This window comes from Streptomyces sp. NPDC008238 (assembly GCF_042956445.1).
Lineage (GTDB): Bacteria > Actinomycetota > Actinomycetes > Streptomycetales > Streptomycetaceae > Actinacidiphila.
The window spans coordinates 1-57,671 of record NZ_JBIBGK010000029.1 but is presented as its reverse complement, the minus strand read 5'-3'; the positions used below and the strand labels follow the sequence as shown (position 1 = coordinate 57,671).

General features: G+C 73.9%; 45 protein-coding genes and 2 pseudogenes (1 of these 47 running past the window's edge). 16 read left to right on the top strand and 31 right to left on the bottom strand.

What is annotated here, in order from left to right; all coding sequences use genetic code 11:
• Together dapB and ACFZAU_RS35515 are read left to right on the top strand one after the other, a co-directional pair.
• Nucleotides 1-115, top strand: the end of a protein-coding gene (gene dapB / locus ACFZAU_RS35520; protein WP_499603237.1) for a 4-hydroxy-tetrahydrodipicolinate reductase. Its footprint begins 692 nt before the window's first position; the window shows 115 of its 807 coding nt (coding positions 693-807); its start codon lies beyond the left edge, outside the window; its stop codon occupies nt 113-115.
• Nucleotides 116-267: 152 nt separating this feature from the next.
• Complete coding sequence (locus tag ACFZAU_RS35515) at nt 268-1,401, top strand: hypothetical protein (protein WP_500555591.1); 1,134 nt, start codon at nt 268-270, stop codon at nt 1,399-1,401.
• Nucleotides 1,402-1,482: 81 nt separating this feature from the next.
• Here the strand turns inward: ACFZAU_RS35515 and chvE are convergent, their stop codons facing one another.
• Together chvE and panD are read right to left on the bottom strand one after the other, a co-directional pair.
• Nucleotides 1,483-2,589: a multiple monosaccharide ABC transporter substrate-binding protein gene (gene chvE, locus ACFZAU_RS35510; RefSeq protein ID WP_500555590.1), complete on the bottom strand. Its 1,107-nt coding sequence runs from the start codon at nt 2,587-2,589 to the stop codon at nt 1,483-1,485.
• 272 nt (nt 2,590-2,861) lie between these two features.
• The gene (panD, locus tag ACFZAU_RS35505; protein WP_499603240.1) at nt 2,862-3,284 is read right to left on the bottom strand and encodes an aspartate 1-decarboxylase; all 423 of its coding nucleotides are present in this window, start codon (nt 3,282-3,284) and stop codon (nt 2,862-2,864) included.
• Between the two features lie 213 nt (nt 3,285-3,497).
• Here panD and ACFZAU_RS35500 point away from each other — a divergent pair, with 213 nt between their 5' ends.
• The gene (locus tag ACFZAU_RS35500) at nt 3,498-5,303 is read left to right on the top strand and encodes an AMP-dependent synthetase/ligase (protein ID WP_500555589.1); all 1,806 of its coding nucleotides are present in this window, start codon (nt 3,498-3,500) and stop codon (nt 5,301-5,303) included.
• On the opposite strand, the gene ACFZAU_RS35495 is transcribed toward ACFZAU_RS35500, so the two are convergent.
• From ACFZAU_RS35495 to betA, 13 genes are all read right to left on the bottom strand, one after another.
• Entirely contained in the window at nt 5,282-5,839 is a 558-nt protein-coding gene (locus ACFZAU_RS35495; RefSeq protein WP_500555588.1) for an NUDIX hydrolase, read from the bottom strand. The genes ACFZAU_RS35500 and ACFZAU_RS35495 overlap by 22 nt on opposite strands.
• 17 nt (nt 5,840-5,856) lie before the next feature.
• Nucleotides 5,857-7,059 carry a globin domain-containing protein gene (locus ACFZAU_RS35490; protein WP_499603243.1) on the bottom strand — a complete coding sequence of 401 codons (1,203 nt, stop codon included), beginning with the start codon at nt 7,057-7,059 and terminating at the stop codon, nt 5,857-5,859.
• 86 nt (nt 7,060-7,145) lie between these two features.
• Nucleotides 7,146-7,595 (bottom strand): RrF2 family transcriptional regulator, encoded by a 450-nt coding sequence (locus ACFZAU_RS35485; protein ID WP_500463328.1) that lies wholly within the window; start codon nt 7,593-7,595, stop codon nt 7,146-7,148.
• Between the two features lie 87 nt (nt 7,596-7,682).
• Complete coding sequence (locus ACFZAU_RS35480) at nt 7,683-8,276, bottom strand: sarcosine oxidase subunit gamma (RefSeq protein ID WP_500555587.1); 594 nt, start codon at nt 8,274-8,276, stop codon at nt 7,683-7,685.
• Nucleotides 8,269-11,313 (bottom strand): sarcosine oxidase subunit delta, encoded by a 3,045-nt coding sequence (locus ACFZAU_RS35475; RefSeq protein WP_500555586.1) that lies wholly within the window; start codon nt 11,311-11,313, stop codon nt 8,269-8,271. The genes ACFZAU_RS35480 and ACFZAU_RS35475 overlap by 8 nt, the downstream gene beginning before the upstream one ends.
• Before the next feature lie 12 nt (nt 11,314-11,325).
• Nucleotides 11,326-12,558, bottom strand: a complete 1,233-nt coding sequence (locus ACFZAU_RS35470; protein ID WP_500555585.1) for a sarcosine oxidase subunit beta family protein — start codon at nt 12,556-12,558, stop codon at nt 11,326-11,328.
• Nucleotides 12,555-13,841, bottom strand: a complete 1,287-nt coding sequence (glyA, locus tag ACFZAU_RS35465; protein ID WP_500555584.1) for a serine hydroxymethyltransferase — start codon at nt 13,839-13,841, stop codon at nt 12,555-12,557. Before glyA ends, ACFZAU_RS35470 begins: the two co-directional genes overlap by 4 nt.
• A 60-nt stretch (nt 13,842-13,901) precedes the next feature.
• Nucleotides 13,902-16,343, bottom strand: coding sequence for a GcvT family protein (locus ACFZAU_RS35460; RefSeq protein ID WP_500555583.1), 2,442 nt, complete (start codon nt 16,341-16,343; stop codon nt 13,902-13,904).
• A gap of 234 nt (nt 16,344-16,577) precedes the next feature.
• The gene (locus tag ACFZAU_RS35455; RefSeq protein ID WP_500555582.1) at nt 16,578-17,573 is read right to left on the bottom strand and encodes an ABC transporter substrate-binding protein; all 996 of its coding nucleotides are present in this window, start codon (nt 17,571-17,573) and stop codon (nt 16,578-16,580) included.
• An 18-nt stretch (nt 17,574-17,591) separates the two neighbouring features.
• Nucleotides 17,592-19,580, bottom strand: a complete 1,989-nt coding sequence (locus ACFZAU_RS35450) for an ABC transporter permease (RefSeq protein WP_500555581.1) — start codon at nt 19,578-19,580, stop codon at nt 17,592-17,594.
• Complete coding sequence (locus tag ACFZAU_RS35445) at nt 19,580-20,680, bottom strand: quaternary amine ABC transporter ATP-binding protein (protein ID WP_500555580.1); 1,101 nt, start codon at nt 20,678-20,680, stop codon at nt 19,580-19,582. The genes ACFZAU_RS35450 and ACFZAU_RS35445 overlap by 1 nt, the downstream gene beginning before the upstream one ends.
• A gap of 20 nt (nt 20,681-20,700) precedes the next feature.
• A complete protein-coding gene (locus ACFZAU_RS35440) occupies nt 20,701-22,170 on the bottom strand; it encodes an aldehyde dehydrogenase family protein (protein WP_500555579.1) in 1,470 nt (489 codons plus the stop codon).
• A gap of 140 nt (nt 22,171-22,310) precedes the next feature.
• On the bottom strand, nt 22,311-23,975 hold the full coding sequence (gene betA / locus ACFZAU_RS35435) for a choline dehydrogenase (protein WP_500555578.1): 1,665 nt from the start codon (nt 23,973-23,975) through the stop codon (nt 22,311-22,313).
• A gap of 235 nt (nt 23,976-24,210) precedes the next feature.
• Here betA and ACFZAU_RS35430 point away from each other — a divergent pair, with 235 nt between their 5' ends.
• Entirely contained in the window at nt 24,211-25,008 is a 798-nt protein-coding gene (locus ACFZAU_RS35430) for an IclR family transcriptional regulator (protein WP_500555577.1), read from the top strand.
• On the opposite strand, the gene ACFZAU_RS35425 is transcribed toward ACFZAU_RS35430, so the two are convergent.
• From ACFZAU_RS35425 to ACFZAU_RS35415, 3 genes are all read right to left on the bottom strand, one after another.
• Nucleotides 24,996-26,129 carry an aromatic ring-hydroxylating oxygenase subunit alpha gene (locus tag ACFZAU_RS35425; protein ID WP_500555576.1) on the bottom strand — a complete coding sequence of 378 codons (1,134 nt, stop codon included), beginning with the start codon at nt 26,127-26,129 and terminating at the stop codon, nt 24,996-24,998. The genes ACFZAU_RS35430 and ACFZAU_RS35425 overlap by 13 nt on opposite strands.
• An 82-nt stretch (nt 26,130-26,211) precedes the next feature.
• A complete protein-coding gene (locus tag ACFZAU_RS35420) occupies nt 26,212-27,426 on the bottom strand; it encodes an NAD(P)/FAD-dependent oxidoreductase (RefSeq protein WP_500555575.1) in 1,215 nt (404 codons plus the stop codon).
• Nucleotides 27,423-27,785, bottom strand: coding sequence for a bifunctional 3-phenylpropionate/cinnamic acid dioxygenase ferredoxin subunit (locus tag ACFZAU_RS35415; protein WP_499603258.1), 363 nt, complete (start codon nt 27,783-27,785; stop codon nt 27,423-27,425). The genes ACFZAU_RS35420 and ACFZAU_RS35415 overlap by 4 nt, the downstream gene beginning before the upstream one ends.
• A gap of 258 nt (nt 27,786-28,043) precedes the next feature.
• Here ACFZAU_RS35415 and ACFZAU_RS35410 point away from each other — a divergent pair, with 258 nt between their 5' ends.
• The 3 genes from ACFZAU_RS35410 to ACFZAU_RS35400 all read left to right on the top strand — a co-directional run bounded on the left by ACFZAU_RS35410 (nt 28,044) and on the right by ACFZAU_RS35400 (nt 32,868).
• A complete protein-coding gene (locus ACFZAU_RS35410) occupies nt 28,044-28,772 on the top strand; it encodes a response regulator transcription factor (protein ID WP_500555574.1) in 729 nt (242 codons plus the stop codon).
• Nucleotides 28,773-28,830: 58 nt separating this feature from the next.
• Entirely contained in the window at nt 28,831-31,755 is a 2,925-nt protein-coding gene (locus tag ACFZAU_RS35405; protein ID WP_500555573.1) for a SpoIIE family protein phosphatase, read from the top strand.
• A gap of 75 nt (nt 31,756-31,830) precedes the next feature.
• The gene (locus tag ACFZAU_RS35400) at nt 31,831-32,868 is read left to right on the top strand and encodes a helix-turn-helix domain-containing protein (RefSeq protein ID WP_500463344.1); all 1,038 of its coding nucleotides are present in this window, start codon (nt 31,831-31,833) and stop codon (nt 32,866-32,868) included.
• A gap of 795 nt (nt 32,869-33,663) precedes the next feature.
• Here the strand turns inward: ACFZAU_RS35400 and ACFZAU_RS35395 are convergent.
• Nucleotides 33,664-35,088 carry a sensor histidine kinase gene (locus ACFZAU_RS35395; RefSeq protein ID WP_500555572.1) on the bottom strand — a complete coding sequence of 475 codons (1,425 nt, stop codon included), beginning with the start codon at nt 35,086-35,088 and terminating at the stop codon, nt 33,664-33,666.
• Between the two features lie 99 nt (nt 35,089-35,187).
• Here ACFZAU_RS35395 and ACFZAU_RS35390 point away from each other — a divergent pair, with 99 nt between their 5' ends.
• A complete protein-coding gene (locus tag ACFZAU_RS35390; RefSeq protein ID WP_500555571.1) occupies nt 35,188-36,132 on the top strand; it encodes a D-2-hydroxyacid dehydrogenase family protein in 945 nt (314 codons plus the stop codon).
• A gap of 94 nt (nt 36,133-36,226) precedes the next feature.
• On the opposite strand, the gene ACFZAU_RS35385 is transcribed toward ACFZAU_RS35390, so the two are convergent.
• From ACFZAU_RS35385 to ACFZAU_RS35365, 5 genes are all read right to left on the bottom strand, one after another.
• A complete protein-coding gene (locus ACFZAU_RS35385; protein ID WP_499603264.1) occupies nt 36,227-36,856 on the bottom strand; it encodes an MBL fold metallo-hydrolase in 630 nt (209 codons plus the stop codon).
• Nucleotides 36,856-37,941: an S-(hydroxymethyl)mycothiol dehydrogenase gene (locus tag ACFZAU_RS35380; protein WP_500555570.1), complete on the bottom strand. Its 1,086-nt coding sequence runs from the start codon at nt 37,939-37,941 to the stop codon at nt 36,856-36,858. The genes ACFZAU_RS35385 and ACFZAU_RS35380 overlap by 1 nt, the downstream gene beginning before the upstream one ends.
• Before the next feature lie 625 nt (nt 37,942-38,566).
• Nucleotides 38,567-40,873: an ABC transporter permease gene (locus ACFZAU_RS35375; RefSeq protein ID WP_500555569.1), complete on the bottom strand. Its 2,307-nt coding sequence runs from the start codon at nt 40,871-40,873 to the stop codon at nt 38,567-38,569.
• A gap of 5 nt (nt 40,874-40,878) precedes the next feature.
• Nucleotides 40,879-41,652: an ABC transporter ATP-binding protein gene (locus ACFZAU_RS35370; protein ID WP_500555568.1), complete on the bottom strand. Its 774-nt coding sequence runs from the start codon at nt 41,650-41,652 to the stop codon at nt 40,879-40,881.
• Nucleotides 41,649-42,155 carry a PadR family transcriptional regulator gene (locus tag ACFZAU_RS35365; protein ID WP_500555567.1) on the bottom strand — a complete coding sequence of 169 codons (507 nt, stop codon included), beginning with the start codon at nt 42,153-42,155 and terminating at the stop codon, nt 41,649-41,651. The genes ACFZAU_RS35370 and ACFZAU_RS35365 overlap by 4 nt, the downstream gene beginning before the upstream one ends.
• 170 nt (nt 42,156-42,325) lie before the next feature.
• Between ACFZAU_RS35365 and ACFZAU_RS35360 the strand changes: the two genes are divergently transcribed.
• From ACFZAU_RS35360 to ACFZAU_RS35330, 7 genes are all read left to right on the top strand, one after another.
• Nucleotides 42,326-43,603 (top strand): ABC transporter substrate-binding protein, encoded by a 1,278-nt coding sequence (locus ACFZAU_RS35360; protein WP_500555566.1) that lies wholly within the window; start codon nt 42,326-42,328, stop codon nt 43,601-43,603.
• A 248-nt stretch (nt 43,604-43,851) separates the two neighbouring features.
• The gene (locus ACFZAU_RS35355) at nt 43,852-45,537 is read left to right on the top strand and encodes a glycoside hydrolase family 13 protein (protein ID WP_500555565.1); all 1,686 of its coding nucleotides are present in this window, start codon (nt 43,852-43,854) and stop codon (nt 45,535-45,537) included.
• A 69-nt stretch (nt 45,538-45,606) separates the two neighbouring features.
• Nucleotides 45,607-46,938, top strand: coding sequence for an ABC transporter substrate-binding protein (locus ACFZAU_RS35350; RefSeq protein WP_499603271.1), 1,332 nt, complete (start codon nt 45,607-45,609; stop codon nt 46,936-46,938).
• Nucleotides 46,939-46,947: 9 nt separating this feature from the next.
• Complete coding sequence (locus tag ACFZAU_RS35345; RefSeq protein WP_499603272.1) at nt 46,948-48,300, top strand: carbohydrate ABC transporter permease; 1,353 nt, start codon at nt 46,948-46,950, stop codon at nt 48,298-48,300.
• Complete coding sequence (locus tag ACFZAU_RS35340) at nt 48,297-49,223, top strand: carbohydrate ABC transporter permease (RefSeq protein ID WP_500555564.1); 927 nt, start codon at nt 48,297-48,299, stop codon at nt 49,221-49,223. Before ACFZAU_RS35345 ends, ACFZAU_RS35340 begins: the two co-directional genes overlap by 4 nt.
• Nucleotides 49,224-49,411: 188 nt before the next feature.
• Complete coding sequence (locus tag ACFZAU_RS35335) at nt 49,412-50,683, top strand: alpha-L-fucosidase (protein WP_500555563.1); 1,272 nt, start codon at nt 49,412-49,414, stop codon at nt 50,681-50,683.
• Between the two features lie 82 nt (nt 50,684-50,765).
• A complete protein-coding gene (locus ACFZAU_RS35330) occupies nt 50,766-51,098 on the top strand; it encodes a hypothetical protein (RefSeq protein WP_500555562.1) in 333 nt (110 codons plus the stop codon).
• A 125-nt stretch (nt 51,099-51,223) separates the two neighbouring features.
• Here the strand turns inward: ACFZAU_RS35330 and ACFZAU_RS35325 are convergent.
• The 6 genes and pseudogenes from ACFZAU_RS35325 to ACFZAU_RS35300 form a co-directional block, all read right to left on the bottom strand.
• Nucleotides 51,224-52,205 (bottom strand): annotated as a pseudogene (locus tag ACFZAU_RS35325) (hydroxyacid dehydrogenase).
• Nucleotides 52,206-52,758: 553 nt separating this feature from the next.
• Nucleotides 52,759-53,835: an adenosine deaminase gene (locus ACFZAU_RS35320; protein ID WP_500555561.1), complete on the bottom strand. Its 1,077-nt coding sequence runs from the start codon at nt 53,833-53,835 to the stop codon at nt 52,759-52,761.
• A complete protein-coding gene (locus ACFZAU_RS35315; protein ID WP_500555560.1) occupies nt 53,832-54,254 on the bottom strand; it encodes a VOC family protein in 423 nt (140 codons plus the stop codon). The genes ACFZAU_RS35320 and ACFZAU_RS35315 overlap by 4 nt, the downstream gene beginning before the upstream one ends.
• A 124-nt stretch (nt 54,255-54,378) precedes the next feature.
• Complete coding sequence (locus ACFZAU_RS35310; RefSeq protein ID WP_500555559.1) at nt 54,379-54,543, bottom strand: hypothetical protein; 165 nt, start codon at nt 54,541-54,543, stop codon at nt 54,379-54,381.
• Nucleotides 54,544-54,595: 52 nt separating this feature from the next.
• Nucleotides 54,596-56,083, bottom strand: coding sequence for a PepSY-associated TM helix domain-containing protein (locus ACFZAU_RS35305; protein WP_500555558.1), 1,488 nt, complete (start codon nt 56,081-56,083; stop codon nt 54,596-54,598).
• Nucleotides 56,084-56,244: 161 nt separating this feature from the next.
• The gene (locus ACFZAU_RS35300; protein ID WP_500555557.1) at nt 56,245-56,865 is read right to left on the bottom strand and encodes a hypothetical protein; all 621 of its coding nucleotides are present in this window, start codon (nt 56,863-56,865) and stop codon (nt 56,245-56,247) included.
• A gap of 92 nt (nt 56,866-56,957) precedes the next feature.
• On the opposite strand from ACFZAU_RS35300, the gene ACFZAU_RS35295 reads away from it, so the two are divergent.
• Nucleotides 56,958-57,557, top strand: a complete 600-nt coding sequence (locus ACFZAU_RS35295; RefSeq protein ID WP_500555556.1) for a hypothetical protein — start codon at nt 56,958-56,960, stop codon at nt 57,555-57,557.
• 19 nt (nt 57,558-57,576) lie between these two features.
• On the opposite strand, the pseudogene ACFZAU_RS35290 reads toward ACFZAU_RS35295, so the two are convergent.
• A pseudogene (locus tag ACFZAU_RS35290) lies at nt 57,577-57,671 on the bottom strand (ABC transporter ATP-binding protein); the annotation flags it as partial.

Below are 57,671 nucleotides of genomic sequence, written 5' to 3'. Positions count from 1 at the left end.
GGCCGGCAACTCCCCCGCCCCGTACGTCGCGGGGACCCTGCTCGCGGCTCGCGCGGCCGCGGCACGCCCCGGTCTGGTGCGCGGTCTCGACACCTTGTTGCTGGGCGGGGACTGACGTTCCGTACCTCGTGGCACTGCGTCACTTCCTTGGCCACGCTGTCGCCCGGACGCTCCGCTCGACGGGCGGCCGTTTACCGCGCGACGTACGACTGGATCGCAGGGGCGGCGGCGATCGCCGCCCGCCACGCGTCCGAAGGAAGGACACTCATGCGAACCAGTCTGATGCGCCGCACCGCTCTCGGCGTCGCGACCGGACTCCTTGCGACCGGCCTCCTGGCCGCCTCGACCGGCAGCGCCGTCGCCACGGCGGGCAGCGACGACGGCAGGAACGGCTCCCAGAGCAAGGGCAGCGACGACTACGGCGACGACGACAACGGATACGGCGACGACGGCGGGGACGACAACGGCTACGACGGGGGCAACGGGGACAACGGCTACGACGACAACGGCCGCGGTGGCGGCGGGGGCGGCGGCGGAGGCGGCGGGGGCAATGGTGGCGGGGGCAACGGCGGCGGCGGCGGGGGCGGGGGCGGCGGCCGCAGCGACTGGAACGACGACGGCAGCGGCAACGGCGGCGGCGACAACGGCCGCGGCGGCGGGGGCGGGGGCAACGGCGGCGGCGGCGACAACGGCCGCGGCGGCGGGGGCAACGGCGGCGGCGGCGGAGGCGGGGGCAACGGCGGCGGCGGCGACAACGGCCGCGGCGGTGGCGGAGGCGGTGGCGGTGGCGGCCGCAGTGACTGGAACGACAACGGCAGCTCCCGCGACAACGGCCGCGGCGGCGGCAACGACAACGGCGATGACGACGACGACAACGGCCGGGGCGGCGGCCGCGACAACGGCAACGACAACGGCGGCAAGGGCGGCAAGGGCGGCGGCGGCAACGGCGGCGGCAACAACGGCAACGGCGGCAAGGGGAACAACAACAACGACGACAACGGCGACAACGCGACCTACAAGGACAAGGACGACAACAACGGGAAGGGCAGCAGCAACGGGAAGGGCAACAACAAGGGCAACAACAAGGGGGGCAAGGGCAGCAAGGGCAAGAGCAACAAGGGCGGCAAGGGCCACGACAAGGGACACGGCAAGAAGCACGGCAAGCACCACAAGAAGCAGTGCAACAAGCACGGCTACCGGTTCAACTTCAGCTACAAGTACAGCGTGAGCTATGGCTATGGCATGGGGTACGGCAGCGGTGTCCACGCCCTCGGTCTCGGCAAGGGCGACGGGAAGGGCGCGGGCTTCGTCCACGCCGACTTCGGCTACGGGTTCGGCGACAAGGCCGGCCGCGGATACGGAGGTCTGTACGACAACGGTCTGATGAACGTGCTCATCTGACGCGGGGCTGCCGCCGGGTACGACGAGGGCCGGGAGGAACGGTGTGTTCCTCCCGGCCCCGCGTACGTGCGGACCCCGGCCTCAGTCGAGGTCGGAGGCCTTGATGTAACCGCTGTCGACCAGCAGCTTCTTGTAGTTGGACTTGTCGACACCCACCGGGGGCAGCAGGTACGCCGGCACGACCTTGTTGCCGTTGTCGTTGTCCTTGTTGTTGTTCACCTCGGGCTTCTTGCCGCTGAGGATGTCCTGCGCCATCTTGACCGCGACGGCGGCGAGCTTGCGGGTGTCCTTGTAGACCGTCATCGACTGCTCGCCGGCGATGATCTCCTTGACCGAGTCGACCTCGGCGTCCTGCCCCGTGATCACCGGCATCGGCTTGGCGCTGCTGCCGTAGCCGTCCGCCTTCAGGGACTTGATGACACCGCGCGCGATGCCGTCGTTGGGGGCCAGCACGGCGTCGACGGTGGAACCGCCCTTGTAGTGGTCCCGGAGGCGGGTCGTCATCGTCTCGGTGGCGATGTCCGCCTCCCACTTGAAGATGGTGACCTGGCTCAGGCGGGTCTGGTCGCTCTTGACGACCAGCTGACCGTCCTTGATGAACTCGTCCAGCGTGTCCATCGCGCCGTTGAAGAAGCCCTGGACGTTGTTGTCGTTGGCGTCGCCGGCGAAGACCTCGAGGTTGTACGGGCCGGCGTTGCCGCCCTTCTTCAGCCCGAGCTTCTGGACGATGTAGTCGGCCTGGAGCTTCCCGACCTTGTAGTTGTCGAAGCTCGCGTAGTAGTCCACGTTGCTGGAGCCCAGCAGCAGGCGGTCGTAGGCGATGACCTTGACACCGGCACGGGCCGCCTTCTGGAGCGCGTCACCCAGCTCGAAACCGTCGACGGCGCCGATGATCAGGAGCTTGTCACCCCGGTCGATCATGTCCTCGACCTGCTCGACCTGCTTGTCGACGCTGTCCTCGGCGTACTGCTTGTCTGTCTTGTACCCCTGCTCCTTGAACAGCTTTTCCATGTTGTCGCCGTCGTTGATCCACCGCGTCTGCTTCGTGGTGGGGAGGGCGATGCCCACGGTGACCTCGCCGCCCTGGCCGCCCGAATCGTTGCCGCAGCCGGTGACCGCGGCAGTCAGGGAGAGCGTGAGGACCGCCAGGGTCACGGTGCGCAGTCTGGCAGCGCCGCCAGCGTGCATGGGACTCAGTTCCTTTCGGGCCGAACAAAGGTGTGCTCTCATCGCCCACCCCCGAGAGCGACAGTGTCCGGGCCCGTCACGGAAGTCCGTGGCAGCCCAGCGATCCGCCGGAGCCCGGTGAACTGCTGATGCGTCAGGCCCGAGGAGTGCTGTGGGAGGCCGACGGCAGCACGCCGCGCTCCCGGTCCCGACGGGGTCCGTGATCACCGAACCCCACCTGGACGGATACCTCGAATGGATCCGGACAATAGCACAGCCGATCGTACGGACGTTCAGCCGACCGGCACCGCGTTGGGGCTCGCCTGGGTGCCGCTTCCGGGGACCGGCTCGGAGGCGTCGTCGCCCAGCGCGACGATCCGGTTGTCCGCGTCCACGTGCACCACCCGCGGCCGCAGCTCACGGGCCTGCGCGTCCTCGAACTGCGCATAGCTGATCAGGATCACGAGGTCGCCGGGGTGCACCAGGTGGGCGGCGGCGCCGTTGATGCCGATCACCCCGGAGCCGCGGCGGCCCTCGATGACGTAGGTCTCCAGCCGGGCGCCGTTGGTGATGTCGACGATGTGGACCAGTTCGCCGGGCAGCAGGTCGGCGGCGTCCATCAGGTCGGCGTCCACGGTGACGGACCCGACGTAGTGGAGGTCGGCCTCGGTCACGGTGGCACGGTGGATCTTGGACTTGAACATGGTGCGCAGCACGGCTCACACTCCCGATGCGAAGGGTCGCGTCCCGGTCGGGGTACGCGCCTGTTACGGCCATCGTAGTCGTCGCCAGGCGACGGCCCGGAGGCACCCGTTCGCGTCAGCCTCTGCCGTTTCCGCACCACCTCTAGGCAAGTGGCTCAATAGCCGGATATCTTCCCTGCCTGCCGTCTCGGTGCGGCGGGGCACCGGCTCGGGGAAGGGGGCGCCGTGCGCGAGTTCAGCCTTCCGCCCCGGGCGGAGCAGTTGCGGTCGGGCGGACTCGCCGACTCGGTGTACGAGACGGCCGACAAACGCCCGGACACGGCCGTACTGGCCCGGCGGGACGGGCGCGGGGGCGACCGCTGGCAGGAGGTCGGCGCCGCGGCCTTCCGGGACGAGGTGGCCGAACTGGCCCGCGGTCTGGTGGCGGAGGGGATCCGCTTCGGCGAGCCGGTGGCCGTAATGGCCCGCACCCGGTACGAGTGGACGCTGTTCTCCTACGCGCTGTGGTCGGTGGGCGCCCGGATCGTCCCGGTGTACCCGACCTCCTCGGCCGAGCAGGTGCGGTGGATCCTCGCCGACTCGGGGGCGGTGGCGATCGTCGTCGAGCACGAGGACCACGCCATGACGGTGGGCGCCGTGTGCGACACCCTGCCCGCGCTGCGCCGGATCTGGCAGCTCGACGCGGGGTGCGTCCCGTGGCTGGCGGCGCTCGGCCGGCAGGTGCACCCGGTGGTGGTGGAGCAGTTGCGCTGGGCGGTCGAGCCGCAGTCGGTGGCGGTGATCGCCTACACCTCGGGCACCACGGGACCGCCCAGGGGCTGCCTGATCACCCACGCCAACCTCGCCGCCGAGTGCGACACGCTGCTGGCCGGGTACGGCTCGATCTTCGCCCCGCCGGGGGTGCGGCCGTCGGTGCTGGCGTTCCTTCCCATGTCGCACATCTACGGACTGATGGTGACCACCTGCGCGGTGCGCGGGGGCGTGCTGCTCGGCCACCAGCCCGACCTCGCGCCGGGCGAACTCCTCCCGGCCTTCCGTTCCTTCCGGCCGACCGTCCTGCTCGCCGTCCCGTACGTGTACGAGAAGATCATCCAGGGCGCGCGGAACGCCGCCGCCCGGGGCGGCAGGGGCCATGTCTTCGACCGGGCCGCCGGCGTGGCGGTGCGCTGGGCGGAGGCCGTGGAGCGGCAAGCCCTGGGCTCGGGGCCGGGACCGGGGCCGTTGTTGCGGGCGGCGCACTCGGCGTTCGACCGGCTGGTCTACGCGCGGATCCGGGAGGTGCTGGGCGGGCGGGTGAACTACACGGTCTCGGGCGGGTCGCCGCTCAGCAGGGAGCTGGCGCTGCTGTTCGCGGGTGCCGGACTCACCATCTACGACGGGTACGGGCTCACCGAGACGACGGCCGCGGTGACCGCGCAGCCGCTGGGGAAGGTGCGCTTCGGCACGGTGGGCCGGCCGCTGCCGGGCAGCGCGGTGCGGATCGCGCCGGACGGCGAGGTGCTGGTCCGGGGGACGACGGTGTTCGCCGGCTACCACGCCGATCCGGTCGCGAACCGCGAGGTGTGGCGCCGCGGCGGCTGGATGGCGACCGGCGACACGGGCTCGCTCGACCCTGACGGGTACCTGACGATCACCGGCCGGAAGAAGGACATCATCATCACCAGCGGCGGCAAGAGCGTGGCGCCCCTGGTGCTGGAGGAGCGGCTGCGGTGGCATCCGCTGGTCTCGCAGTGCATCGTGATCGGCGACAACAGGCCCTTCGTCGCGGCGCTGATCACCCTGGACCGGGAGACGGTCCAGCTGCGGACCGCCATGACCGGGCGGGACGTGGACGCCGAGGTCCGGCGCGCGGTGTCGATGGCCAACTCGGCGGTCTCCCGCGCCGAGTCGATCCGGGCCTTCCGCATCCTGCCGCACGAGTTCTCGGTGGAGAACGGGATGCTGACGCCCTCCCTGAAGCTCCGCAGGAACGCGATCGTCAGCGCGTACGCGGAGCAGATCGAGTCGATCTACGCCTCCCCGGCCTCCTGACCCGCTCCGCCCCGCCCGTCGCCGCCGCCGTCGCCATTGCCAACGCTGTCGCTGTCGCCGTCGAGCAGCCGGCGCAGGCGGTCCAGGAAGGTCCGCTGGGCGGAGAGGATCTTCTCGTGGGCGGCCGGGCCGAGCGGGAACCACGCGGCCCGGTCCACCTCGGGGAACTCCCTGACCCGGCCGGATCCCCGGGGCCACTCCATGGAGAAGGTCCCGGGCACCACGAGGCCGGTGTCGAGGTCGCCCTCCAGCGCCCAGACGGTCACGACCTTCCCGTTGGGCTGCCGGTTCTCGCCGAGCGGCAGCAGCTCGCCCGCGGGCACCGGCAGGCCCAGTTCCTCCAGGAACTCGCGCCGGGCGGCCGCCTCTGCGGTCTCGCCGGGCTCGTACTCGCCCTTGGGGATCGTCCACGCCCCGTCGCCCTTGGACGACCAGAACGGGCCGCCCATGTGGGCCAGCAGCACCTCGGGCGCACCGCCCGGGGTGCCGCGGAAGAGCAGGATCCCCGCGCTGCGCTTGACCGCCTTGTCCGCCATCCGACCAGTGTGGCCGGTCAGTCGCGGGCCAGCCACAGGTCGGGGCCGAAGACCTCGTAGTGCACGGCCGAGGCGGGCACACCGCGCTCGATGAGCTGGGCGCGCACGGCGCGCATGAAGGGCAGCGGGCCGCACAGGTAGGCCCGCAGGCCCTCGGGCAGTTCGACGCCGGACAGGTCGACCCGGCCGGCACGGTCGCCGGGGCCGGCGCCGGTGCCCGGGTCCTCGTACCAGAAGTGGGCGCTGCCCGCGGGGAGCTTCTCGGCCAGGGCGCGGTGGTCGGCGGAGTGGGCGTGGTGCCCCGGCGAGCGGTCGCCGTGGACGACGGTCACGGGCGCCGCGTAGCCGTCGCCGGCGAGCCGGTGCAGCATCGCGAGCATCGGGGTGCAGCCGATGCCGGCCGAGGCGAGCAGCAGGGGTCCGCCGTCGTCGGCGAGGACGATGTCGCCGTAGGGGGCGGAGAGTTCGACGCGGGCGCCCTCGCCCACGTGGTCGTGGAGGTGGGCCGAGACCTCGCCGTCCGGGCTCCCGGCGAGACCGCGCTCGCGCTTGACGCTGATCTGGCGGGTGGTGTCGCCGGGTGCGCCGGAGAGGCTGTACTGCCGGATCTGCCGGGCGCCGTCGGGGAGTTCGACGCGCACCGAGACGTACTGGCCGGGGCCGAAGTCGGGCAGCGGCAGGCCGTCCGCGGGGCGGAGCCGGAAGGAGGCGACGTCCTCGGTCTCCCGCACCTTCTCGGCGACCTCCCAGGGGCGCCAGATGTCGCCGGTCAGGACGTCGCGCTCGGCGTACAGCCGCTGCTCGATGGCGATGAGGGCGTTGGCCATCAGCCAGTAGACCTCGTCCCAGGCGGCCGCGACCTCCTCGGTGACGGCGTCGCCCAGCACTTCGGCGATGGCGGCGAAGAGGTGCTTCTGGACGACGTGGTACTGACCGGGGCTGATGCCGAGCGAGGCGTGCTTGTTGGCGATCCGGGCGAGCATCGCGTCGGGGCGCTGCCCGGGCTGCTCGACCAGGACGGTGGCGAAGTGGGCGATGGCTCCGGCGAGGGCCTCGCGCTGGGTGCCGGCCGCCTGGTTGCCGCGGTTGAACAGGTCCCTCAGCAGCTCGGGGTGGGCGGCGAAGAGCCGGTCGTAGAAGAGCCCGCTGATCTCGGAGATCGCGCCGCCGACGGCGGGCAGGGTGGCGCGGACGGTCGCTGCGGACTTCTCGCTGAGCATGGACGGCTCCCTAATTGGTATCTGGAATTCGCATTAAAGGGCGTGCGGAGGCCCGCCCCGGCGGGGGGTGGTTCCCGACGGCCGGATCAGCCCCGCGGACCGGGCGGGCCGGAGCCGACCAGCCCCACCAGGACGGGTCCGGTGGGCGCGGCGGTCAGGTCGGCGACGGTCAGCGGGTCAAGGGAGGCGTAGAAGGCCTCCTGCGCCCGGCGCAGCGCGCCGCGGAGGCGGCAGGCTCCGGCGAGCGGACAGGGCGTCTCGCCCTCGCAGTCCACGACGTCGCCGACCCCTTCCAGCTCCCGCACCAGCCGGCCGACCGAGGCCGTCCGCCCCGCGGCGGTGAGCTCCAGGCCACCGCCGCGCCCGCGTCGGGTCTCGACGACCCCCAGGTGCTGCAGCCGGGCGACGACCTTGGCGAGGTGCGAGTACGGGACCCGCATCGCCTCGGCCACGTCCCGGGCGGTGGACGGCTCGTCCTTGACTGCGAGGGCCATCACCGCGCGGAGCGCGAGGTCGGTGGACTTCGTCAGGCGCATGCTTCGAGGCTAGATAATACGAATCACGGATTCAAGTTAAGACGGGGTCCTGCGGTCCACGTCACACGTACACGTCACACGTACACGTCACACGTACTCCGTGGCGGCGTCCAGCAGCCAGTCGGCGAGGTAGCCGGCGAAGGAGGAGCGGACCAGCACCCAGAAGCCCGCCCGCACCTCCGCCCTGGCCACCAGCACCACCTGGGTGCGGGCCAGCGTGGTCTGCGCGCAACCGCCGGGGGTGAACACCCCTGGGTGCAGGTCGAGCGAGCAGCCGTGCGCCAGCAGGTCGCGGGCGCGGGGGCCGGAGACCAGCAGGGTCGTGCGCTGGGCGGAGACGTCGGTGACGCAGACGTGCGCCTCGCCCGCGGCCTTGCGCAGCCGGGCCTCCAGCTCCTCCTGGGCGCCGGGCGGCCCCACCACCAGCCACTGACCGGGACCGAGCCACAGCACCGCCAGGTCCCCGGCGCGGACGGACGTGCAGGGCTCCAGGGGCAACGGCGCGCCGAGGGCAGTCCCGGCGGCCTCGGCGGCCGGCCCCCGGGGGTCCAGGCGCAGGTCGACCTGGGCGAGGAAGGGCAGTTCGGCCAGGCGCAGTGCCCCGCCGGAGCCGCGGGTCGCGGCGGCGAGGCGGCCGGCCGCGGCCGACAGCGGACTGAGGCGGGTGACGGTGTCAGCCATCGCGGCGGGCCCCCTCGGGGTCGTAGAGGACGGGGGAGGCGACGGTCACGGGCACCAGACGGCCGCCGACGGGCGCGTACAGCCGCTGCCCCACCCGTTCCCGGCCGCCCTTGACCAGGGCGAGCGCGAAGGTGCGGCCGAGGGCGGCACTGCGGTAACTGGAGCTGACGTGGCCCAGCGCCCTGACGGGAGGCGCGGCCGGCGTGGGTCCGGTGACCAGGTGGGTGCCCTCGGGGAGCAGCAGACCCGGGTCCTCGGGCAGCAGGCCGACGAGGTGCTTGCGGTCGGGGCGGGCGGTGTCGGCGCGGGTGTGCGACCGCTTGCCGATGAAGTCGCGCTTCTTCTTCGACACGACCCAGCCCATGCCGAGGTCCTGCGGGGTGACCGTGCCGTCGGTGTCCTGGCCGACGATCGGGTAGCCCTTCTCGGCGCGCAGCACGTGCATGGTCTCGGTGCCGTACGGGGTGGCGCCGGCGGCCCGCACCGCCTCCCAGAGGGCCGCCGCCCGCCAGGGCAGGACGTTGACCTCGTACGCGAGCTCCCCGGAGAAGCTGATCCGGCACACCCGGGCCGGCAGCCCCGCCACCGTGGCGTCCCGCCAGGCCATGAAGGGGAACTCGGCCCGGCCCACCGCCAGTCCGGGGGCGAGCGCCCCCAGCACCTCGCGGGAGCGCGGGCCCACGAGGGCGACTGTGGCCCACTGCTCGGTCACCGAGGTGCAGTGGACGCGCAGTTCCGGCCACTCGGTCTGCAGCCACTCCTCCATCCAGTCCAGGACCGCCGCGGCGTTGCCCGTGGTCGTCGTGACGAGGAAGCGGTCCTCGGCGAGCCGGATGACGGTGCCGTCGTCGAAGACCATGCCGTCCTGTCGGCACATGACGCCGTAGCGGATCATGCCCGGGCGCAGGGTCGACATCAGGTTGGTGTAGAGCCGGTCCAGGAACTCCGCGGCGTCCGGGCCCTGCAGGTCGATCTTGCCGAGGGTCGAGGCGTCCATGACGGCCACGTCCTCGCGGGCGGCCCGGCACTCGCGCAGCACGGCGGCCGTCATGTCCTCGCCGGGGTGCGGGTAGTAGCGCGGGCGCTTCCACTGGCCGACGTCCTCGAAGACGGCGCCGGCGGCGACGTGGAGGCCGTGCAGCGCCGTCACCCGGACCGGGTCGTGGAGCGCGCCGCGGTCGCGGCCCGCGAGCGCGGCGAAGGACACCGGCGCGTACGGGGGGCGGTACGTCGTCGTGCCGAGCGCGGACACCTCCACGCCGAGCAGTCCCGCGACGACGCCCGAGGCCAGGACGCCGGAGGTCTTCCCCTGGTCGTTCGCGGTGCCCGCGGTGCTGTACCGCTTGGTGTGCTCCACCGAGCGCATCCCGGCCTCGGTGGCCCGCCGCAGGTCGGCCACGGTGACGTCGCGCTGCAGGTCGACGAAGCGCGGGCCGGGGGCCGTCACGGGGACGTCGAAGAGCGTGAGCGGCGCGCGCCCGGGGGCCCGGTCCGGCGGCGGGAGGACGACCCGACCCGGTGCGAAGCCCTCGGCCGCGAGCGCCCGGCCGGCGGCCGCGACCCCCTCGGCGGGTGTGGTGGCGAACTCCACGGCCTGGTGGGTCGATCCGGGCACCGGGACGAAGGTGCCGCGGGCCTCGTCGTAGCGCACGGCGCCGCCCGCCTGGCCGAAGAGGTGGCCGACGGGGTTCCAGCCACCGGAGACCAGCAGCAGGTCGGCCTCGATCCGGCGGTCGCCGAGCAGCACGGCCGACAGCCGGTCCGTGCCCTCGGTGCCCGTGACGTACGCGCCGTCGCGCGCGTCGGCGACCGCCGCGATCTCCACGCCTGCGGCGGCCAGGTCGCGGACGACGGCCCCGGTGCCGTCGTTGGTCGTGAACACCACGGCCCTGCGGCCGGGGACGACGCCGTACCGGCGGACGTAGGCGCGGGCGGCGCCGGCCAGCATGACGCCCGGGCGGTCGTTGTCGGGGAAGGCCAGGGAACGCTCGTGCGCGCCGGTGGCGAGGACGACCCGTCGGGCGCGGACGCGGTGCACGCGTTCGCGGGCGACGTGCGCGGGGGCGGCGGCGCCGAGGTGGTGGGTGCGGCGCTCCAGGGCGAGCACCTGGTTGTCGTCGTAGTGGCCGAAAACCGTCGTACGGCGCAGGACGCGGACCCCGGGTTCCGCGGCGAGGAGCGCCTCGGCCCCGGCGACCCAGTCCAGGTGGCGTCCGCTGCCGAGGAGGCTGCCGCCCGCTTCGGGCTGGTCGTCCACGACGATCACCCGGGCCCCGCTGCCGGCCGCCGTCGCGGCGGCGGCGAGCCCGGTGGGGCCGGCGCCGACGACGAGCAGGTCGCAGTGGTGGTGGACGGCGTCGTAGCGGGCCGGGTCGGGACCGGGGGCGAGCCTGCCCTGACCGGGCAGGTTTCTTGCGACGAGCCCGTCGTGGAGCTCGACGGTCGTCGCGGGCAGCATCGGTTCGGGGAAGGGCTCCTCGATCTGCACCACGGCGTTGGGCTCCTCCACCCCGGCGGAGAAGATGCCGCGCGGACGCCCCAGCCTGATGCCCGTGCCGGTGGCGATGACCCCGTTGGCGAGCAGCGCGGAGGCGAGGGTGTCCCCGCGGTAGCCGGTGTACGTAACGCCGTCGAAGGTGAACGTCAGGGGCGCGGCGCGGTCGACGCGCCCGCCCTCGGCGAGCCGGAAGGGCTGCCAGGGGTCGCGCGCGGGCCGCAGGGCGGGGGCCGGGGCGGTCCGCGCGTGGGACACGGCCGGCGACGGCCGGGACCGGGAGGGGGAAGGGGCGGGCGCGCCGGTGACGAAGCGGTTGGTCGCCGTGTCGCGCACCGCGTCGAACCAGCGGCGGCAGCCCGCGGCGTGCATCCAGCGCTCGGCGAAGGGGCCCTTGGGGTTGTCGCGGAAGAAGAGGTGGCGGGCCCACTCCTCGTCCGTCAGGGCCGCCGGGTCCGGCGGGTAGGCCAGGTGCGCCTGACCGCCGTAGTGGAACTCGGCCTCGTCGCGGGGACCGCACCAGGGGCAGGGGATGAGCAGCATCGATCGGGCTCCTCAGTGGGCGACCGCGGCCGCGCCGTGCTCGTCGACGAGCGCGCCGGTGGTGAATCGTTCGAGCGAGAAGGGCTCGGCCAGGGCGTGCGGGGCGTCGTGGGCGATGGTGTGCGCGTAGACCTGTCCCACGCCCGGTGTGGCCTTGAACCCCCCGGTCCCCCAGCCGCAGTTGAGGTAGAGGCCGCGCACCGGGGTGAGTCCGACGATCGGCGACGCGTCCGGGCTGACGTCGACGATGCCGCCCCAGGTGCGCAGCAGGTGGGCGCGGGCGAAGACCGGGAAGAGTTCCAGCGCGGCGGCCATCTGCCGCTCGACGACGTGGAACGCGCCCCGCTGGGTGTAGGAGTTGTAGGCGTCGATGCCCGCGCCCATGACGAGTTCGCCCTTGTGGGCCTGGCTCACGTACACGTGCACCGCGTTGGACATGACGACCGTGGGGTGCACGGGTTCCAGCAGTTCGCTCACCAGCGCCTGCAGCGGGTGGCTCTGCAGGGGGAGGTCGAATCCGGCCATCCGCGCGAGCACCGAGGAGTGTCCTGCCGCGCAGAGCGCCACCTTGCCCGCGGCGATGGGCCCGAGGTTCGTCCGTACGCCGGTGACCCGGCCGTCATGGACGTCGATGCCGGTCACCTCGCAGTTCTGGACGAGGTCGATACCGGCCGCGTCGGCCGAGCGGGCCAGGCCCCAGGCGACGTGGTCGTGCTTGGCGATGCCCGCCCGCGGCTGGTAGGTCGCGCCCAGCACCGGGTAGCGGACGTCCGGGGAGGTGTTGACGATCGGGCAGACCTCGGCCACCTGACCGGGGTCCAGCCACTGCGCGTCGACGCCGCACAGCAGGTTGGCCTCGACCCGGCGGACGCCCTCGCGCACGTCCTGGAGGCTGTGGGCGAGGTTCAGGACCCCGCGCTGGGAGAAGAGGATCGGGTAGTCCAGCTCCTCCTCCAGGCCCTCCCACAGCTTCAGGGCGTGCTCGTAGATGCCGGCGCTCTCGTCCCAGAGGTAGTTGGAGCGGATGATCGTGGTGTTGCGGGCCATGTTGCCGCCCGCGAGCCAGCCCTTCTCCAGCACGGCGACGTCGGTGATGCCGTGCTCGCGCGCCAGGTAGTGCGCGGTGGCCAGACCGTGGCCGCCCGCCCCGACGACGACCACCTCGTAGCCGCGTCTGGGTTCGGGCGTGCGCCAGAGGAAGTCCGGGTGCTCGGGAAGCGCGGCACCCGGGGTGCAGGGGGTCATCGGGCGTCGTCTCCGTCCTGCGGCAGGTGCGGGTAGAGCGGGTGCGCGGCGGCCAGGGCCTCGGTACGGGCACGCAGCGCGGACAGGTCGGGCCCCGGGCGCAGGGCGAGCGCCACGACGTCGGCGACCTGGGCGAAGTCGTCCTCGGTGAAGCCGCGGGTGGCCAGCGCGGGCGTGCCGATCCGCAGCCCCGAGGTGACCATGGGCGGGCGCGGGTCGAAGGGCACCGCGTTGCGGTTGACGGTGATGCCCACGGAGTGCAGCAGGTCCTCGGCCTGCCGGCCGTCGAGCGCGGAGGCCCGCAGGTCGACGAGGACGAGGTGCACGTCGGTGCCCCCGGTGAGCACGGACACGCCCGCCCGGGCGGTGTCCTCCCGCGTCAGGCGCTCGGCGAGGAGGCGGGCACCGGCCAGGGTGCGGACCTGGCGTTCCCTGAACTCCTCCCCCGCGGCGACCTTGAAGGACACCGCCTTGGCGGCGATCACGTGCTCCAGCGGACCACCCTGCATGCCGGGGAAGACCGCCGAGTTCAGCTTCCTGGCGAGGTCCGCGTCATCGGTGAGGATCACTCCCCCGCGCGGGCCGCCGAGCGTCTTGTGGGTGGTCGTGGTGGTGACGTGGGCGTACGGGACGGGGTTCGGGTGCAGCCCGGCGGCGACCAGGCCCGCGAAGTGCGCCATGTCGACCAGGAGCAGCGCCCCCACCTCGTCGGCGATGCGGCGGAACGCCGCGAAGTCCAGCTGCCGGGGGTACGCCGACCAGCCCGCGATGATCATCTTCGGCCGGTGCTCCTTGGCGAGCCGCTCGACCTCGTCCATGTCGACCCGGTGGTCCGTCGCCGAGACGTGGTACGGGACGACGTCGAGCATCTTGCCGGAGTAGTTGAGCCGCATCCCGTGGGTGAGGTGGCCGCCGTGCGCGAGGTCGAGCCCGAGCACGGTGTCGCCGGGCCGCAGCAGGGCGAAGAGCACCGCGGTGTTGGCCTGCGCGCCGGAGTGCGGCTGGACGTTGGCGTATGCGGCGCCGAAGAGGGCCTTGACGCGGTCGACGGCGAGCCGCTCGGTGACGTCGACGTGCTCGCAGCCGCCGTAGTAGCGGCGGCCGGGGTAGCCCTCGGCGTACTTGTTGGTGAGGACGGAGCCCTGGGCCTCCATGACGGCGGCGGGCGCGAAGTTCTCCGAGGCGATCATCTCCAGGGTGGAGCGCTGGCGGTCCAGCTCGGCGCGGAGCGCCGCGTGCACCTCGGGGTCGAGCTCGGACAGGCGGGCGGTGAGCGGGTTCATGCGCGGGGCTTCCTCTCAGCGGCGGCGTCGGAGGTCTCGCGTGGTGCCGTCCGCGGGGCGTCAGCCGCGGAGGCGGGTCATGGCGGGGTCGAACAGCGGCTCCGCGGCGACCCGCGCCGCCACGCGCCGGTCGAAGTACGCGATGTCGAGGGCGCGCCCGGGCACGGAGAGCTCCGCCGGCAGCCACGCGTAGGCGATGCCCTTGCCGATGGTGTAGCCGTAGGCGGCGCTGGTGACGTAGCCGACGGGCCGGTCGCCGTCGTACACGGGCTCCTTGCCCATCACCGTCGCGTGCGGGTCGTCGACGGTCAGGCAGGTGAGCTTGCGCCGCACCTGCTCCCGGCGCCGGGCGAGCGCGGCCTTGCCGGTGAAGTCGTCCTTGTCCTCCTTGACGGCGAAGGCGAGGCCGGCCTCGTACGGGTCGTGCTCGAAGGTCATGTCGGTGCCGAAGGAACGGTAGCCCTTCTCCAGGCGCAGGCTGTTAAAGGCCCCGCGCCCGGCGGGGACGCCGCCCAGCGGCCGGGCCGCGGACAGCAGGGTGTCCCAGAGCTTCAGGCCCAGGTCCGCCGTGGTGTACAGCTCCCAGCCGAGTTCGCCGACGTAGGACAGCCGCATCGCCGTGACGGGCACGGACCCGACGTGCGCCCGCTTGGCGCGGAAGTACTTCAGGCCCTCGTTGGAGAAGTCGGCGTCGGCGAGCGGCTGCAGGACCTCGCGGGCGAGCGGTCCCCACAGGCCGATGCAGCAGGTGCCCGCGGTGACGTCGCGGACCGCGGCGGTGCCGTCGCCGGGCAGCCGCCGGGTGAACCAGTCGAGGTCGAGGCCGCCGTTGACGCCGACCTGGAAGAGGTCGGGGCCGAGGCGGGCCACCGTGATGTCGCTGCGGATGCCGCCGTCGTGGTCCAGCAGCAGGGTGTACGTCACCGACCCCACCGACTTGTCGACATTGCCGGTGGTGAGACGCTGCAGGAAGGCGGCGGCGCCGCGCCCGGTGACCTCCAGGCGCTTGAGCGCCGTCATGTCGTACAGGGCGACGGACTCCCGGGTGGCCTGGGCCTCCGCGCCCACGACCGGCGACCAGTGGCGGGCCGCCCACGCGTCCGGGGTGGGGAGGGAACGGCCCTCCACGAGCGCGGCGTTGGCCTCGTACCACTGCGGACGCTCCCAGCCGTTCGCCTCCAGGAAGAACGCCCCCAGTTCCCGCTGGCGGGGGTGGAAGGGACTGGTGCGGATCGGGCGGGGGGCGCCGGTGGGCTGCAGCGGGTGGACGATGTCGTAGACCTCGGCGAAGTTGCGGCAGCCGCGGGCGAGCACGTAGTCCGGGGCGAGCTGGTGCGGCTCGAAGCGGTTGACGTCGCATTCGTGGAGGTCGAAGGACGAGCAGTGGCCGTCCACCAGCCATTCGGCCATCGCCCGGCCGACGCCGGCCGAGTGGGTGACCCAGACGGCCTCGGCGACCCAGAACCCCTTCACCCCCGGTGACTCGCCGAGCAGCGGCATGCCGTCGGTGGTGAAGGAGAACAGGCCGTTGATGCCCTCCTCGACCTTGGCCTCGCGGGTGGCGGGGAGCAGGGACCGGGTCTCGGTCCAGGCGTCGGCGAAGTCGTCCTCGGTGAAGGCCATGACGGACGGCATCCCATCCGTCTCGCCGTACGCGGCGATCTCGTCGGCGGCGACCGGCATGGGGCGGTGGCCGTAGGAGCCGATGCCGATCCGGTCGTGGCGGTCGCGGTAGTAGAGGTCGGCGTCCTGGTGGCGCAGGATCGGGCGGACGGCCTCGGCGCCCTGGCCGGCCAGCGCGGGCACCGGACCGGTCCAGGCGAACTGGTGGGCGAGCGGGGTGAGCGGCAGCTCCATGCCCGCCATCCGCGCGATCCGGGGACCCCAGATGCCGGCGCAGCAGACGACGACGTCGGCCGCGAGTTCGCCGCCGCGGTCCGTGACGACCCCGGTGACGCGGCCCTGGTCCTGCGTGACGGCGAGGACTTCGTGGCGTTCCAGGAAGCGGACGCCGCGCGCGGCGGCGCGCCGGGTCTGCGCCTCGACGGCGAGGACGGCCTTGGCCAGGCCGTCGGTGGGGACGAACAGCCCGCCGAGGACGCGCCGGCGGTCCAGCAGGGGGTGGAGCGCGACGCACTCCTCGGGTCCGACGACCCGGCCCTCGACGCCCCACGACGTCAGCCAGCCGTGCCTGCGGTGCAGTTCGGCGAGGCGCTCGGGGGTGGTGGCCACCTCCAGGCCGCCGACCTGGAGGAAGCAGGGCCGTCCGTCGACGTCGAGGGAACAAAGCTTCTCGACGGTGTAGCGGGCGAGTTCGGTCATCGTCTTGGAGGGGTTGGCCTGGAAGACCAGACCCGGCGCGTGGGACGAGGAGCCGCCGGTGGCGGGGAGCGGTCCCTGGTCGACGACCGTGACGTCGGTCCAGCCGGCCGAGGACAGTTCGTCGGCCAGCGCCGCCCCCACGACACCCGCTCCGATGATGACCACGCGGGGTCCCGTCATCGCCACACCTCCCAGTTGCTGTCAGCGCAACATGATTCAGGTCGCGCAACTCAATGTGCCGGGCGCCGGAGAGGGTGTCAAGAGGCCCGCCAGGGGCGGGAGAAGGCCGCGCGCAGGCCCTCGCGCAGGCCCCCGGAGGGGAGGGCGGGGGCCGGGGAACGACGGTGCCCGGCGGGCTGTCGGAGCAGCCCGCCGGGCACGGGTCGGTGCACGACGAGGGGGTGGGGCGCGGCGCTACTTGATCCAGGCGTCGACCTTGCCGGGGTTCGCCTTCACCCACTTCTCGGCGGCGGCCTCGGGCGTCATCTTGTCCACGGCGATGTACTTGGCGACGAGGTTCTGGTCCTCGTTGGTCCAGTTGAAGTTCTTCACCAGGTCGTAGGCCGGGCTGCCGGAAGCCGCGAACTTCTTGCTGACGATCTTGTCCAGGTCGTAGACCGGGTAGTCGCAGGCCACCTTCTCCGCGTCGGCGTCGCAGCCGGCCTCGTACGGCGGCAGCTCGACCTTGGCGAGCGGGACCTCCGACAGGAACCACTGCGGCTCGTAGAAGTAGCCGAGCAGCCACTGCTTCTTGGCCTCGGCCTGCCGGAAGGCCTGGATCAGCGCGGTCTCGCTGCCCGCGTAGACGACCTTGAAGTCCAGCTTGAGGTTCTTCACCAGGGCCGCGTCATTGGTGACGTACGACGGGTCACCGTCCAGGAGCTGGCCCTTGCCGCCGGACTCCGAGGTGCGGAACCTGTCGGCGTACTTGTCGAGGTTCTCCCAGTTCGTGATGTCCGGGTGCTCCTTCGCCAGCCACGGCGGCACGTACCAGCCGATCACGCCCTTGTTGCCGGTCGGGCCGGCCTCGACGGCGGTCTTCTGCTGCTCGACGTACTTCTTCTTCAGGTCGTCGTGGCCCCAGTTCTCCAGGATCGCGTCGACCTCGCCGGTGCCGAAGCCCTGCCAGGCGATCTCCTCCTTGAGGTCCTTCTTCTTGACCGTGCAGCCCAGTTCCTCCTCGGCGACGTACGCCACGACGGCCGCGTCCGCCTCGTAGCCGACCCACGGGTTGACCGCCAGGTTGAAGGTGCCGCACGCGCCGGAGGAGCCGCCGGAACCGGCCTCCGACCCGCCGACCTTGGCTCCGCCGCAGCCGGCCAGGACGAGGCCGAGCGCCAGGGCCGCGGCCGTGGCCGCCCCGGCACGCCCGCGCGTGGACCGGCCGGCCGCCGTCAGGTGTGTTGTCATGTGTCTTCCGCCTCCTGCCTAGCGCCCGCCGGGCACCCTGCTGGTGCGCCCGGCCGCGGCCTGGGTGATCCGGTCGAACATCACGCCGAGCAAGACGATGGCGAGACCCGCCGCCAGCCCCTTGCCGTAGAGCTCGCCCTGCGAGAAGCCGGCCACCACGTCGTAGCCGAGGGCGCCCGCGCCGACCAGGCCGCCCACCACGACCATCGACAGGACGTAGATCAGGCCCTGGTTGGTCGCGAGCACCAGGGCGGCGCGCGACATCGGCAGCTGGACCTTGGTGACGAGCTGCCAGGTGCCGGACCCGGCGGCCGTCGCCGCCTCCACGGTCGTCTCCGGCACGCCGCGCACGCCGTCCGCGACGATCTTCATCGTCACGGGCGCGGCGTAGACGACGGCCGCGACGATCGCGGTGAAGCGGCTCGCGCCGAACAGCGCGAGGAAGGGCACGAGGTAGACGAAGGGCGGCATGACCTGTGCCGCGTCCAGGCCGGGCCGGACGATCCGGTCGGCGAGCGCGCTGCGGCCCATCCACACGCCCACCGTGACGCCGAGCAGCATCACCAGCAGCGTTGCCACGACGGTCGAGGCCAGCGTGGTCATCGCGTCCTGCCACAGTCCGGTGCCCACCAGCAGCCCCACGCACACCGCGGCGGTGGCGCCGGCGCCGTAGCCGCCGAGTACGGTGCCCAGCGCCACCAGCACCAGGCCGGTGAGCCACCAGGGGGAGTCGGTGAGCAGGGTCTGGAAGGGGTTGAGCAGGGCCGTGGTGAGCACGTCGCGGATGCCGCCCGTGATCCCGGACAGATGGTCCTGCGCCCAGGTGGTCACGGTGTCGGCGGCGCTCGCCAGGGCGCGGCCCGTCCCGCCCTCGCCGGGGAACTCCGCGGCCCAGACGTAGGTGTGGGACAGCCAGGCCGCGACGGCCGCGGCGACCGCGCCCGCGCCGAGCAGCGGCCCCCGCCACCGGCGCGGCGTCCCGCCGGAGCGCTGGGCCCGTTCCGTCCCGGCGGCGGCCGCGGTGGTCACCCGGTCCAGGACGATGGCCATGACGACGATGGCGAGCCCGGCGTTGAAGGCGGTGCCGACGTCGAGCGACTGCAGGGCCTGGACGACGGTCTTGCCGAGCCCGGGCGCGTCGATGAGGGCCGCGATGGTCACCATGGACAGGGCGGCCATGATGGTCTGGTTGACGCCCATCACCACCGTGCGCCGGGACATCGGCAGCAGCACCTTGGTGAGCGTCTGCGCCCTGGTGGACCCCAGCGACTGGGCCGCCTCCACGGTGGTCGCCGGGACCGAGCGGATCGCGTGCGCGGTGATGCGGACGGCGGGCGGCGCCGCGTAGACGAGCGTGGCGATGGTGGCGGAGGCGGGCCCGATGAGGAAGAAGAGGGTGAGCGGGGCCAGGTAGACGAAGGTCGGCATGGTCTGCATGAAGTCGAGCACCGGTGTCACGACCCGGGCGGCCCGCGACGACAGCCCGGCCCACACCCCCAGCGGGATGCCGAACAGCAGCGCCACCAGCACCGCCGCCAGCGTGAGCGCCAGGGTGTCCATGCTCTCCTGCCACAGGCCCTGCAGCCCGAGGAAGGTGAAGCCCGCCACGGCCAGCAGCGCCACCCGCCAGTTGCCCAGCGCCCAGGAGACGTAGCCGGCGATCGCGACGACGCCGAGCCAGCCGATCTGCGGCACCGGGCGGCCGTCGGGCGGCTGTGAGACCAGGGTCTGCACGAAGGTCACCAAGGTGTCGATGACCAGCCGGATCTCGTTGAAGAAGTAGAGGAACAGCGGGTTGCTGTTGCGGTCCGCGCCGATGGTGTCGTTGACGTCGTTGAACCAGCGGTGCAACGAGGTCAGATCGGCGGCCGCGAGGGCCAGCGTGTGCCGGCCGCGCAGCAGCGCGAAGAGCACCAGCCACAGCACGACGATGCCCGCCACCACGGCCGGCCGGCGCAACCGGACGGGCGCGGGCCGCTCCCGCGTCCCGGAGGCGACGACGGCCATCACGCGCCGCCTTCCGCGCCCGCGACGACGGCGAGGATCTCCTCGTCGCCGACGACGCCCAGCAGCCGTCCGTCCTCGACCACCCTGACCGGTTTCTCGGCGGCGAGCACGGCCCGCGTCGCCTCGCGCACGACGACGCCGGGGCCGAGCTCGGGGCCGTCGAGGGCGTCGTCGGGCCGGGGGTCGCGCATGATCCAGCGGAGCGTCAGGACGTCGGCCCGCGGCACGTCCTTGACGAACTCGCGCACGTAGTCGTCGGCGGGGGCGCCGACCAGTTCGTCGCCCGTGCCGCACTGCACCGTCCGGCCGTCGCGCATGATGAGGATGCGGTCGCCGAGCTTGAGGGCCTCGGACAGGTCGTGGGTGATGAAGACCATCGTCTTGCCGACCTCGCGGTGGAGGCGGATGACCTCGTTCTGCATGTCGCGGCGGATCAGCGGGTCGAGCGCGGAGAACGGCTCGTCGAAGAAGAGGATGCCGGGGTCCTGGGCCAATGCCCGGGCCAGGCCGACGCGCTGCTGCATGCCGCCGGAGAGCTGGTCGGGGTAGGAGTTCTCGTAGCCCGCCAGGCCCACCAGTTCGACGACCTCCAGGGCCCGCTTCGTGCGCTCGGCCCTGCCCATGCCGCGGATCTCCAGGCCGTAGGCGACGTTGTCGACGACCCGGCGGTGCGGCAGCAGGCCGAAGTGCTGGAAGACCATGGAGAACCGGTTGCGCCGCAGTTCGCGCAGCCGTCTGGCGTCGGCGGCGCGGATGTCCTCGCCCTCCAGCACGATGCCGCCCACGGTGGGTTCGACGAGCCGGGTCAGGCAGCGCACCAGCGTCGACTTGCCGGAGCCGGACAGGCCCATCACGACGAAGACCTCGCCGGGCGCGACGTCGAAGCCGACCTCGCGCACGGCCGCGGTGCAGCCGGTGCGTTCCATCAGTTCGCGGCGGCCGAGCCCGCACAGCTCCGGCGACCCCGGGACCCTGTCGGCCTTCGGCCCGAACACCTTCCACAGCCCGCGCACGGAGATGACCGCGTCCCGGTCCCGGCCCTGGTCCTCGTCGTGGGACGGGCCGCGCCGCTGCGGCACGTCGGTCGGTGCTGGGGTCACGGTGGGCCTCTCTTCGGCGGTCAGCCGCGGAACCAGTGCTGCGGCCTGGGTCGGATGTTCTGCCAGATGTGCTTGGGCTCGCGGTACTCGTCCAGGCCGGTCGGTCCCAGTTCCCTGCCCACGCCCGAGTGCCCGAAGCCACCCCATTCCGCCTGGGGCACGTAGGGGTGGTAGTCGTTGATCCACACGGTGCCGTGGCGCAGCCGGCGGGCGACCCGCTGCGCGCGGCCGGCGTCCCGCGTCCAGACGGCGCCGGCGAGGCCGTACTCGGTGTCGTTGGCGATGCGTACGGCGTCGTCCTCGTCCGTGAAGCGCTCGACGGTCAGTACGGGCCCGAAGGACTCCTCGTGGACGACGCGCATGCCCTGGTCGCAGTCGTCGAGCACGGTCGGCGGGTAGTAGAAGCCGTCCTGGAGCGCCGGGTCCGCCGGTCGGGTGCCGCCGCAGCGCAGCACGGCGCCCTCGGCGATCCCGGCGGCGACGTACGCCTCCACCTTGTCGCGGTGCGCGGCGGAGATCAGCGGGCCGGTCTCGGCCGCGGGGTCGAAGGGGCCGCCCAGGCGGATGGCCGAGGCGCGCCGTACGAGCTCGTCGACGAAGGCGTCGTGCACGGTGTCCTGCACGATCAGCCGGGCCCCGGCGGAGCAGACCTGGCCGGAGTGCAGGAAGACGGCCGTGAGCGCGAAGTCCACGGCCGTCTCGAAGTCGGCGTCGGCGAAGACCACGTTGGGGTTCTTGCCGCCGAGTTCCAGGGCGACCCTCTTGACCGTGGCGGCCGCCGCGGCCATCACGCGTCTGCCGGTCCCCAGGCCGCCGGTGAAGGAGACCATGTCGACGCCGGGGTGTTCGGCGAGCGGGGCGCCGGCCCCGGGCCCCGCACCGAGGACGAGGTTGCCGGCGCCCGCCGGGAGTCCGGCCTCCTCCAGGGCCCGCATCAGCAGCACGGAGGTGGAGGGGGTCAGCTCGCTGGGCTTGAGGACGAAGGTGTTGCCGGCGACGAGGGCGGGCGCGACCTTCCAGGAGGCCTGCAGCAGCGGGTAGTTCCAGGGGGTGATCAGGGCGCAGACGCCGACCGGCTCGTACTCCACGCGGCTGACGGCGTCGTCGCGGCCGGTGTCCACCACCCGTCCGGCGGAGGTCCCCGCGACGCCGCCGTAGTGGCGCAGGCAGGCGACGACGTCGGCGACGTCGTACTCGCTCTCCACGAGCCGCTTGCCGGTGTCCCGGGATTCGGCGCGGGCGACGTCCTTGGCGTCCCGTTCCAGGATGTCCGCGGTGCGCAGCAGGAGGGCGCCGCGCTCGCGTTCCGGGGTGCGCGGCCAGGGGCCGTGGTCGAAGGCGGCGCGGGCGGCGGCGACCGCGGCGTCCGCGTCGGCGCGGGTCGCCTCGGAGACCGTGGCGACCAGGGCTCCGTCGGCGGGGCAGCGGATCTCCCGGCGGCCTCCGGCCGCCGCTTCGCGCCACTCTCCGTCCAGGTACAGGTCTGCCACGCGCGGAGTCCTCGCTTCGTTGCACATAGCGCATCGAATTGCTTGTGGTGGAACACCCTGTCCGACCGGCCACCGGCCGTCAAGGGGTCTCACGGCGTGTACGGCACAACGTGACCACGTGAACGGGGCGGCCTGTCGGGTCAGTTGGCGGGCACGTCGCGGTGCCGGTAGTACCGCGTCCTCGAGGGCGGCAGCGGTTCACGGCCGAGGATCAGATCGGCCGCCTTCTCGGCGATCATCATCACGGGCGCGTAGATGTTGCCGTTGGTCACGTAGGGCATCACGGACGCGTCGACCACCCGGAGCCCTTCCGTGCCGTGCACGCGCATGCTCGCCGGGTCGACCACGGCCATCTCGTCGGTGCCCATCCGGCAGGTGCAGGACGGGTGGAGGGCGGTCTCGCCCTCCTTGGCGACCCACGCCAGGATCTCCTCGTCGGTCTCGACGCCGGGACCGGGCGAGACCTCGCCGCCGTTGAAGGGGGCGAGCGCGGGCTGGCCGAGGATGTCCCGGGCGACGCGCACCGCCTCCACCCACTCGCGGCGGTCCTGCTCGGTGGAGAGGTAGTTGAAGCGCAGCGCGGGCTTCTCGCGCGGGTCCGTGCTCCTGATCCGCACCGAGCCGCGGGCGTCGGAGTACATCGGCCCCACGTGCACCTGGTAGCCGTGGCCGCCGGCCGGGGCGGAGCCGTCGTAGCGCACGGCGATGGGCAGGAAGTGGAACATCAGGTTGGGGTAGTCCACGTCCTCGTTGCTGCGCGCGAAGCCCCCGGCCTCGAAGTGGTTGGTGGCGGCGGGGCCCCTGCGGAAGAGCCACTGCAGCCCGATGAAGGGGTACCGCCACTTGGCCAGGTACGGCTGCATGGAGACCGGCCGGGTACAGGCGTACTGGACGTAGACCTCCAGGTGGTCCTGGAGGTTCTCGCCGACGCCGGGCAGGTCGTGGACGACGTCGATGCCGAGCGCCGACAGCCGCGTGGCGTCGCCGACCCCGGAAAGCTGCAGCAGCTGGGGCGAGTTGACCGCGCCGCCGCACAGCACGACCTCGCGGGCGCGCACCTGCTCGCGGACGCCCCTGCGCCGCTCGTACTCCACGCCGACGGCGCGCTTGCCCTCGAACAGGACCCGGGTGACCAGGGTCCGGGTCCGTACCGTCAGGTTGGGGCGGCGGCGCACCGGGTCCAGGTAGGCCCGGGCGGCCGAGAGCCGGCGCCCGCGGTGGACGTTGCGGTCGAAGGGCGCGAAGCCCTCCTGGCGGTAGCCGTTGACGTCGTCGGTGAGCCGGTGGCCCGCCTGCTGGACGGCCTCGAGGAAGGCGGGGAAGAGCGGGCTGGAGGCGGGCCCGCGCTCCAGGACGAGCGGGCCGTCGTGGCCGCGGAACGCGTCGTCGGCTTCGGCGGCGAGGCAGTTCTCCATGCGCCGGAAGTACGGCAGGCAGTGGGCGTGGTCCCAGTGCTCCATGCCGGGGTCCTTCGCCCAGCGCTCGTAGTCCATGGGGTTGCCGCGCTGGAAGATCATGCCGTTGATGCTGCTGGAGCCGCCGAGGACCTTGCCGCGGGCGTGGTAGATCCGCCGCCCGCCCATGTGGGGTTCGGGCTCCGACTCGTAGCCCCAGTCGTAGAAGCGGCTGCCGATGGGGAAGGTGAGCGCGGCCGGCATGTGGATGAAGACGTCCCAGGGGTAGTCCGGACGGCCGGCTTCCAGGACCAGCACGCGGTTGGCGGGGTCGGCGGAGAGCCGGTTCGCGAGGGCGCAGCCGGCGGAGCCCCCGCCGACGATGACGAAGTCGTACTGATCGGGAGCCATGTCAGCCTCGCCTCATTCGTCTCATTCGTCTCACTCGTCTCACTCGTCCCGACTGCCCGGCGTGCCTCGGTCGCGCGGTCGACAGGTCGACTGGCGCAGCATGCTAGTACGGTGCCGCTATGCGCACCAGGTTGCGAACGGCGCAACTTGCCCCGCCCGATGGCGGATTGGGGTCGCCCCCGGCCCCTGTCCGGGGGATCGGCGCGTCGTTGTTTACCGCGCGTATAGTTTCGCTGTGAGCAACTTCAGTGCAGATACCGAAACAAGCGGTGCACAGCCGGGCGGCGTCCAGTCCGTCGACCGGGCGATCAGCGTGCTGGAGATCCTGGCGCGGCGCGGCGAGGCCGGCGTGAGCGAGGTCGCCGCCGAGATCGAGGTCCACAAGTCGACGGCGTTCCGGCTGCTCGGCGCGCTGGAGGCACGCGGCCTGGTGGAGCAGGCGGGCGAACGCGGCAAGTACCGGCTCGGCTTCGGCATCGTACGGCTGGCCGGCGCGGTGACCGGCCGCATCGACATCACGCAGCAGGGCCGGCCGGTGTGCGAGCGGCTCGCTGAGGAGATCGGCGAGACCGTCAACATCGCCGTGATGGAGAAGCACTTCGCGATCAACCTGTACCAGGTGCGGGGACCGGCGGCGGTCACCGCGCACAACTGGGTCGGCCAGCTGACCCCGTTGCACGCGACCTCCAGCGGCAAGGTCCTGCTCGCCCACCTCCCGGCGGGGCGGCGCGCGGAACTCCTCACGGACGCGGGCCTGGAGAAGCTGACCCCGCACACCCTCACCTCGCGGACGAAGCTGGAGAAGGACCTCGCCGGGGCCCGGGAGCGCGGGTACGCCGTCACGCTGGAGGAACTGGAGATCGGCCTGCACGCGATGGCCGCCCCCGTCCGCTCGCGCGACGGCGAGGTCATCGCCGCCGTCAGCGCCTCCGGCCCCTCGTACCGCTTCACCCAGGAGCGCATGCGCGAACTCGCGCCGCTGCTGGTCGCCGGGGCGGCCGAGATCAGCCACCGCATGGGCTACCTGGGCTGAGCCGTGCCGAGGCGTCCGTGCACCCAGTCGTGGAAGCCGGCGATGTGGTGCTCGCTCGGGACCAGGACCCCGCCCTTGGCGTAGAGCCGGGAGGACATCGCGGGCTGGCAGCGCTCGCAGGCCTCGAAGTCCTGGCGGTTGACCCGGTCGAAGAGCTCGACCGAGCGGCTGAGGTCCCTGCCCTCGGCGACGACCTCCTCCAGGTAGAGCCAGTCGCACTCGACGACCGTGCGGTCCACCGCGAGCGGGTACATGCGGTGCAGGATCACGTGGTCCGGCACCAGGTTGACAAAGACCTGGGGTTTGACGGTGATCGCGTAGTAGCGGCGGTCCTGGTCCGCGGAGACCCCGGGTATACGCGCCAGGCCGGGCGAGCCGTCCACCGTGAAGCCCTCGACGTCCGCACCGAACTCGGCGCCGTGGCCGACGTAGTACTGCGCGGCGTAGCCGTCGGCGAACTCCGGCAGCACCTCGGTCAGTTCGGGGTGGATCGTGGCGCAGTGGTAGCACTCCATGAAGTTCTCGACGATGAGCTTCCAGTTGGCCCGGACGTCGTAGACGATCCGCCGGCCGACCCTCAGGTCCTCGATGCCGTAGCGCTCCAGGGACGCCACGTCCCCGAGCCTGGTCACGACCTCGGCGACCACCTGCTCCTCGAAGGAGGGCGGGTCCTCGGCCAGGCAGACCCACACGTAGCCCAGCCATTCGCGGACGTGCACGGGGACGAGCCCGAACTCGGTGCGACCCACGTCCGGCATCTTGGTGAGGTTGGGGGCCGCCACGAGCCGGCCGTCCAGGTCGTACGTCCAGGCGTGGTACGGGCATTGGAACGCCCGTCTGACCTCGCCGCCCTCCTCGGTGAGCAGCCGGGCGCCGCGGTGCCGGCACACGTTGTGGAAGGCCCGCACCGCGTGGTCGCGGGAGCGGGTGACCAGGATGCTCTCGCGGCCGACGTCCACCGTCCTGAAGGCGCCCGGCCTGCCGAGTTCGGAGGAGCGCGCCACGCAGAACCACATCGCCTCGAAGATGCGCTCCTGCTCCTGGGCGAAGATCCCCGGGTCCGTGTAGTAGGAGCCGGGGAGGGTGGCGATCAGGCTGTCCGGCAGGCCGGTCGGGGTCACGGGCACTCCTTGCAGGACGTTGTGTAATGAGCAACGGAGTGTGCACTGCGCAACTGCAGCATGTGGCGCCGGTACGGTGCTGTCAAGACGTGAGGGCGGCCAGCCGCTTGCGCCAACGGGTGAACGACCGGGGCCGGTTCATCCCCAGCACGGCCACCGGCACACCACCCCTGCGGTAGACGGCGAGCACGTCGCGCCCTTCGGGCGCGCCCTCCTCGACCGTCACCGAGTCGGCCCCCGCGGCGCGGCCCGTGAACTGGATGCGCACGCCGTACTGGTCGGACCAGAAGTACGGCGGCCGGGGCGCCCGTTGACCGCCCGAGCCGCCCGGGCCACCCGGGCCACCCACGCCACCCGCGCCGCCCGGGCCACCCTGGAGCAGCGCGGCGACGGCGGTGGCCGGGCGCTCCAGCGCCGCCGTCCAGTGCTCCACGCGGTGGTGCGCCCCGGCGGCCGGGTCGTACCAGGCGGCGCAGTCGCCGACGGCGACGACGCCCGGCAGGCTCGTCCGGCCGTCCGCGCCGCAGAGGACTCCGTCGCCGAGCCGGATCCCGGACCCGGCGAGCCAGTCCACGCACGGGCGGGCCCCGATCCCGGCGACCACGGTGTCCGCGGGGAGCCTGCGGCCGTCGGCCAGGACGACGGCCGCCACCCGCCCTCCGCCGTCCGTCTCGGTCCCGCGCACCCCCGTGCCGCACAACAGCCGTACGCCGTGGTCCGCGTGGAGGCCGGACACGACGCCGCCCATCGTCTCGCCGAGCGGCCCCGACAGCGGGGTGGGCGCGGCCTCGACGACAGTGACGTCGAGGCCGAGGGCGTAAGCGGTCGAGGCGACCTCGGCCCCGATGAAGCCCCCGCCGATGACGACGAGCCGCCCGCCGCGTGCCAGGTCGGCCCGCAGCGCCCGGGCGTCGTCGAGGGTGCGCAGCGTGTGCACCCCGGATCCGGCCGCCGCGCCGGGCAGCGTACGGGCCGCCGCCCCGGTGGCGATGACGACGCCGTCCGCGGTGACGGAGCGGCCGTCCGCGAGCCGGACGCCGCGGGCGCCCGGGGCGAGCGCCACGGCCCGTGCGCCGAGCAGCCATTCGGCCCCCAGGTCCTCCCCGTCCGCCTCCAGCACCAGCGCCGGCTCCTCGGCCCGTCCCGCGAGGAACTCCTTCGACAGCGGCGGCCGGTCGTACGGCCGGTGCGGCTCCTCGCCCACGACCACCAGCCGCCCGTCGAACCCCCGGGCACGCAGCGCCCGCGCGGCCGACAGCCCCGCCAGCGAGGCGCCGACCACGAGGACCGTCCTCACCCGGCTCCCCCGGCGGGCCGGCCGGCCGCGCACGACGGCGGCCCCGGGACGGCCGGCGACAGCCGTACGTGGATCGTGCCGTCCTCGACCACGACCTCGTGGGTCCGCACGGGCCGCCGGGCCGGGGGCGCGTCCACCGCACCGGTCCGCAGGTCGAACTTCGAGGCGTGCAGCGGGCATTCGACCTCGCAGCCCTCCAGCCAGCCGTCGGCGAGCGACGCGTCCTGGTGGGTGCAGGTGTCGTCGACGGCGTAGAGCTCGCCCTCCTCGGTGTGGAACACCGCGACGGGCGGGTCGGTTTCGAGCCGGAAGGCCTCGCCACGCGGGAGGTCCGCGAGCCGGCACACGGGAATCATCATGACACCTCGGTGCGTATGGCGGAACGGATTGCGATTGACGCAACATCAGTGTGGAGCTGCCCCCCACCCCTGTCAAGGCATCGCCCGGAGACCCGGACGCCGCACCTGACGGGGGATCATCCGCCGCTCGCGGGGTGCCGGCGGCGGGACCGTCGCGATTCGGTCACAGGGGGTGTCCGGGTTCCACCGAATGACATAATCCGTTCCTCTTCTGCATGACAACGGCCGGAATCCGGCCCGGAGGAAGTGACCCACGGCATGAACGTGACCGTTTCGGCCCAGCAGCCGCCCCGTGTGCTGGTCGTGGAGGACGAGGCGAGCATCGCCTCGATGCTCGCGATGGCGCTGCAGTTCCTGGGCTTCGACGTCGTCACGGCCGGCACCGGCGAGGAGGCGGTGAGCGCGGCCGCCGAGCGCGCGGCCGACGTGATCCTGCTCGACGTGGGGCTTCCCGACCTCGACGGCTTCGAGGTGTGCCGCAGGCTCCGCGCCGCCCGGGTCGACGCGCCCGTCCTCTTCCTCACGGCCCGGGACGCGGTCGAGGACAAGATCAGGGGCCTGGCGCTGGGCGGCGACGACTACGTCACCAAGCCCTTCGACATCAACGAGGTCGCGGCCCGGGTGAACGCCCTGCTGCGCCGGGGCCGGGCCCCCGAGCCCGCCGGGCGCCGGCTGCGCGCGGGCTGGGTCGAGCTCGACGCGGACACCCACGAGGTGTGGCGGCACGGCCGGCCGGTCCAGGTCTCGGCCACCGAGTTCGCGCTGCTCCGCTTCCTGCTGGAGAACCCCGACCGGGTGGTCTCCAAGGGACAGATCCTCGACGCCGTGTGGAGCTGCGGCTTCCAGGGCGAGTCCGGGATCGTGGAGACCTACATCTACTACCTCCGCCGCAAGCTCGGCGACACCGATCAGTCGCTGATCCGCACCGTACGCGGGGCGGGCTACCTGGTGAGGGCCGCCCAGGCGGGCGATACGGCTCCGCGCTGACGGTGCCCGCGCGCGGCGCTATGTTGGCTTTCGGAGGAAGAGCCGACGAGAAGAGGGCATGATCCCCAACGAAGCCGCCGCCCAGGAGCCTGAAGCGCCGCTCGAGCAGCCGGGAGCGGAGCGGCTCGGGCTGCTGCGGTCCTCGGGCGACGACCAGGGCGAGCGCGAGGCGCTGCGGCTGGGGCTGCAGCAGGCCGTGGCGGCGCTGAACGGCCTGGGCGGACTGGTCCACCTGCGCGGGCAGGAGGCCCGGGGCGGAGTGCCGCTCCGGCTGGCCGCCAGCAGTGGTCTGCCCCGGAACCTCACCCGGGGCTGGCTCTTCCTCCCCCCGCAGGACGGCACCGCGCCCAGCCGTGCGACCAACGACGGCGAACCGGTGTGGCTGCCCACCACGGGGACGACCCCCGGCCCGCTGCCCGGCGGATCCGGGCTCGCCGCCGTCCCCCTCCCCGGCCCGGAGGGCCCGCTCGGCGCGCTCTCCGTGGTGACCGCGGACGCCGCGCCCCCGACCCCCGGCGAGTGGGGGCTGCTGCGGGCGATCGCGGCGTGGGTGTCGGAGCGGCTGGGCCGGACGGCGGCCGTCGAGTCGCGCGAACGCTGGCGCCTGGCGGAGGGCGGCCCGGGGCCCGGGCCCGGGCCCCGGGAGACCCCTTCCGACGTGGGCATCGGCACCTGGGAGTGGAACGTCCGCACCGGAGAGGCCTACCTCGACGAGACCGCCCGCTCCGTGTTCGGGATGTCCCCGCAGATGTACGACGGGCGCCTGGAGACCTGGGTGGAGCTGGTCCACCCCGAGGACCTGCCCTGGGTGATCGCCGACGCCGAGGAGGCGGCCCGGGCCGCCGGAGGGTTCGCCTGGGAGTACCGGGTCCGCCGGCCGGACGGGAGCTTCCGCTGGGTGCAGGCCCGCGGCCGCAGCGTGCTCGGTGAGGACGGCAAGGCCGTACGGCTGGCCGGTGTGCTCTGGGACAGCACCGAGACCCGGGTCGCGACGGACGCCGTCGGCCGGGCCCTGCGCCACATGAGCGACGGCTTCCTCGCGGTCGACGACGACGGCCGCATAGCCTTCGCCAACCCGCAGGCCGAACGCCTGCTCGGGGCCCGGCGGCCCCTGGTCGGGGAGGTGCTGTGGGACCTGCCCGGGGTGCGCGACTCCGAGCTCGAGGCCCAGTGCCACCGGGCCGCGGAGGGCGACACCGTCAGCGCGGACATCGCGTGGGACGGCGGCAGGCGCCGCTACCACCTGCGGGTCCTGCCCGTGCCCGACGGCCTGACCCTCTACCTCACCGACGTCACCGAGCGGCGGCTCGCGGAGGAGGCCCGCGCCGACGCCGCCCGCACCGCCGCCGACCGCGCCGCGCACATCGGCCGGCTCACCACCGCGCTCGCCGAGGCCGTCACCGTCAGGGAGGTCGTCGCCGCCGTCGCCGACCGCGTGCTGCCGCTGTTCGACGGCACCGGGCTGATCATCAAGACGTTGGAGGGCGACCTGCTGCGGGTGGTGGGCTTCGTCGGCTACCCCCCGGGCCTGATGGAACGCCTCAGCCGGACCCGGCTCATCGAGGGCAGCCCCAGCACCGACGCCATCCGTGACCGCGTGCCCCGCTACATCACCTCCGCGAAGGAGTTCCGGGAGGCGTACCCGCACCGGATCGCCTTCCAGGAGTGGTCCCAGAAGCACGCCTGGGCCTTCCTCCCGCTGATCGTCTCGGGGAAGGCGGTCGGCTCCTGCGTCGTCTCCTTCTCCGAGCCGCGCCCGTTCAGCGAGGAGGAGCGCACCCTGCTGACCGCGCTCAGCGGACTGGTCGCCCAGGCCCTGGAGCGGGCCCGGCTCTACGACGCCGAGCACGGGCGGGCGCAGGAACTGCAGCGCGGGCTGCTGCCGCGCCTCCTGCCCGAACTGCCGGCGGTCAGCGCCGCGGCGCGCTACCTGCCCGCCGTCGAGGGGACGACGGTCGGCGGGGACTGGTACGACGTCATCCCGCTCTCCGCGGACCGGGTCGCGCTGGTCATCGGCGACGTGATGGGGCACGGGATCTCCGAGGCCGTGACGATGGGGCGGCTGCGCACCGCGGTGCACACGCTCGCCGGCCTCGAACTGCCCCCCGACGAACTGCTCGCCCACCTCAACGACCTGGTCAGCGACCTCGGGGACGACTTCTACGCGACCTGCCTGTACGCCGTGTACGACCCCGCCAACCACACCTGCACCTTCTCCCGGGCCGGGCACCCGCCGCCCGCTCTGGTGCTGCCCGACGGCACCGTCCACTTCGCCGGGCACTCGCCGGACGCCCCGCTGGGCGCGGCAACGCCGCCGTTCGCGACGGTGGAGCTGGAGATCCCCGAGGGCAGTCTGCTGGTGCTCTACACCGACGGCCTGGTCGAGTCCTCCCGCCGGGACATCGACACCGGCATGGCCGGGCTGGCGAAGGCCCTCACCGGCGCGCAGGCCGCCGCGCACACGCGGCCGGCGGAGGGCCGCAGGGGCGAGGCGGAGCGGCTCGGGAGGCTCTGCGACGAGGTGGCCACGGCCCTGGACCCCCACCAGCAGCACGCGGGGGACGACGCGGCCCTGCTCATCGCCCGCACGCACGCCCTGGCGCCGGGCGACGTCGCCACCTGGTCCCTGCCCGAGGACCCGCTCTCCGCGGGCGAGGCACGCGAGCACGTCCGCCGCCGGCTGGACGCCTGGGGCCTGGACGAACTGGTCACGACGACCGAGCTGATCGCCAGCGAGCTGGTCGGCAACGTGGTGCGGCACGCCAAGGGCCCCATCGGCCTGCGGCTGATCCGCAGCCGCACCCTGGTCTGCGAGGTGTCGGACGGCAGTCTGAGCACCCCCCGGATCCGGCACGCCGGCGACACCGACGAGGGCGGCCGCGGACTGCAGCTGGTGGCCGCGCTGTGCCAGCGCTGGGGCACCCGCTACGTCCCCGGCGGCAAGTGCATCTGGACCGAGCAGGCGATCCCGGACCAGCCGTGACGTCCGTCGATACCCTGCGCCAACTCTGATCGGGCTTTGATGTGACTCTGATACTCCGGTGCTTGGCTTGCGCGCATGACCACCCACGCACCGGTGTCCACGGGCCTGGATTCCTGTCTTGACCTGGGATTCACCGACTCCGGCGGAGGCGAGCCCTCGCTGCGGCGGGAGCTGTTCGCCGCCCTGATAGAAGTCGTCTCCGGCTCGGGGCAGTGGAGCGAGCAGACCGCCGCGCGGATCCGCGGCGAGGGGGTCGCCTGGGCCGCGCGCGGCCGGCCGGTCAGCGCGCTGCGGGTCGCCGTCCGGGAGACGACGGAGTACATCCTGGTCTCCAGCGGGCAGGGGGCGGCCGGCGCCGCCGACCGCTCCCGCGACGAGTTCGCGCGGCGCCTCTCGGACGCCGGGCGCCGCGTGAGCCGGGAGCTGGACCGGGGCTTCTTCGCCCGGCCCGGGCGGGAGGCCCCCGCCTCGGCCCCGGAACCACCGCGCCCCGGCCCCTCCCACGCCCCGCCCGCCTACGCCGTGATGGCGCTGCGCGCGCCCGGCCGCGCCCTCGCCGACGTCGAGACGGTGGCCCGCGGCCACGGCGGCCCCGAGACCGCCGTGCTCCCCTCGGGGCGCGGGCCGTACGTGCTCACCCCCTCGCCGCGCCCCGAGGAGTCCCTCGACCTTGCGGCCCGCATCCACCGGGACCTCGGCGGGACGGCCCTGCTCGCCGTGGACTGGAAGCCGTACAACGAGGTGACGGCCGGTCAGCTGCTGGTGGACGACATCTGCGCGGTGGTGGACGCGCTGGGCTTCGGGCCCGGCGTCTACCGGCTGGACGACGTCCTGGTCGAGTACGCGGCCGCGCAGACGCCCGACATCGCGCAACGGCTGGTCGGCATGGTGCAGCCGGTGCTGGACGACCGTGTGCTGCGGGAGACGCTGCGCGCGGTGATCTCCGCCGACGGCGACCCCGACCTGGCGTGCGAGCTGCTCACGCTGCGCCGCAAGTTCTTCGACCGCCGCCTGCGCCGGGTCGAGGAGCTGACCGGCCGCCGCGTCGACGGCCCACGCGACCTGCAGGTCCTCCGCACGGCCGTCGCCGTCGCCGCGATCATGCGCCAATGAGCTCCGCGACGCGGCCGGCCCCGCCGGCCACCCTGTAGGGGGGCGGGGGGATGCCCTCGGACGCTCGCCTCGCTCGTCAACCGCGCTGACCGACGACCCCGCGACCGCGGCGCCGACCCGTCCTGCGTCACCGCTTCCGCGATCACGCGCCGGCGAGCCACCGGGCCCGCCGACCACCCCGCAGGAGGCCGGGGGGGTGCCCTCGCGACGCTCGCCCGACACGTCAACCGCGCTGACCGACGACCCCGCGACCGCGGCGCCGACCCGTCCTGCGTCACCGCCTCCCCCGCGTCACCGACTCCGCGATCACGCGCCGGCGAGCCACCGGGCCCGCCGACCACCCCGCAGGAGGCCGGGGGGTGCCCTCGCTACGCTCGCCCGACACGTCAACCGCGCTGACCGACGACCCCGCGACCGCGGCGCCGACCCGCCCCGCGTCACCGCCTCCGCGATCACGCGCCGGCGAGCCACCGGGCCCGCCGACCACCCCGTAGGAGGCCGGGGGGGGTGCCCTCGCGACGCTCGCCCGACACGTCAACCGCGCTGACCGACGACCCCGTGACCGGGGCGCCGACCCGCGCCATGCGTCACCGCCTCCGCGATCACGCGCCGGCGAGCGGCCGGCCAGGAGTGACCGCCCTCGCCCGGGCCGCCGATCACCGCCGCTGGTTCACCGCACTTCCGCCACCCGGCGCGGCCCGGGCGCCGTGAGCGCCGGGGATCCGCACGCGTACCCGTGGCACGCCGCGCCGCGTCGGCGATCCGCCCGACGGACCGACCCCGGCAACGCCGCCCTCATGCCCCCGTGAGCGCCGGCAGGCGTACGCGGAACCACGCGCCGGACTCCGAGGGCTCCACGCGTACCGACCCGGCGTGCGCCGCGGCGATCGCGGCGACGATGCTCAGGCCCAGGCCGCTGCCGGGGGCGGGGCGGTCGTCCGCGGGGGCAGGGCGGGCGGGGCCGCCCCCGACGCGGAAGAAGCGCTCGAAGACCCGCTCGCGCAGGTCCGCGGGTATCCCGGGACCGCCGTCGACGACGTCGACGATCTGCTCGTCGCCCTCGCGGCCGACCCGCACCTCTGCGGGGACGTCGTGCGCGGTGTGCGCGGCGACGTTGGCCAGCAGGTTGGTGACGACCTGGCGGAGCCGGTCGGGGTCGCCGGTCACCATGTGGGACCCGGGTTCCACAAGGAGGGTCACCGGGCGGGCGGGGTCGACGACGCGGGCGTCGGCCACCGCGTCGGCGCACAGTTCGGCCAGGTCGACGGGGCGGCATTCGAGCGGACGGCCCTGGTCGAGGCGGGCGAGCAGCAGCAACTCGTCCACGAGGGCGGACATCCTGCGGGTCTCGTTCTGCACCCGGCGCATGGCGTCGTCGAGGCGGGCCGGGTCGTCGAGGGCGCCGAAGCGCACCAGCTGCGCGTAGCCGCCGATCGCGGTGAGCGGGGTGCGCAGTTCGTGGCTGGCGGCGCCGACGAAGTCGCGCAACTGCTCCTCGGCCTTGCGGCGGCGGTTGAACTCCTCGTCGACGCGGCCGAGCATCGCGTTGACGGCGTCGGCCAGCGCCTCCACCTCCGCGGTCGACACCGGGGCGGAGACCCGCTGCGAGGGTGCGCCCTCGGCGGCGAAGCGGCGGGCGGTGGCGGTGATCTCCTTGAGCGGCGAGATGGTGCGGCGGCTGAAGTAGAGGGCGCCGAGCACGACGCCGGCGATCAGCGGCACACCGGAGAACGCCTCGATGACGACGAGGTTGTGCACGGTGGCGGCGTCGTCCGCGGTGGACTCCGCGATCACCAGGTAGCCCCCGTCGGGCAGCTTCTCCACGACCGCCCGCATCGGGGCCGGGCCGACCGCGCCCGCCCGGCCGGCGGTCGCCATGCGCTCCAGGTCGGCGCTGGAGAGCCGGATCACGGCCCGTTCCACCATCGCGCCGGACTCGCGCTGCACGACCCTCCCGATGGCGTCGGTGAGCAGCACCACGGCGGTCGCCCCGGCCGGCTTGAGGTCCGAACTGGTCTCGAGCTCGTCGAGGCGGTCCTGGCGTATGGAGGCGAGCTGCTGGTCCAGCCGGTTCCGCAGGCCCTCGGCGAGGGCACGCGCGGCGTAGACGTCCGCGGCCGCGACACCGATCGTGGTGATCGCGAGGAAGCCGAGTGCGAGGCGCCAGTACAGCGAGCGGGGCCACCAGCGCAGCCGGCGCCGTCTGCCGGGTGTCTCCACGTGCCCACCCCTCATTCGGTTCCGGCCGCCGTCCGAGCCGATACTAGGACAGCCCCCGGACACGTCCGTTCGACCTGATCGAGCCGAGGAGACCGCACCATGCGCATCGCCGTCCTGGACGACTATCAGAAGGCGGCGCACCGGTTCGCCGACTGGGACGCGCTGGGCGCGGAGGTGGTCTTCCGCCACGACCACCTCGCCGGTACGGCCGAGCTGGCCGAGGCGCTGGAGGGCTTCGACGTGGTGGTCGCCATGCGCGAGCGCACCCCGTTCACCGAGGAGCGCTTCGCGGCGCTGCCGGCGCTGCGGCTGCTGGTGACGACGGGGATGGCGAACGCGTCCGTCGACCTGGACGCGGCCCGCCGGCACGGTGTGACGGTGTGCGGCACGGAGAGCGTCCCGCACGCCACGGCGGAGCTGACCTGGGGGCTCGTCCTGTCGCTGGTCCGGCACATCCCCGAGGAGGCGGCCGGGATGCGGCGCGGGGAGTGGCAGCACACGATCGGCGGCGACCTGCACGGCCGGACGCTCGGCGTCGTGGGCCTGGGCCGGCTGGGCGCGCGGGTCGCCGCGATCGGCACCGCCTTCGGGATGCGCGTCCTGGCCTGGAGCACCAACCTCGACCCGGAGCACGCCGCCGCGTGCGGCGCTCAGGCGGTCGGCAAGCGGGAGCTCTTCTCACGGTCCGACGTCGTCACCGTGCACTACAAGCTCGGCCCGCGCAGCACGGGTCTGGTCGGCGCGGAGGAACTCGGCTGGATGAAGCCCACGGCGCTGCTGGTCAACACCTCGCGCGGGCCGCTGGTGGACACCGGGGCCCTCGTCGCGGCACTGCGCGAGGGGCGGATCGCCGGTGCGGCGCTGGACGTGTTCGACACCGAGCCGCTGCCCGCCGGGGACGTCCTGCGGACCCTGCCCGGCACGCTGCTCACCCCGCACCTGGGCTACGTCACGGAGGCGACGTACGAGGTGTTCTACCGGCAGGCGGTGGAGGACGTCGCGGCCTTCCGCGACGGCGCGCCGCTGCGGGTGCTCACGGCCTGAGCGGAGGCACCTCTCCGGCCGAGCCGGCGTCCCGGCTCCCGCGGGGACCCGGGCCGGACGGCTCGGGTCCCCGCGGGTCCGGCGGCACGCGGGCTCAGTGCCCGCGGGCGATCCACTCGTCCAGATGCGGTGCCTCGGCACCGATGGTGGTGCTGTCGCCGTGGCCGGTGCGGACGACCGTGTCCGGCGGGAGGCTCAGCAGCCGCTCGCGGATGGAGTCGACGATGGTCGGGAAGTCCGAGAAGGACCGCCCCGTGGCCCCCGGGCCGCCTTGGAAGAGGGTGTCGCCGGTGAAGACGGTGCCGAGGGACGGCGCGTACAGGCAGACGGCGCCCGGCGCGTGGCCGGGGGTGTGCAGCACCGTGAGCTCGGTGCCCGCCACCGTGATGACCTGACCGTCGGTCAGCTCGCCGTCCGGGGAGCGGTCGGGGTGGGTGTGCTTCCACAGCGGCAGGTCGTCGCCGTGCAGCAGGATCGGCGCTCCGGTGCGCGCCGCGAGCGCGGGCGCGGCGTCGATGTGGTCGTTGTGGGCGTGGGTGCTGACGATCGCGACCAGGCGGCGGCCGCCCAGCGCCGCGGCGATGGCGTCGGCGTCGTGGGCGGCGTCGACGACGATCGCCTCGGTGTCGTCGCCGACGATCCAGACGTTGTTGTCGACGTCCCAGGTGCCGCCGTCCAGCGAGAAGGTCCCCGAGGTGACGAGGTGGTCGATGCGGGCGGCCATCAGAGGACCACCACCGAGCGCAGCACGTCGCCGTGGTGCATCCGCTCGAACGCCTTCTCCACCTCGTCCAGGGCGATGGTCTCGGTGACGAAGGTGTCCAGGTCCAGCCGGCCCTGCAGGTGGAGGTCGATGAGCATGGGGAAGTCGCGGGAGGGCAGGCAGTCGCCGTACCAGGAGGACTTCAGCGCGCCGCCGCGGCCGAAGACGTCCAGCAGCGGCAGTTCCAGCTTCATCTCGGGGGTGGGCACGCCGACCAGGACGACGGTGCCGGCCAGGTCGCGGGCGTAGAAGGCCTGCTTGTACGTCTCGGGGCGGCCGACGGCCTCAATGACGACGTCGGCGCCGAAGCCGCCGGTCAGCTCGCGGACCGCCTCGACGGGGTCGGTGTCCTTGGAGTTGACGGTGTGCGTGGCGCCCAGCTTCTTCGCCGTCTCGAGCTTCCGCGCGTCGATGTCCACCGCGATGATCTTCGCTGCGCCGGCCAGCCGGGCGCCCGCGATCGCCGCGTCGCCGACGCCGCCGCAGCCGATCACGGCGACGGAGTCGCCGCGGCCGACGCTGCCGGTGTTGATGGCCGCGCCGATGCCCGCCATGACGCCGCAGCCGAGCAGTCCGGCGACGGCCGGGGAGACGGACGGGTCGACCTTGGTGCACTGCCCGGCGTGGACGAGGGTCTTCTCGGCGAAGGCCCCGATGCCGAGGGCCGGGGAGAGCTCGGTGCCGTCGAGCAGCGTCATCTTCTGCTTGGCGTTGTGGGTGTTGAAGCAGTACCAGGGGCGACCGCGCAGACAGGCACGGCACTGGCCGCACACGGCACGCCAGTTGAGGACGACGAAGTCACCGGGGGCGACGTCGGTGACGCCCTCGCCGACCGACTCCACGATGCCGGCGGCCTCGTGGCCGAGGAGGAACGGGAAGTCGTCGTTGATGCCGCCCTCGCGGTAGTGCAGGTCGGTGTGGCAGACCCCGCAGGCCTGGATCCGGACCAGCGCCTCCCCCGGTCCCGGATCGGGCACGACGATCGTTTCCAGGCTGACGGGGGAACCCTTCTCCCGGGCGACGACGGCACGGACCTGGTGGGCCATGGGGTACTCCTCGGCTGGTACGGATCCCTGAGGCGGGCGTTTCCCATTACGGCACATTCCGCACGTGCCGCAACGCAAGCATCGACGACGGCCGACAGGGCGGTCAAGGACCGCGCAGCCGGGCCGGCCGGTGCGCTCCATTCTTACCAAGGATCATGCCCGGCGGCCCCGTTCGCCGGGTACGCCGTCCGGTGTCGTCCCCCACCGGGCGCGGAACGCGCACGAGGCGCGGACAGCAACGATCCCGCGACCGGGGTGCGGCGCCGCGGACGCCCGGCCGGGGCTCCGTGGGGACCGTACACACGTGGGGGCGGCGCCCGGGGCACCCCGCCGCTGCGCGTCGAGCAGCATCCGCGGGTTGCGGTCCCCCACCCCACGAGAAACGGCACCAGCACAGGACCGGCGCCCAAAGCGGCAGCCGGGCCGCAGGCGCGCAAGGTCGCGGCCGCTCCCCGGGCACCCCGTCACCGCGCGTCGAGCAGCATCCGCGGATTACGGTCCCCCGCAGCACCGGACGCGGCGCCCGCCCGGGACCGGCGCCCGAGGCGGCAACCGGACTGACGGCGCGCGAGGCCGTGGCCGCAACCGGGCCCGCGGCACGCGAGGCCGTGGCCGGGACGCCCCGTCACTGCGCGTTGAGCAGCATCCGCGGGTTGCGGTCGCCCGCCGCGCGGGACGCGGGCAGGACGGAGACGGCCACCGCCGCGGCGACGCACAGGCCGACGATCAGGAGGAGCGCGGCCGCGGGCGGGGCCTGGGCGATGCCCGCGCCGACGCCGCTGGAGCCGCCCTGCAGGTCGATCAGCCAGTCGGAGGCGAACACCCCCGCGGTGACGCCGGCCACCGCGGCGGCCAGCACGACCAGGCCGACCCCGGTGACGACGGTCGCCACGCTCTGCTGCGGCGTCAGGCCCACCGCGCGGTAGGCGCGCATGTCGCGGGCGTGGTCGCGGATGCCGCTGCCGACCGCCGTGGACAGTTCGGCCAGTGCGATCAGCGCGAGCACGGTGACCAGTCCGATGATCACGCCGCGCACCGGGGAGAGTTCGGCGCCGGGGCCGGCGACCTCGCGCACCTCCAGGGCGCCGTGCGAGGCCTCGGTGAGGGCGCCGCGCACCGCGGCCCGGTCGGCGCCGGGACGCAGGCCCAGGCTGTAGTACGAGGGCCCGACGGAGGCGTCCTGCGCCTGCAGGACGTCGAGGGGCGCCGAGATGACGCGTCCGCCGTGCCCGGTCTCGATGCTGCGGCCGACGATGTGCAGGATGTGCGGGGTGTCGCCGACGGTGACCCGGACCCACTGGCCGACCTCGATGTGGAGCGCGTCGATCAGGCCCTGTCCGGCGAGCGCCTCGTCGGGTCCGGCGGGACGCCGGCCCTCGGCGACGGCGAAGGGGTAGGGGTCGTCGGTGGTGCCGATCCCCCGCAGGGTGACGGACTGCGACTGCCCGGGGGCGAGCGCGGGGAGTTCGACGCCCGGGTGGACCGCGGTGATCTCCGGCCGTCCCGCGAGCAGCCGCCGGACGGCTTCGTCGGTGAGGCCGTTGGGGCGGGCGGTGAGCGCGCCGGCCTGTCCGAGTTGTTCCGGGTGGTGCTCGAAGCGGTCGAGGGTGGCCCAGGTGCCCAGCGCCACGGTGATCATCAGGATCGGCAGGGCGAGCCGGGCCACGGCCGCCGCGGAGCGCGCGGGCCGGTGCAGCACCCCGCGGCAGCCGAGGACCAGGGCGGGCGGGGCCCCCAGGCGCAGTGCCGCCCGGGCGGCGCCGGACATCCTGCGGCGTCCCGGAACGGCCCCCCGCGCGGCGGGGATCGGCGGCACGCGGCCGGCCCGCCAGGCGGCGAGCACCGTGGCGAGGGCGATGACCAGCACGGTCGCCGCGGCCGTGCCGGGGAGGGCCCAGGTGTGCTGCGGCAGTCCCTGCCACAGCCCCATGGCGTCCCCCATGGGCCCGGGGATGCCCGGCGCGAGCGTCTCCGCGGCGACCGCGCCGAGCAGCACGCCCGCGGTGGCCAGCACCGCGTGCTGCACGAGGAACATCCGGACCACCTGGGCCGGGGTGAAGCCGACCGCCTTCAGAACGGAGATGTCCCGGACGTACGCCAGGACGCGGGTGGCGATGCCCCCGGTCACCGCGATCGCGGCGGCCAGCAGCGCGGCCAGTCCGAACAGGCCGAGCAACAGCCCGAGGAGGTGGTTGTCGCCCTCGGCGTCGGCACGGGCCTCCCGCCAGGTGGCGACGCTGGTGACCCGGTCCGAGCCGACGGCGGTGACGGCGCGCGCGACGACGAAGGCGGTGTCCGCCGGGTCCCTCAGCCGCAGCCCCACGGTCTGCCCCGGACGGGCCGGGCCGGTGGCGAGGCCGTTCACCAGCGAGGGGGACGCCCAGGCGACACCGGGGTTGTCCCCCGGGGAGTAGAGGGGTTCCGCCGTCCCGGCGACGCCGACCACGCGGACGGTGCTGCGCCGTCCCTCGCGGGTGACGCTGATCTCGTCCCCCGGCTCGGCCCACAGCGCGGACGCCACCGACCGCTCCAGCACGATGCCGTCGTTCGCACCGCCGCCCAGCCAGTTGCCGCGGTCCATCAGGGGCCGCCCCACCGAGGGCGGGCTCGTGCCCGCGGCCCGCAGGTCGAGGACGGCCTTCTCGCGGCCGTGCTGCGCGGTGACGGTCAGGGTGCGGAAGGGACCGGAGACCGCGGTGACCCCGTCGATCCGGGACAGCGTCCGGGTGTCGGCGCCGCCGTCCGTGCGCAGCCACACGTGGGCGCCCTCCGTGGCGGTGAACATCCGCTGCCAGGGATTGGCCGCGTACACCAGCAGGGCGACGGAGAGCAGCAGCGCCGCGGTGATGCCCGCGGTGGCCAGGACGATGGACAGGGCCTGGCCGCGGTGCGTGCGCAGGTCGGCGAGGGCCCAGCGGACGGTGGCGCGCACGGCGGTCAGCCCTGCAGCTTCACGACGTCGGCGGCGGCGCGGGAGGGACGCGAGGCGTACGGCAGGGCATCGAGGGTGATGTCGTCCACGACCTCGCCGTCGAAGAGGCTGATCACCCGGTCCGCGGCGCTGGCCACCTTCGCGTCGTGCGTGACGAGCAGGATGGTCTGGCCGCGTTCGTGGCAGCGGGTCAGCAGCCGCAGCACCTCCCGGGTGCCCTTGCTGTCGAGGCTGCCGGTGGGCTCGTCGGCCAGCAGCAGGGCCGGGCGGTTGACCAGGGCCCGGGCGAGGGCGACCCGCTGCTGCTCGCCGCCGGACAGGTCGGCGGGGGTGCTGTCCTCCTTGCCGGTCAGGCCGAGTTCGGCCAGCAGCTCCTGGCGGGCGGCGCGCACCTGGCGGGGCGAGCGGCCGGCGAGCAGGGCCGGCAGTTCGATGTTGTCGGCGACGGTCAGGGTGGAGACGAGGTTGAAGAACTGGAAGACGATGCCGACCCCGCGCCGGCGCAGCACCGCCCAGCGCGCCTCGCTGAGCTGGTCGACCCGCTGCCCGTCCAGCCATATCCGCCCCTGGTCGGGGCGTTCGAGGCCGCCGAGCAGGTGCAGCAGGGTGGACTTGCCGGCGCCGGAGGGGCCGGTGACGGCGACGAACTCGCCCGGCCGCACCTCCAGGTCGACCCCGCGCACGGCCCGGACCTCGCCGCCGTCCACGCGGTGCGTCTTGACCAGGCCCTCGACCCGGAGCATGTGCGGCGCCGCGGGGGGCGGCTCGGCCTTTCTCATTCCAGCTCCTCCTGGCAGCGCTCCAGCCAGTCGAGGTCCGCCTGCAGGTGCAGCGTGGCGCCCTCGATCAGCAGCTGCGCGACGGTGTCGTCCCGGTCCTCCCCCGCGGCGAGCCGGGACATGGCGCGCATGAGGTTGAGGTAGTGGCGGCGCTGCTTGTTGATCAGGGAGACCTGGTCGGCCATGCCGGTGGCCGGGGCGAGGGCGAGCTTCATGAAGAACTCGTCGCGCACCCGCGGCTCGCTGGACGGCTCCTCGAACCAGGCGGCGACCGCCTCCCGCCCGGCGTCGGTGAGTTCGTAGATCCGTTTGTTGGGCCGGCCGGACTGGGTGACGTCCTCGCCCCGGATCAGCCCCGACTTCTCCAGGCGCGCCAGCGTCACGTAGATCTGGCCGATGTTCGGCTGAGGATAGGCAGCACCGAAGAGCTTCTCAAGTGCCGTCTTGAGTTCGTAACCGTGGGCGGGCCCCTTGGCGAGGAGTGCCATGAGAGGAAGGCGCACGCTCGTCCCGTCTCCTCCCCGACTACCTGCCTGTTAGGGGCCGCTCATCAGCGCGATCATCGGTGAGCAGGCCGTCTTGCCGCAATGGCTAGTATCGCGCATGTCCAACAGGTATACATGTCCCTTCGGACGACGACGCCGTCGCCGGAAGCGGGACCCTGGAGGAGCGTATGCGCTGGCCGCGGGCCGCGGGCCGGACCCTGCTCGCCGCTGCCCTGCTGCTGACCGGTTACGCCTCCGAGGGCGCCCGCGCCGCCGACGGCCCGCCCGGCACGACCGGCCGGGGCCCGGTGACCCTCGCCACCGGTCGCGACCTGACCGGCTACCTCCAGCACGTGCTGGACGGCTGGAACCGTGCCCACCCCCTGGAGAGGGCGACACTCGTCGAACTGCCCGAGGCAGCGGACGAGGTGCGCGCGCAGATGGCCGACAGCCTGCGTTCCGGCAGCGACCGCTTCGACGTCCTCAACATCGACGTGGCCTGGACCTCCGAGTTCGCCGGCGCGGGCTGGATCGCGCCGGTCGACCCGCGCGGACTGCCGATGGAGCGGCTGCTGGACTCGGTGAAGGAGACCGCCACGTTCCGCGGGCGGCTGTACGCCGTCCCGTACGTCACCAACGCCGGGCTGCTCTACTACCGCAAGGACATCCTCGACCGGGAGCACCTGCGGCCGCCGCGCACCTGGGCGGAGTTGGAGCAGCAGGCGCGGACGCTCGCCCCGAAGTACCGGATCGGCGGCTACGCGGGGCAGTTGCTGCCGTACGAGGGGCTGACGGTCAACGTCACCGAGGCCGTGCAGTCGGCGGGGGGCGGGATCCTCGGCGGGGAGGGCAGCCGGGTCACCGTGGACTCCGACGCGGCGCGCGAGGGACTGGGCTTCCTGGTGCGCGGTGTGCGCGAGGGCTGGATCCCGCGCGAGGCGCTGCACTTCAAGGAGGAGGAGTCCCGGCGGGCGTTCCAGGACGGCCGGCTGCTCTTCCTGCGCAACTGGCCGTACGTGTACGACCTCGCCTCGGCGCCGGGGTCGCGGATCGCGGGACGCTTCGGCGCCGTGCCGCTGCCCGGCCCCGACGGGCCGGGCACGGGCGTGCTCGGCGGGTCCAACCTCGCGGTCGACGCCCACTCGCGGCATCCCGGGACGGCCGCCGACCTCATGGCCTACATGACGGGTGAGTCCGTGCAGCGGCAGGTGCTCACGGAGGGCTCGCTGCCGCCGGTGTGGGCCGACCTGTACCGGGACCCGGGGCTGGTGCGCCGCTATCCGTACCTGCCGGTGCTGGAGCAGAGCCTGCGGGCGGCCAAGCCGCGTCCCAAGAGCGCCCGTTACGAGCAGGTGAGCCTGGCGGTGGCGGCGGTGAGCCGGGACGCGCTGGCGCTGCACACCACGCCGGAGCAGGCCGTCGCGCGCCTGGACCGCGAGCTGCGGGAGATCGTGCGGGACCGCTGATCCCGCGGTTCTTGCCCCACGGGTGTCGCACCCACCCCCCATACATACATGTTAGGTAACGCTGACGCTCTCGCGTGCCCACACTCGCTGCCCGATAGCCCCACAAACCACCCCAGTAAGCGCCGACTGTCGGCAGCTCCGTTGACATCTTCCTGACGCCATTACTTAACATGCATGCATAACGAGCCACCCCGCGCGGCGTGCAGTGTCGTGTCCGTCCGCGCGCCCGCAGTCAGGAATGGTGACGGGTGTTCACAGCCCCTCTGGAGGACGGTTCCTCCACCGCCGCCGCCCCCTCCCCCGCACTCACCGCCGTTCGCCCCTGGTGGCGCGACGCGGTGGTCTACCAGGTGTACGTGCGCAGCTTCCTGGACAGCACCGGCGACGGCGTCGGCGACCTGGCCGGCGTCCGGGCGGGGCTGCCCTACCTGCGCAGGCTGGGCGTCGACGGGATCTGGCTGAGCCCCTTCTACCCCTCGCCGCAGCACGACCACGGCTACGACGTCTCCGACTACACGGCCGTCGACCCGCTCTACGGCGACCTCGCCGAGTTCGACCGCCTCGTCGCCGACGCGCACCGGCTGGGCCTGCGCACCGTCCTCGACGTCGTCCCCAACCACTGCTCCACCGCCCACCCGTGGTTCCGCGAGGCGCTGGCGGAGGGCCCCGGCGGCCCCGCCCGGTCGCTGTTCCACTTCGCCGAGGGACGCGGCGAGCACGGCGAACTGCCACCCAACAACTGGCGGGCGATGTTCGGCGGCCCCGCCTGGTCCCGGGTGACCGAACCGGACGGCAGCCCCGGCCAGTGGTACCTGCACCTGTTCACCCCGGAGCAGCCCGACCTCAACTGGCGCGACCCGCGGGTGGGCGAGCACTTCGAGCACGTGCTGCGCTTCTGGCTGGACCGGGGCGTGGACGGCTTCCGCATCGACGTGGCGGCCGGCCTGTTCAAGCACCCGGCCCTCCCCGACTCCCCGGACCCCGAGGCGGACGAGCGGACCCGCGACTCCGTCAACCCGCTGGCCTGGAACCGTCCCGAGGTGCACGGGGTGTGGCGGCGGTGGCGCGCCATCTGCGAGGAGTACACCGCCCGCGACGGGCGCGAGCGCCTGCTGGTCGGCGAGGTCTCCGTGCCCACCCCGGCCGAACAGGCCCGTTACGTCCGGCCGGACGAGCTCCACCAGGCCTTCTTCTTCCACCTGCTGAGCGCGCCCTGGAACGCGGGGGCGTTCCGTACGGCCGTCGCCGAGGCGCTGCGCGACATCGCCGGCACCGGGTCCACCGTCACCTGGGTGCTCAACAACCACGACCAGGTCAGGACCGTCACGCGCTACGCGGGCGGCCCCTCCGGGCACTTCGGTGCCGCCAGGGCACGTGCCGCCGCACTGCTGATGCTGGCGCTGCCCGGGGCCGCCTACGTCTACCAGGGCGAGGAACTGGGGCTGCCCGAGGTCGTCGACCTGCCGGACGAGGTGCTGACCGACCCGATCTTCCGCCGTACCGGCAGCCGGCGTTTCGTCCGCGACGGCTGCCGGGTGCCGCTGCCATGGTCGGGGCACGTCTCGCCGTTCGGCTTCACCGCCGAGGGCAGTACGGCCCGGCCGTGGCTGCCGCAGCCCGACTGGTTCGCCGAGCACAGCGCCGACCGCGCGCTGCTGGACACCGGTTCCTTCTGGCACCTGTACCGGGAGGCCCTGGGCCTGCGGGCCCGGCTGCCCCAGCTCGGCGAGGGGACGCTGCGCTGGCTGGAGACGCCGCCCGGGGTGCTCGCCTTCGTCCGCGGCGAGGGCCTGGTCTGCGCCGTCAACTTCGGCGACGAGCCGGTCCCCGCCCCGGTGCCCGGGCAGCCGCTGCTGTCCAGCGCCCCCTGCCCGGCCGGGGTCCTGCCGGGCAACGCCGCCGCCTGGTGGGTCCACGACCCGGCGCGCAGCTGACCGTTCCCCACCCCCCACCGCACCACGGCACCACACCAACGCACCCCACCGAAGAAGGGACACCACTCGATGAAGCGCACCCTCGTCGCGGCCACCGCGATATGCGGTCTGGCCCTCGCGACCACCGCCTGCGGCGGTGAGACCAAGTCCGCCTCCGACTCCGGGCCGGCGGCCGGCAGCCAGAAGCTCAAGGGCCAGACGGTGACCGTCGCGGCCGTCTGGACCGGCGTCGAGCAGCAGAACTTCCAGAAGGTCCTGGACGGCTTCACCGCGAAGACCGGGGCGAAGGTGGCGTACGTCTCCACCGGCGACAACTTCGCGACCGTCCTGGGCAGCAAGATCGAGGGCGGTGACTCCCCGGACGTGGCGATGGTGCCGCAGCCCGGCGTCCTCAAGGAGTTCGCGGGCAAGGGCTGGCTCCAGCCGCTGTCGCCGGAGGTGAAGGGCGCCGCGGAGAAGAACTACGCCAAGATCTGGCAGACCTTCGGCACGGTCGACGGCACCTACTACGGCCTGTACTTCAAGACCTCCGACAAGTCGACGGTCTGGTACAGCCCGGCCGCGCTGGAGACGGCCGGCGTGCAGCCGCCGAAGACCTTCGCGGAGATGCTGGACGCCGCCCGCGCGGTCTCCGACTCGGGCCTGCCCGCCTTCGCCGTCGGCGGCTCCGACGGCTGGACGCTCACCGACTGGTTCGAGAACGTCTACCTCTCCCAGGCGGGCCCGGAGAACTACGACAAGCTGACCCGGCACGAGATCCCGTGGAGCGACCCGACGGTCGTCAAGGCGCTCACCACCCTGGGCCAGTTGTTCGGCGAGGACGACCTGCTCGCCGGCGGCCGCAAGGGCGCCCTGGCCACCAGCTTCCCCGACTCCGTCGCGCACGTCTTCGGCAAGAGCCCCAAGGCCGGCCTGGTCTACGAGGGCGACTTCGTCGGCGGTGTCATCTCCGGCGACCTGGGCGGCAAGGTCGGCGAGGACGCCAAGTTCTTCCCCTTCCCCTCGGTCGACGGCGGCCCGGCCCCGGTGGTCGGCGGCGGCGAGGCCGCCGTGGCGCTGAAGTCCGGCAAGAACGCCGAGGCCGGCATGGAGCTGATCTCCTACCTGGCCACCCCCGAGGCGGCGGGGATCTGGGCGAAGGCGGGCGGCTTCCTCTCCCCCAACACCGAACTGGACCCGGCCTCCTACGCGGACGACACCCTGCGCACGGCCGCCAAGTCGCTGGTCGACGCCGGTGACACGGTGCGCTTCGACATGTCGGACCAGACCCCGCCCGCCTTCGGCGGCACGCCCGGCAAGGGCGAGTGGAAGATCCTCCAGGACTTCCTGCGCGACCCGTCGGACCCGAAGGCCACCGCGGCGGCGCTCGAGGCCGCGGCCGCCAAGGCCTACAAGGGCTGAGGCCGGGTCATGTCCGCCTCCACCCGCAAGGTGCCGTCCGCTCCGGCGGGCGGCACCGCCCCGGCCGCCGTCCGGCGGCGTTCGCGCCGGGCCCGGCTCACGGCGATCGTCTTCGCGCTGCCGGCGCTCGCCCTGCTCGGCGCCCTCGTCGGCTACCCCATCCTCTTCTCGGTCGGCCGCAGCCTGTTCGACGCGAGCGGCGACCGCTTCGTGGGGCTGGCCAACTACCAGGAGATGTTCAGCGACCCGGCGAGCCTCAAGGCCGTCCGCAACACCGCGATCTGGGTCGTGGCGGCGCCGGGGCTGCTCACCGGCGTCGGCCTGGTCCTGGCCGTGCTCACCGAGAAGATCCGCTGGGCCACCGCCTTCAAGCTGCTGATCTTCATGCCGATGGCGGTCTCCTTCCTCGCCGCGGGCATCACCTTCCGCCTGGTGTACGACCAGGACCCGCAGCGCGGCGTGATGAACGCGGTCGCCGTCGCCGTCCACGACACCTTCAACGACTCCTCGGCCTACCCCGGCGCCCGCCCCCGCGGCACGGAGGTGCTCGAGGAGTCCGGTGACGGCGGCTACCAGGCGGTCGCGCGGGTGGAGCCGGGCAGGGACGTCACCCTGGGCCTGGTCGGCCTGCCGCCCGCGTCGCTCCCGGCACAGGCCCGGCCGGCGGCGCCCGCGGAGGCCTCGGACGACGCCGTCACCGGCGTGGTCTACCTGGACTTCGTGCCGGGCGGCGGGGGCACGCCCGGCGCCGTGGACCCGCAGGAGCGCGGTCTGCCGCACATGGCCGTCGAACTCACCAGGAACGGCGCGGTGGTCGCCACCGCCACCACCGGGGACGACGGTTCCTTCCGCTTCCCGGACGCGAAGGACGGCCCCTACGGCGTCCGGCTGCCCGGGAAGAACTTCGCGGAGCCGTACGCGGGCATCGACTGGCTCGGGCCGACGCTGGTCACGCCGGCCATCATCGGCGCCTACCTGTGGATCTGGACCGGCTTCTCCATGGTGCTGATCGGCGCGGGGCTCGCCTCCCTGCCGCGCGAGACGCTGGAGGCCGCCCGGATGGACGGCGCGAGCGAGTGGCAGATCTTCCGCAGGATCACCGTGCCGCTGCTGGCGCCGGTGCTGGGCGTGGTCTTCGTGACGCTGGTGATCAACGTGATGAAGGTCTTCGACCTCGTCTACATCATCGCGCCGGGCCCGGTGCTGGAGGACGCCAACGTCCTGGCGCTGCAGATGTGGCTGGTCTCCTTCGGCGGCGGCAACAACCAGGGCCTGGGCAGCGCGATCGGCGTCGTCCTGCTGCTGCTCGTGCTGCCCGCGATGGCCCTCAACATCCGACGCTTCCGCAGGAGCAACCGATGACCGTGCAGACCGCCGCTCCGCGCCCCGCTCCGCCGACCCCGCCCGGCGGGCCGTCCGGCCGGGCACCCGGGCGTCCCTCCGTGGCGGCCCGGCTGGGTTCGGTGCTGCGCGGCGGGCTCGTCCAAGTGCTGCTGACGGTCGTCGCGCTGGTCTGGCTCACCCCGACGGTGGGGCTGTTCGTCTCCTCGCTGCGCAGCTCCGACGAGAACGCCGGCTCGGGCTGGTGGAGCGCTCTGCTCCACCCCGGGTCGCTGGGCTTCGACAACTACTCCGCGATCCTCGGGGACAGCGGGATCACCCAGGCGTTCTGGAACACCGTGCTGATCTCGGTGCCCGCCACGGCCGCCGTCGTGGTCCTCGCCGCGCTGGCCGGGTACGCCTTCGCCTGGCTGGAGTTCCCGGGGCGTGACTGGGTCTTCCTGGTGGTCGTCGGCATGCTCGTGGTGCCGGTGCAGATCGGGCTGCTGCCGGTGGCCAGGCTGTTCCGGGAGGTCGGGCTGTTCGGCACGACGGCGGGCGTGGTCCTCTTCCACGTGGCGTACGGGCTGCCGTTCGCGATCTTCCTGCTGCGCAACTACTTCGCCGAGATCCCGCGCGAGATGCTGGAGGCCGCCCGCATGGACGGCGGGTCGGAGTGGACGATCTTCCGGAAGCTGGTGCTGCCGGTGGGCCGTCCGGCGATCGCGAGCCTGGCCATCTTCCAGTTCCTGTGGGTCTGGAACGACATGCTGGTCGCGCTGATCTTCGCGGACGCCGGATCGCAGCCGCTCACGGTCGCCCTGCAGTCCCAGATGCGGCAGTTCGGCGCCAACATCGACGTACTGGCGCCCGGCGCCTTCCTGTCGCTGATCGTGCCGCTGGTCGTCTTCTTCGCCTTCCAGCGGCACTTCGCGGAGGGGGTCATGGCGGGGTCGGTGAAGTAGCGGGGCCGGTGAAGCTTCGGGGGCGGTGAAGCAGCGGGGGCGTCTCACCGGCGGGTGCGGTGATACATCGGAGGTCTTTCTTGTCAGTCGGCCCGATCCCCCTTAGGGTCGGGTCGGAGGACAGGACTCCTCCGACGTATCACCGCACCCGCGGCCGTCCTCCCCCGATCCCCGAGGAACCGTCAGCCATGCCCCTGCAGCCGTGGTTCGCCGACGCCAAGCTCGGCATCTTCGTCCACTACGGGATCTACGCGGTCGACGGCGTCCCCGAGTCCTGGGCCTTCTACAACGGCGACGTCCCCCACGAGCGGTACATGCGCCAGCTCGAAGGCTTCACCGCCGCGCACTACGACCCGGACGCCTGGGCCCGGCTCTTCGCCCGCGCGGGCGCCCGTTACGCGGTGCTGACCGCCCGGCACCACGACGGCGTCGCCCTGTGGGACACCGCGCAGGGCGACCTGTCGGTCGTCCGGCACACCCCCGCCGGGCGCGACCTGATCGACCCGTACGCGCGGGCGCTGCGCGAGCAGGGCCTCAAGGTCGGTCTCTACTACTCCCATTCGGACTGGAACCACCCGGACTACCCCAGCGTCGTCCACCCCGACCCGCCCACTCCGGACGTGGTGACCAGCCGGTTCGTCGCGCCCGCGGACGGCACGGAGGACCCGGCGGCCTGGCGGCGCTACCTGGCCTACCGCGACGCCCAGGTCGGCGAGCTGGTCGACCGGTTCCGCCCCGACCTGCTGTGGTTCGACGGCGAGTGGGAGCGCAGCGAGGAGCAGTGGGGCCTGGACGCCCTGGCCGCGCGGATCCTCGCCGGGAACCCGGAGACGGTCCTCAACGCGCGCATGCTCAGCCACGGCGACTACGCCACGCCCGAGCAGGGCATCCCCGTCGAACCGCCGCCCGGGCCGTGGGAGCTGTGCCTGACCGTCAACGACTCCTGGGGCTTCCAGCACGGCGACCACCGCCACAAGTCGGTGGGCCAGTTGGTCCGCTACTTCACGGAGACGATCGGCGCCGGCGGCAACCTGCTGCTGGACGTCGGGCCCCGCGAGGACGGCACCATCACCCCGGAGCAGACCGAGCGCCTGGAAGGGCTCGGCGACTGGATCCGCGCCCACGCCGACGCCGTGTACGGCACCCGCGCCGGCCTGCCGGCCGGGCACCACTACGGCCCCAGCACCCTGTCCGCCGACCGCCGCACCCTGTACCTGGTGTGCTTCGACGCCCCGCGCGAGACCATCGCGGTACGCGGCCTGCGCAACCGCGTGCGCCGCGTCTCCGTCGTCGGCAACGGCGCCGCGCTCGGCCACCACGTGACCGGCGGGCTCCACGAGGTCCCCGGAGTGACCTGGATCGACGCCCCCTCCCCCGGCGCCCTGGACCCGTACGCCACCGTCCTCGCCCTCGAACTCGACGGCGAACTCGACCTCTACCGCGGCACGGGCCGCGCGTAGCCCCTGCCGTGACGCTGCCGTACCCCCGCGGGGTGCCCGCCGTCCCGTCTTCCACAACCCGCCCGCGCGGCCCCACGAGGTGGTGGCCGAGACCTTGGAGCGCGCCCTGCGCGACCGCTCGCACGAGACCGAGGCGGCGGACGTCCTGGTCGGGAGCGCGCTGAACGACGACGACCGGCGGTTCGTGGAGCACTGGTGCGTCCGGGTCGGGACGCGGGCCCTGCCGGGAAGTCCCCTTCTCGGCCTGGCCGGGCTGTGCCTGGGGCACACCGCTCGGCGCTTCGCGCGCCTCGCCGACGAGGCCGTCGCGCTGGCGGCGTCACTGGCGGCACGTGCCGAGGCGGATCCGTCGGACGTGGACGGCCGGGCGGTGGACGGTTACGGCGACGTCCGGCACTTCCTGCGCCTTCGGTGACGGGGGACGTCCCCGTCGCGGTGGCCAGGGCAGTTCCGGCGGCGTCGTGTGCCCCGTGGGGCCGCCCGCTTCCTGCCCGGCGAGCCGGGCCGGGGCCCGGACGGGGACGGCCGTGCGGTCCTCTCTCAGGCGGAGTGTGCGAGTTCGTCGGGGTGGACGGCGTGGGCGAGCGGCTCGCCGCGGGCGAGGCGTTCGATCTCCTCGATCGCGGCGTCGGCGAGCCGGGCCAGCTCGTTGCCGAGGGATCCGGCGACGTGCGGGGTGAGCAGGACGTTCGGCAGGTCGTAGAGCGGCGAGCCGGCGGGCAGCGGCTCGGGGTCGGTGACGTCGAGGACGGCGTGCAGCCGGCCGGAGACCAGCTCGGCGGTGAGCGCGGCGGTGTCGACCAGCGAGCCGCGCGCGGTGTTGACCAGCGTCGCCCCGTCCCTCAGCAGCGCCAGGCGTGCGGCGTCGAAGAGGTGCCGGGTCTCGGGCAGTTCGGGGGCGTGGACGGTGACCACGTCGCTGCGCCGGCACAGGTGGTCCAGCTCCACCGGTTCCGCGCCGAGCGCGACCGCCTCGGCGGGAGCGAGGTGGGGGTCGTGGAGGAGCAGGCGCAGGTCGAAGGGGCGCAGCAGCTCGACGACCCGCCGTCCGATGCGGGAGGCGCCGACCACCCCCACGGTGCGGCGGTAGTTCCCGATGCCGCCGGGCGTCTCGGAGAGCGCCGGTTTCCGGCGGGCCTCCCGGTAGGCCCGCGCGGACTCCAGCACTCGCTTGCCGGAGAACAGCACGGCGGCGACGGTGTACTCCGCCACCGGCAGGGCGTTGGCGGCGGCCGCGCTGGAGACCTGCACGCCGCGCTGCCACACGGCGTCGGTGACGTGCTGCTTGACCGACCCCGCGGCGTGGACCACCGCGCGCAGCGCCGGCATCCGCTCCAGCGCCGCCTCGTCCAGCGCCGGGCAGCCCCACCCCGTCAGCAGCACCTCGGCGCCGGCGAGCGCCTCCCCCACGGCGGGGTCGGCGAAGTCCTCGACGAGCACGGGGGGGGTCGAGGCGGGCGACGCGGGAGAGCCGCCCGAGCGCCACGTCGGTGAGGACGGCCTCACGGGTGGCGGCCCGCATGGCCAGGACGGTACGGGGACGGTGCTGCTCAGGGGTCACGTGGCGGCTCCCGCTGGGGACCTGCGGCCGGACGGGTGGATCGGTGGGCGCCATCCTTCGCACAGGACGGGGCGCCGTCAAGGGCGGAGCGTTCCCGCGACGCGTCCGCCGACGCCGACCGCCGACCGCCCCGGAACCTGCACCGGCCGCGTAGCGGCCTGCACCGTGGCGTCGGGCCGGTGGGTGCCGCGCCGGTTGCTCGGCTCGCGCCGTCTCGCGCCCTTCGGGCGCAAAGATGCGGGCTGCGGAGGGGAGGGTGGGCGGCCAGGGCTTGTCGGCAGCCTGCGGCCCGGTGGGCGGTTGGGGTTCAGGCGCCGGAGCGGGGCCGGTTGTCCGTCCGCGTGCGGTCTCGTCGCCGTCCGCGGGTGCAGATGGCCGGTGACCACGCCCACCGTCCATGGGTGGCGCGCCCGCCGTAACCGGCGTCTGCGGGTGATTCCCCGATTTCCGGCGCGCTCGGGCGGACGTGGGTACCGGGCCGGGAGCCGAGCCGGCCCGGTACCCCCATCATGGGTCAGCGGCCCGCGGTCAGCACGGTCTCGTAGCCCGGGAGGACGACGTCGCGGATGATCGCGTTCCGCTCGTCGAAGGGGAGGAACGCGCTCTTGAGCGCGTTGACGGTGACCTCGCGCAGATCCTCCGCCGTCCAGCCCGCCTCGCTGACCAGCAGTTCCATCTCTCGGGTCATGGTGGTCGCCGAGACCAGGCGGTTGTCGGTGTTGACGGTGACGCGGAAGCCGAGGTCGCGCAGCTGGGTGATGGGGTGCCCGGCGATGGAGGTGGCGGCGCCGGTCTGGAGGTTGGAGGTCGGGCAGACCTCCAGCGCGATGCGGCGGTCGCGTATCCAGCCCGCGAGGCGGCCGAGCTTGCCGTCCACGATGTCCTCGGCGAGGCGGACGCCGTGGCCGATCCGCAGCGCGCCGCAGACCTGCACGGCCTGGTGGATGCTGGGCAGGCCGTGGGCCTCGCCCGCGTGGATGGTGAAGGGCACGTTCTCGCGGCGCAGGTACTCGAAGGCGGCGAGGTGGTCGGCGGGCGGGAACCCGTCCTCGGCCCCGGCGATGTCGAAGCCGACGACACCGGCGTCGCGGTAGGCCACGGCGAGGCCGGCCACCTCGCGGCTGCGGTCGGTCATGCGCATCGCGCACAGCAGGGTCCCCACGCGGACCGGCGTGCCCGCGGCGGCGGCCTTCGCCATGCCGGCGGCCAGGCCCTCCTGGACGGTCTCGACGACCTCGGCGAGGGTGAGGCCGCGGTGCACCAGCAGCTCGGGGGCGTAGCGCACCTCGCCGTAGACGACGCCGTCGGCGGCGAGGTCGAGCACGTACTCCTCGGCGACGCGCAGCAGGCCCTCGCGGGTGCCCATCACGGCGATGGTGTGCTCGAAGGTGGCGATGTAGCGGACGAGGTCGCCGGAGTTCGCCGCGTCGTAGTACCAGGCGGCCAGCTCGCCGGGGTCGGTGGCGGGCAGCGCGTGGCCGGTCTCCGCGGCCAGTTCGACCAGGGTGGCCGGGCGCAGGCCGCCGTCCAGGTGGTCGTGGAGGACGGCCTTGGGGAGCCGGCATATCAGGTCGGTGTCGAGGGCGGTCACGCGGTGTGCTCCTGGTCGGTGGGGGCGGTGGCGGCGGGCTGGAGGAGGTCCCAGCGGTTCCCGTACGGGTCCTGGAAGACGGCGACCGAGCCGTACGCCTCGTGGCGGGGCTCCTCCAGGAAGGTCACGCCCGCGGCGAGCATCCGCGCGTGGTCGCCCGCGAAGTCCTCGGTGTGCAGGAAGAAGCCGACCCGTCCGCCGGTCTGGTCGCCGACCCGCGAGAGCTCGGCGTCGTTCTTGGCGCGGGCGAGCAGCAGCCCGCTGCCGGCGGCCCCGCCGGGCGGGCGCACGACGACCCACCGGCTCCCGCCGGGGCGCGGCTCGTCCTCGACGAGCTCGAATCCGAGGGCGCCGGTGTAGAAGGCGATGGCCTCGTCGTAGTCGCGGACGACGAGGGTGACCAGGGCGATACGGGACATGCGCGAACGTTATACGTAACACCACGGCCCGGGCAAGGCGCCCCCTGGGGGCGGCACGGAGCCGCCCGCAGGGCACCGGCCGGGTGGCGGCGGCCGGAACCGGCGCCCCCACCCGGGCCGCGGGTCAGCCGGCGTCCGCCCGCCCGGCGCGCAGGGCGCGGCGCCGCAGCGCCCGGGCGTGACGCCGCTCGTCCTCGGCCGACGCCGGCCGGGGCCTGCCGTCGGCGCCGGTGGCCACGAAGACCGGGTGCGCCGTGACGACCTCGGTGGCCGGGCGGCAGCCAGGCACACCCGGACCCGGCCCGGGAGGGGTCCCCGGGCCGGGGTCGGGGTCGCGGGGGTCAGTCGGTGCGCGGCCGGCGCAGGAGGCCCGCGGCGGCGTCGAGGACGAGGAACCCGAGCAGCGTCACGCCGAGGACGGGCAGTGTCCAGCCGAGGGCGGCGACGGCGGGGACGCCGAGGACCAGCGCGGGCACGGGCAGGCGGCGCCAGGTGCCGCGTGCGGGGGCCCGGCCGAACGGGGCGGCGCGGTCGGCACGGACCGGCCGGCGCTGCCACCACATGCGGTAGCCCCAGCAGATGACGAGGACCAGGCCGAGCGCCACCACCGCCAGCACGATCTGGTTGGCCAGGCCGAAGAGCAGGCCCATGTGGCCCTGGACGCCGAGCTTGCTGAGCTTGGCCGGGGCGGGGTGGTCGGCCCAGCGGCTCTCGGAGGTGACCTCGCCCCGGGCGGCGTCGACGGCGACCCGGTCGTAGTGCACCGGCCACCGGTCGTCGTCCTGGGCGACGGTCCAGGCGGTCGACGCGTCGGCGGGCGGGGTCAGTTCGACCCTGCCGCCCAGGCCCGCGTCCCGGGCCACGGCCAGGACCGTGTCGAAGGCGGCCGGGTCGGCGGCCGCCGTGGAGCGGCCGCCGCCGTGCCCGGCGTGTCCCTCCTGCGCCGGGCCGGAGCCGGTTCCCGCGCCGGGCAGGGAGGTGTCGAGCGCGGGCGCGTGCCCCTTGACCGCGTCCAGGAACCGTCCGAAGCGGTCACCGGCGTAGTGGGACCAGGTCAGACCGGTGGCGCTGAGGAAGAGCAGGCCGAGCGCAAGCCACACGCCGGTGGCGGCGTGCCGGGTACGGGTGCGGCGCACTCCCCGGGCGGACCGGTCGGGCAGGAGCACACCGCGGGCCGTGGGGGCGCGCAGGCCGCGGGCGCGTCCGAGCCACAGCACGAGCCCGCCTGCGACGATCACCCACAGCCAACTGGCGGCGACCTCGGAGTACAGCCTGCCGGTCTCCCCGAGGTGGAGGTTGCGGTGCAGGTCGTCCAGCCAGGTCGACAGCGGCGTCGAGCCGAACCACGTGGTCAGCTCCCCGCGCACCTCGGCCGTGGAGGGGTCGACGAAGACCGTGCGCTGCTTGTCGCCCAGTTCGGGGACGGAGAGCACGACGCGCGTGGTGTCCTCGGGGCCGGACGGGGTGATCACCGAGGCGAGCGTCCCCTCCGGGTGGGCGGCCCTGGCGGCCGTGATCTGTTCGGCCAGCGGACGCGATGGGCCGTCGGGCCGCTCGGTGTACAGCATGTCGCCGTAGGCGAGCCGGTCGAACTGCGGGGTGAAGGTGTAGGCGAGGCCCGTGAGGGCGGCGACGAGGAGGAAGGGGGCGACGAACACCCCGGCGTAGAAGTGCAGTCGGACGAGCAGTGCGCGTGCCTCGCGCCAGGAGCGCCGCGGTTGCGCGGTGGTGCCGGACAGGTCCGCGGCCGGCGCGGCGCCTTCGCCGGCAGGGGCCGCGGCGTCCCCGCCGTGTCCGTCGGTCGGTGTCTGTTCCTGTGTGGAAGACATGGGTGCATCCCCGATCGGCGCCCGGCGCGTACGGCGCGGGCGCGGGTGAAGTCGGCAGGTCGGTCCGCCGTGACGGCGGGACGGCGTGGCCGCGCGGCGGACGGTGCCGTGCGCGGGCAGGCCGGACTGCGCCCGTCACCGCCGGTGGGCGGGACGGACGGTCAGCAGCTGATCGCCGGCTTCGGTGGGCCCCTGCGCGCCACCGTGTGCCGCAGGGGTGTCCGGCGCGGTGGGCGCGCCGGACGGGGGGAGGCCGCGGGGCGGGCCGGGGCGGCGTGGTCGTGGGCGAGGACGGTGCGTACCGCCCGGCGCAGCGGGGCGAGCAGGACCGCGGCCAGGGCGCGGCCGGCCCGGAAGACCGCGGCCTCGCCCCGCCACAGCCACAGCCCGCACAGCGCGGCGGCGAGCGCGTGGGCCGCGGCCATGCCCGTGGTCCAGCCGCCGGCCGGGGAGGCGGACATGGGCATCGTGCCCATCGCCGCGACCGTGTGACGGTACGCCGGGCCCGCGTCGGCGGGGGCGGCGGCGAAGGCCTGGGCGAGGCCGAACCAGGCGTGCAGCGCGAACTGCGCCCCCACCGTGGCTCCCGTGACCGTCAGGGCGCCGCGCTCCCGGCGTCCGGCGAGCCACCAGGCCCCGGCGGTCGTGGCGGCGAACGCGTACCCGACCGCCCAGCCCGGCACCGCCCGGGACATCAGGGCGTGGCCGAGCCCGGTCACCGTCACGCACACGGCCGCGAACACCGCGGCGCGTGCGAGGCGGAAGCCGGGCCCGGAGGTCATGGGCAGCCATGGTGCCAGGCGGGTCGCCGCCCGCGCCACGAGTCCCGAACTCCCTCTCCCGTACGGCCTCGTGGTTCCCGTAAATTGCTGTCATGGGGGCAGCGGGCGCAGGGGACGGGCCGGTGCGGGGCGGCCGGCGGGCGAAAGCGCGCGGCTCCGGCGGGCGTTCCGGCGGGCATTCCGGTGCGGGCAGCCGGTACGGCTCGGGTGAGGGCACCCACCAGGGCTCGGCCGCGGACGCCCGCGGGGGTACCGCCCACCCTCTGGTGCTGCTGGTGGCCGGTGTGCTGTTCCTCGCCGCGGGTGTCTGGCTCCTGACCTCGGCCGCCCGGGACACCCTGTCGGTGCGCTACGGCGTGCACACGGTGGGCACCGTCCGCGAGGCGCACGGCGGCCCGGGCGACGGGCGGCTGTGGGTGACGTTCACCGTGGCGGGCGCCGAGGTGACCCATCCGCTGCCACGGGGCACCAACCGCCGTCAGGTCAACCACGGGGACCGGCTGCCCATCGTCTACCGGGCCGACCGTCCCGAGCGGGTCGTGGCGCGGCGTGACGTCGGGCACGGGCCGCTGGTGTTCTGGTCCGCGTTCAGCGCGGTGGGAGTCGTCCTGGTCGGCTGGTCCGTCCTGGCGCTGCACCGGGCCGCGGGGCGGCGGGCGCGCGGCGTCCCGGGCCCGCCCCCCGCGGCGTGACGTCCCCGCCGTCCGCGGGTCAGTCGGTGGGGATGATGTGGCCGTCGCGGAGTTCGAGGACGCGGTCGGCGAGGGCGAGGAGCTGGGGGTCGTGGGTGGCGACGAGGGCGGTGA

Bases quoted from the DNA above. Each gene is read 5' to 3' on its own strand.
- ACFZAU_RS35515 (WP_500555591.1), top strand. From the start codon at position 268: ATGCGAACCAGTCTGATGCGCCGCACCGCTCTCGGCGTCGCGACCGGA.
- chvE (WP_500555590.1), bottom strand. From the start codon at position 2,589: ATGCACGCTGGCGGCGCTGCCAGACTGCGCACCGTGACCCTGGCGGTC.
- ACFZAU_RS35495 (WP_500555588.1), bottom strand. From the start codon at position 5,839: ATGGCGGACAAGGCGGTCAAGCGCAGCGCGGGGATCCTGCTCTTCCGC.
- ACFZAU_RS35490 (WP_499603243.1), bottom strand. From the start codon at position 7,059: ATGCTCAGCGAGAAGTCCGCAGCGACCGTCCGCGCCACCCTGCCCGCC.
- ACFZAU_RS35485 (WP_500463328.1), bottom strand. From the start codon at position 7,595: ATGCGCCTGACGAAGTCCACCGACCTCGCGCTCCGCGCGGTGATGGCC.
- ACFZAU_RS35480 (WP_500555587.1), bottom strand. From the start codon at position 8,276: ATGGCTGACACCGTCACCCGCCTCAGTCCGCTGTCGGCCGCGGCCGGC.
- ACFZAU_RS35475 (WP_500555586.1), bottom strand. From the start codon at position 11,313: ATGCTGCTCATCCCCTGCCCCTGGTGCGGTCCCCGCGACGAGGCCGAG.
- ACFZAU_RS35470 (WP_500555585.1), bottom strand. From the start codon at position 12,558: ATGACCCCCTGCACCCCGGGTGCCGCGCTTCCCGAGCACCCGGACTTC.
- glyA (WP_500555584.1), bottom strand. From the start codon at position 13,841: ATGAACCCGCTCACCGCCCGCCTGTCCGAGCTCGACCCCGAGGTGCAC.
- ACFZAU_RS35460 (WP_500555583.1), bottom strand. From the start codon at position 16,343: ATGACGGGACCCCGCGTGGTCATCATCGGAGCGGGTGTCGTGGGGGCG.
- ACFZAU_RS35455 (WP_500555582.1), bottom strand. From the start codon at position 17,573: ATGACAACACACCTGACGGCGGCCGGCCGGTCCACGCGCGGGCGTGCC.
- ACFZAU_RS35450 (WP_500555581.1), bottom strand. From the start codon at position 19,580: ATGGCCGTCGTCGCCTCCGGGACGCGGGAGCGGCCCGCGCCCGTCCGG.
- betA (WP_500555578.1), bottom strand. From the start codon at position 23,975: ATGGCTCCCGATCAGTACGACTTCGTCATCGTCGGCGGGGGCTCCGCC.
- ACFZAU_RS35415 (WP_499603258.1), bottom strand. From the start codon at position 27,785: ATGATGATTCCCGTGTGCCGGCTCGCGGACCTCCCGCGTGGCGAGGCC.
- ACFZAU_RS35410 (WP_500555574.1), top strand. From the start codon at position 28,044: ATGAACGTGACCGTTTCGGCCCAGCAGCCGCCCCGTGTGCTGGTCGTG.
- ACFZAU_RS35405 (WP_500555573.1), top strand. From the start codon at position 28,831: ATGATCCCCAACGAAGCCGCCGCCCAGGAGCCTGAAGCGCCGCTCGAG.
- ACFZAU_RS35400 (WP_500463344.1), top strand. From the start codon at position 31,831: ATGACCACCCACGCACCGGTGTCCACGGGCCTGGATTCCTGTCTTGAC.
- ACFZAU_RS35390 (WP_500555571.1), top strand. From the start codon at position 35,188: ATGCGCATCGCCGTCCTGGACGACTATCAGAAGGCGGCGCACCGGTTC.
- ACFZAU_RS35385 (WP_499603264.1), bottom strand. From the start codon at position 36,856: ATGGCCGCCCGCATCGACCACCTCGTCACCTCGGGGACCTTCTCGCTG.
- ACFZAU_RS35380 (WP_500555570.1), bottom strand. From the start codon at position 37,941: ATGGCCCACCAGGTCCGTGCCGTCGTCGCCCGGGAGAAGGGTTCCCCC.
- ACFZAU_RS35370 (WP_500555568.1), bottom strand. From the start codon at position 41,652: ATGAGAAAGGCCGAGCCGCCCCCCGCGGCGCCGCACATGCTCCGGGTC.
- ACFZAU_RS35360 (WP_500555566.1), top strand. From the start codon at position 42,326: ATGCGCTGGCCGCGGGCCGCGGGCCGGACCCTGCTCGCCGCTGCCCTG.
- ACFZAU_RS35350 (WP_499603271.1), top strand. From the start codon at position 45,607: ATGAAGCGCACCCTCGTCGCGGCCACCGCGATATGCGGTCTGGCCCTC.
- ACFZAU_RS35345 (WP_499603272.1), top strand. From the start codon at position 46,948: ATGTCCGCCTCCACCCGCAAGGTGCCGTCCGCTCCGGCGGGCGGCACC.
- ACFZAU_RS35340 (WP_500555564.1), top strand. From the start codon at position 48,297: ATGACCGTGCAGACCGCCGCTCCGCGCCCCGCTCCGCCGACCCCGCCC.
- ACFZAU_RS35335 (WP_500555563.1), top strand. From the start codon at position 49,412: ATGCCCCTGCAGCCGTGGTTCGCCGACGCCAAGCTCGGCATCTTCGTC.
- ACFZAU_RS35315 (WP_500555560.1), bottom strand. From the start codon at position 54,254: ATGTCCCGTATCGCCCTGGTCACCCTCGTCGTCCGCGACTACGACGAG.
- ACFZAU_RS35305 (WP_500555558.1), bottom strand. From the start codon at position 56,083: ATGTCTTCCACACAGGAACAGACACCGACCGACGGACACGGCGGGGAC.
- ACFZAU_RS35300 (WP_500555557.1), bottom strand. From the start codon at position 56,865: ATGACCTCCGGGCCCGGCTTCCGCCTCGCACGCGCCGCGGTGTTCGCG.
- ACFZAU_RS35295 (WP_500555556.1), top strand. From the start codon at position 56,958: ATGGGGGCAGCGGGCGCAGGGGACGGGCCGGTGCGGGGCGGCCGGCGG.